This is a genomic window from Vibrio sp. M260121 (assembly GCF_036533715.1).
In the GTDB taxonomy this organism is placed as follows: domain Bacteria; phylum Pseudomonadota; class Gammaproteobacteria; order Enterobacterales; family Vibrionaceae; genus Vibrio.
The window spans coordinates 1-57063 of the sequence record NZ_JATABF010000011.1; the positions used below are offsets into that span (position 1 = coordinate 1).

Consider the following 57063-nt stretch of genomic DNA (forward strand, 5'->3'; position numbering starts at 1 on the left):
GCCAAATTAGGTGGTTGGAAAGATACCAAGAGGACGGGCAGAGCTTCAATAAAGGCACTTTGGGAAGGATGGTTTAAACTGCAAACCATCCTTGAAGGCTACGAGCTCGCAATGTCTCTTGATCACTAGACTTGTGATCAAGAGACAGCACGTGAGGGGCGTTTGCTTTCTTTCATGATCCGGTTCTTCTAAAGCTAGTCGTTTGCTATGACTATAGATTTTCTAGGATTGATGCCGATGAGCCTATTCGCGCATCAATCAAGTCAGTTATCAGCTAGTCATATTCAAGCTAACCACTTAGCGAACAATCAGACCCAGCAGGATACCAACAGCGCCGAAGTCTGCGTCACTAAAGGTCGTGTTAGCAAAGCCTAAGTCACCCAGTACCGGCATTAGGAATACTGGTAGGAAGGTAATCAGTAGACCTTGTGCAAAAGCACCCAAGATTGCACCGCGACGACCACCTGTAGCGTTACCAAATACACCTGCAGCAGCACCCACAAAGAAGTGTGGAACAACACCAGGAATAATCACAGTAAGCCCCATCACGTAAAGTAGGAACATGCCCAAAAGACCCGCCGCAAAGCTCGATAGGAAGCCAACCAATACTGCGTTTGGTGCGTATGGGAATACAACCGGACAATCAAGCGCAGGTTTTGCGTTTGGTACTAGTTTGTCTGAGATACCTTTAAACGCTGGAACGATTTCTGCGATAACCATACGTACACCTTGAAGGATAACGTACACACCACCGGCAAATGTGATGGATTGCATCAGCGCGAACATGAACCAGTGCTTACCACCGCTAACTTCGCGTACAAAGTCACCGCCAGCGAAGATACACGTCACCATAAAGATGATGCCCATGGTGAACGAGATTGCCACTGGCGTATCACGCAGGAACAACAAGCTCTTGGGTACGTTCATCTCTTCAGTAGAGTGTTCTTTGTTACCGAACTTGCTGCCAATAAAACCAGCTAGCACGTAAGAAAGGGTAGAGAAGTGACCAATCGCAACGTCGTCAGAACCTGTTACTTGCTTCATGTACTTGTGAGCAATCGCAGGGAAGAACACCATCACAGAGCCCACAACTAGAGAGCCAAGCGCGATCAGTGGAACACCTTTCATGCCGCTAGAAGCAAGGATTGCCGCTACCATCATCGACATAAATAGCGTGTGGTGACCTGTTAGGAAGATGAATTTCCATGGCGTGAAGCGAGCGATCAAGATGTTCACTAGCATACCGAAGAACATGATCATCGCCATCTCTTTACCAAACGCTTCTTGCGCGATAGAGACGATAGCTTCGTTGTTTGGAACCACGCCAGTGATGCCGAACGCGTGTTGGAAAATCGTCGCGAAGTCACCCAGAGAAGTTACAACTAGACCTGCACCCGCGCCAAGCACGATGAAACCTAGAATGGTTTTTACCGTGCCTTTAATACACTCGGTGACCGGTTTTTTCTGGGCAATTAAGCCGATTAGGGCGATGAGACCTACCAGAACCGCCGGCTCTGATAGGACATCGTTCATTAAGAAACTGAAGAATTCCATAACGCCACCTTATAGAGCGCCAAGCTCTTGAAGTGCCACAGATAGACGCTCTTTCATTGCCACTTTATCGACCATGTTATCAAGCGCAACGATGCGTGGTTCAACGCCAAGTGCGTTCAACTGTTCAACGATGTCGTTAGTACCGATGAAGATGTCACAATCCGTACCTTTTGCAGAGCCTAGATCGATATGATCCACTTCTGCGTTTACATTCAATTCTTTCACGATGCCTTTGATGCTCATTTCCATCATTAGGCTAGTACCAAGACCGTGACCGCAAACAACCATAATTTTCATAATTCAGACCTTTTCTTTTTATAGGGGTGTATGCCCATTTTGAAGGGCACATCAGGAGTTAGTATTTTTCGATGATCGCGAGAACATCTTGTGTGTTTTGAGCGGTGCAGATGGCTTCTACATGCTCTTCATTCATAAACAACTCAGCCAGTTTAGAAATCGCATCCACGTGTGAGTTACTGTCTGTCGCGGCTAGCGTAACCAGCATTTTTACTGGATCGTTACCTTCAGAATCGAAGTTCACGCCGTTTTGAATCACCGTGATAGCAAGAGACAAACGGTTAACGCCATCTTCAGGACGAGCGTGTGGCATTGCCATGCCAGGACCTACCACGTAGTAAGGACCGAGCTCTTCGTGTGAGCGGTAAATAGCGTCCACGTAGCTTGGCTCAATCGCACCATTTTCAATCAGTGCTTCACAGGATTTGCTCACCGCATCTTTCCAGTCAGTAGCATCAGAATGGATGCGAATCACATCAGAGGTAATCAGTTCACGTAGCATTGGATCTTTCCGGTTTGTTGTTTTGTTGATGGGTACTTTATCGATCAATTTGTCAGAAAAATCTGAGGATGATCACAAATGGTAGCGCTATCTGATAGCGCTATCATAAATTGTGATAGCGCTACCATTTTTATCAGTCATCCGAGTTTCATATGCTTGTGATCGACTTCTAATGCGCTAATATCAAAACCACTAAAACGCTGTGGTAAGATGTCGCGGCAGAAAATAGAGAACACTAAATAAGAACAATGAGCGAACCTCGCAAACGAAGAAGTACTGGCAATGTCACCTTGGCGGACGTCGCTAAAAAAGCCGGCGTAGGCACCATGACGGTGTCGAGAGCATTACGAACGCCCGAGCTAGTATCTGACAAGCTGAGAGAAAAGATTCAACAAGTGGTTGATGAGCTCGGCTATATCCCGAATAAAGCGGCAGGGGCTTTGGCGTCTGCTGAAAGTTACTCCATCGCTCTTATCATTCCTTCCCTGTTTGAAAAAGCGTGCGCGCTTTTCTTACCGAGCTTTCAACAAGCGTTGAACAAAGCGGGTTATCAGTTGCTGCTTGGTTACAGTGACTACTCGGTAGAGCAAGAAGAGAAACTGCTTTCGACATTTCTTGAGAGCCGTCCAGCCGGAGTGGTGCTGTTTGGTAATGAACACAGCCAACGTACTAATCAGCTTTTGGAAGCCTCGAACACACCAGTATTGGAAATTGCTGAGCTAAGTTCGAAAGCCAGTTATCTCAATATCGGCGTTGACCATTTTGAGGTAGGTAAAGCCTGTACTAAGCATGTGATTGAGCAAGGCTTCAAGAACGTGGGCTTCATTGGTGCGCGCGGCGATCACTCCACTTTGCAACGTAAGCTACACGGCTGGCAAAGCGCGATGATTGAGAACTACCTTGCGCCGGACCATTTCTTAACCACGCACGAAGCGCCATCTTCACAATTAGGTGCGGAAGGATTGGCAAAACTATTGCTGCGCGATTCAAGTTTGAATGCTCTGGTATGTAGCCATGAAGAGATTGCGATTGGCGCATTGTTTGAGTGTCACCGCCGAGTGCTGAAAGTCCCGACCGACATTGCGATTATCTGTTTGGAAGGCTCTTCCATGGGTGAGCACGCCTACCCAAGTTTGACCTGTGCGGAATTCGATTACGAACGTATGGGGACGAAAGCCGCAGATAAGTTACTGCAAGCCATTAAAGGTGAGCCTGTAGAGCATGCAACGGACATGGGCTTTAAGCTAAAACGCCGAGCGAGTACTGCGATCAACTAATTTGATTTGGTTAGCGACAAAACGCGATACAAAAAACCTCTCGATGCTGAGAGGTTTTTTTATGCGTGAGAATCGTGATTCTAGACTAAGGACGCTCACCTGCTGCTAGGCGACGTTCGATATCTGCAACCACTTCAGGGAAGTCAGCAATGGTATCGATGAGGTAATGCGGCGAGCTCTTGATCAATTTTGCACGCGCTTTTTCACGAGCGGCATTAAGTGTTGCTTCGTCCGCGGCTTGGTATTCTTCAAACGTTAGACCCGCTTCGTTACCAGAAAGCAGCAAACCAACGGTCCACATACCGGCGTTGTGACCTTCATCGATGCCCGGTGCGGCGTCATCCACTTTGATACACGCATTAACGTCGGTTACATTCAGCTCAATCACGTTCTTCAATGCCATAAATGGTGCAGGGCGACCACCTTGTGGCAGGTCATCCGTTGCTACCACGTAATCCGGTTTGTAGCCGTAATCCGCAGCCACCGGAATCAATACGTCCATCACTTCGCGAGGGTAACCAGAACAAGAACCGATCTTGATGCCTTTGTCTTTCAGACCGTTCACAACTTCAATCGCATTGAGAATTGGCTCTGCGTGGTCTGCCACTTTTGCTTTTTGCAGAGGCATAAATGCTGCATAGATAGCGTCGATGTCTTCGCTGGTCATTGAGCGACCAAACTTCTCATTCCAACGCTTATCAACCGCAGGAATACGACCCACAGCTTGGATGTGATCCCACTTACCAAGCCCCATTGGTTCGCGCGCTTCTTCAAGGTCGATTTCGAAATCAAAACCTTGTTTGAACGCTTCCACAAAGATGCTGGTTGGCGCGAAAGAGCCAAAATCGACGATAGTGCCAGCCCAGTCAAAGATCACTGCTTGAATTGGTGAGTTGCTCATATTCAATCCTTTTTCTTGCTTGCCCGAGCGCTGCCTACACATTGGAACCGCGCTCTGAATAAATTGGTTTTTGTTGAGGTTAGAAGTAGTTAAAGTCTTTGCATACTTTGGCGATGGCTTCTTCGAATATCGCCAACGCTTCGGTTAGTTGTTCGCGAGTAATGATCAGCGGTGGGCTGAGCTGAATCACGTTACCTTGCGATACCTTGAAGCTCACTCCGTTGTTGAGGCATTGGTACAGCACAGCTTCCGCTTCGTCATACGCGCGTGCTTTGCTTTCGTGGTCAGTGACCAACTCAATGCCCCACAACATGCCGATGCCACGAACATCGCCAATCACAGGGTACTTGGCTTTCAAATCTAGCAGTTTTTCACGCATGAACTGGCTGTCGGCTTTGGCTTTATCTAGCAAGCCGTCTTGCTCAATGGCTTCCATGGTTGCCAGTGCTGCAGCACAACCGATAGGGCTTTTCTCATGAGTGTAGTGACCCATGGAGATTTGCTCGGCGGTGTTGTATTTGTCTTTGGTTACCATGGCTGCGATAGGCACTAAGCCACCACCCAAACCTTTACCAATGCAGAGCATATCTGGCTCGATGTCGTAGGCTTGGTAGGTAAACCATTCACCGCTGCGACCCATGCCGTTAGGGATGTCGTCGATGATCAGCATGACATTGTGTTTGTCACAGATTTCACGGATGCGTTTCCAGTAGGCTTTGCTCGGCACTTGTACATCGGTATTACGAACTGCTTCTGCGATAAACGCGCCCACGCCGCCTTCCTTCTCAATCACGTATTCAAGGTAGTCGGCATAATGCACATCGCTACCGTCGGCAACTGGGAAAGCGCCACGGTAAGATACGGCTGGTGGGATGCGTTCAACACCTGCCATTAATGGCCCCATGCCTTGGCGGAAACACGCTTCACCACCTACTGAGATGGCATCCAACGATGCGCCGTGGAAGGAATCCCACAGAGACACCACCTTGTAGTTGCCCGTGATGTGGCGCGCTAGTTTAAGTGCCATGCCAACCGCAGATGTGCCACCCGGAGCAAACAACACGCGGTTCAATTCGCCGCCACAGATTTGTGTGAGTTTTTCGGCACATTCAATCGCGGTTTCATTGGTAAAACGGCGTGGTGAAAACGGCAGTTTGGCAATTTGCTCTTGCACGCGTTTAATCACATACGGATGACCGTAGCCCAGCTGGTGGACGTTATTGCCATGGAAGTCCATGTACTTTTTGCCCGTGGCATCTTGGATGTAGATGCCTTCTGCTGCTTCCAAGGTATCTAAGCAAGGCGTCGACATGGCTTGATGAAGAAAGACTTCCGAATCACGCTTCAATAATGCTTGCGTGCGTTCGTCGTCCATCGATGCATTCCAAGCTTGGCGCGCTGGCGTCGTGTTGACATCACCTTCGCTGCGGAAATGGGTCGGTTTGATATTCTGAGTCATAACGCTCTCTCAATCAGAAGGCTGCTTTATGCAACTTGCCAGTACATTGCTTTTTCAATCGCACCGATTAAGCGCTCGATATCTGCTGGGTAAACTTCACCAATGTTGCCGATACGGAAGCAATCTGCGTTCGATACCTTACCTGGATAAATCACAAAGCCTTGCTCTTTCAAACGCGTGTAGAACGCTTTGAACTGGTAATCACTGTGCGTCGGAGAGTAGAAAGAAGTGATGATTGGCGAGTGAAGGTCATCACTCAGTAGTGGCTCAAACCCCAAAGAACGCATACCTGCAACCAGTGTTTTCTGGTTAGTTTGGTAACGGTGATGACGAGCCTCAATGCCGCCTTCTTGTTCCAGCTCTAACAAGGCTTGATAGAAAGCGCGAACCGTGTGCGTTGGAGATGTAAAACGCCATTTGCCGTGGTTCACTTCCATGCAATGCCATTGGTCGTAAAGATCAAGGCTCAAAGAACGTGCCTGACCTTGGCACTTTTCGAGCTCAGTTTGTTTTGCAATCACAAAGCCAAAACCCGGTACGCCTTGAATACATTTGTTTGCAGAGCTGATCATAAAATCGATGCCTAGCTCAGCGATATCGATAGGAATGCCACCAAAGCTCGACATGGCATCGAGAATCACCACTTTGCCGTGTGCTTTTGCCGCAGAAGCAAATGCCTTAATTGGGTTAAGCATGCCAGTGGTTGTCTCACAGTGAACAATTGCCACGTGTGTGATAGCAGGATCCGATGCCAATGCAGTTTCCACCTCGTTCAAGTGTGGCTGTGATGTTTCGCCTGGGGAAACTACATGGCATGGAATATTTAGGTAATCAGCGATCTGAGCGATACGTGCACCGTACGCACCGTTGTCGACAACCAACAACTTTCCATCTTTGCCAATGGCGCTGCCAATCGTCGCTTCTACTGATGCGGTGCCGCTACCTTGCATTAGTACGCTGGTGTAGCCATCTTGCTCCGTCGCCAGTGTTACAAGCTTAGTGCGGATCACTTCTACAATGTCTTTGTTGTATTCATCATCCCAAGTACACCAGTCTTTTAGCATGGCTTCACGTACTGTTTCAGAAGTAGATAGAGGACCTGGAGTCAGTAGTAGGTATTCGTTTTTCATCTCGATTTCCATCAGAATAGGCTAATTGGTCTACACCAAATTTAGAGTTCACTCTAGCGAGGAAGAAAAGGGCAGTAAATAGGCGAATCTCCAATTTCATAAAACTTTAATATCCAGAAAATGGCGGATCAATTGAACGATTATTCATCGCAAATTTTCGTAAAACTGCCATTTAATGGTCATGATTTCGTCACAAAGGCTCAGTAGGGTGTATATCGTCAACTGGTACAGACCAAATGAAAACTTAGCCAAATTAACTGGAGAAAATGATGAAAAACCGTTTGATGAAAGGATCGCTGGCTGCACTTGTCTCTCTGCTAGCTACGAATGCAATGGCAGCACAGGAAGTCACGGTTTACACCGCTTTCGAAACTGACATTCTTGCTAAATACAAGTCTGCGTTTGAGAAAGATAACCCAGATATCAAGATTAAGTGGGTTCGCGATTCCACCGGTATCATGACGGCGAAATTGCTGGCAGAAAAGAACAACCCTCAAGCGGAAGTGGTTTGGGGTCTTGCTGGCTCGTCAATGGCACTGCTTAAAGATGAAGGTCTTCTTAAGCCTTACACACCAAAAGGTTTGGAAGAGCTGCACGCGAACCTAAACGACCCTCAATCAAACCAAGCTTGGTTTGGTAACGATGCGTTCTTTAACGCAGTTTGTTTCAACGAAGCGGTAGCGAAACAACTTAACCTACCGAAACCAACGTCTTGGGAAGACCTAACAAAGCCGGTTTACAAAGGTCACATTGCAATGCCGAACCCAGCGTCTTCAGGTACTGGCTACATGCAGGTTTCTGCTTGGCTACAAAACATGGGTGAAGATCAGGCATGGAACTACATGCGTGACCTAGATAAGAACATTGCACACTACACGCACTCTGGTTCTAAGCCATGTGTTCAAGCGGGTATGGGTGAAGTAGCCATCGGTATTTCTATGGCGAGCCGCGGCGCGAAGTTGAAAACACAAGGCGCACCACTAGCGGTGATCACACCAAAAGGCATTGGCTGGGAATCAGAAGCCGTTGGTCTAGTAAAAGAGTCTGATGCAGCGAAGCGCGTTGTCGACTGGTCAATCTCTAAAGCAGCAAACGAGCTTTACGTAGAAATGTACCCGGTGGTTGCACATAAAGAAGTGAAAGCGACCGTGTCTAACTTCCCGAACGTTCAAGAGAACATGGCGAAAATGGACTTCGCGCAAATGGGCAGCAAGCGTGCAGAGATTCTAGCGGCATGGTCTGAGAAGTTTGACGCGAAATCAGAGCCAAAGTCTTAATTGAATTTGCTTTGAGTTGAATATTGAAATCCACCTCGGTTGAGGTGGATTTTTTGTTTTCTCTGTTATTTCAGAGTTTGCTGCAAGTAGATTCCTAGTCTCACCTAGGTTCGCTGGAATGACGGACTTAAGAAAGTTGGGAGCTTCTATCCGCACTCACAACGTCATTCTCGAGAGCCACGAAGGAGTGGGTCGGGAATCTCTAATTACCACTTGAACAAACCTCACCGCCCTTCATCTATTTGTCATCTTCTGGCTATAAATTTGTCATTGGAACGTAACACTCCAAAATTAAAGTTGGTATATACCATTTTGAGCGTGTGTTATGTCAACTAACCAACATTACCTAAATATCGAAAATGTAGTGAAGCAATTCGGACAGTTCACTGCATTAAAGAAAATCTCGCTAGCGATTGAAAAGGGCGAGTTCGTTTGTTTTCTTGGTCCTTCTGGCTGCGGTAAAACCACTCTGCTACGTGCCATTGCAGGTTTAGACTTGCCAACGTCTGGTGCAATCTTTCAAAACGGTCAAGAGACCACATTCCTACCACCAGAGAAGCGCGATTTCGGTATCGTCTTCCAATCTTACGCGCTGTTTCCGAACCTAACTGTGCAAGAGAACATTGCGGTGGGTTTGAAGAACCAAGGTATGTCGACCAAAGAAGCGCTAGAGAAAGTAGATTATTGGTTAGAAACCATTGGTCTTCCAACCTCTGGCGAGAAATTCCCTAACCAACTTTCTGGTGGTCAACAGCAGCGTGTGGCACTCGCTCGCGCATTAGCGTTGTCTCCAGGTCTACTGTTATTGGATGAGCCGCTGTCAGCGCTGGATGCAAAAGTACGTGTTCACTTACGTGACGAGATTTGTAAGCTGCAACGTAAGCTTGGCATCACCACCATCATGGTTACGCACGATCAGGACGAAGCGCTGTCGATGGCGGATCGTATCGTGGTAATGAACCATGGCGTGATTGAGCAAGTCGGCACACCGCAAGAGATCTACCAGCAACCAGCAACGCGCTTTGTCGCTGAGTTTGTCGGCAGCATGAACTTTATTGAAACCTCAGTCGCAACGGACTCCCAAGTACGAATTGCAGAAACCCTGATGCCAGCGCCAAGCTTGACCAATCGAAAGCTCCAACGTGGTGACCGCTTCGACCTTGCGGTGCGCCCTGAAAGCATCAAGTTTGTTGAAAACTACACCAACTCTTTACCAGTGCGAGTTACGGCAACCGAGTTTCTGGGGGCGTTTTTCCGCATTGATTGCATATTGCAAAACGACAGCTCAACGAAAACCATCGTAGTGGATGTGCCTGTGGAAACGGTTCAAAAACTCAATATCAAGGCGGGCGATGTACGTTACATCCAGTTTGCTGAAGAAGGGCTGCATGGTTACGCCGTGCCCTCGGTTGATAAAGCGCTAGCAGCGTAGGTGTAAACATGGATGCGAAGACAATGACGATGAATAGCCTGACCACTCAAGACAAAGCAAAATCCTTACTCGGACGTGTTAGCCGCGACAACCTTGTGTTGTTTGGTTTGCTTGCTGGCTTGTCGACCATGATGGTGCTGTTCATCTTAATGCCGCTTTGGGCAATGTTGACCAAGAGTGTGCAAAATGCCAATGGCGAATTCGTTGGTTTGGCCAACTTTGCGACGTACTTTTCTTCTTCAAGCTTGTGGGTGTCGGTGGGAAACACCTTCACTTTGGGCGTGATTGTGACCTCGGTAGTGGGTGTGCTTGCGTTCGGTTATGCCTACGCGCTGACTCGTTCATGCATGCCGTTTAAAGGTTTGTTCCAAATCCTAGGTACTGCGCCAATTCTTGCGCCTTCGCTGTTACCAGCGATCAGTTTGATCTTCCTTTTCGGTAATCAAGGCATTGCCAAAGAGATGCTGTTAGGAAACTCGATTTACGGCGTGATTGGTATCTCGATGGGTTTGATTTTCTGGACCTTTCCCCATGCATTGATGATTTTGACTACTTCGCTGCGTACTTCAGATGCCCGTTTGTATGAAGCTGCCCGTGCACTTAAAACCTCACCAATCAAAACTTTCTTTATGGTGACGTTACCTGCGGCGAAATACGGTTTGATCAGTACGCTTATTGTGGTTTTTACATTGGTTATCACGGACTTTGGTGTGCCGAAAGTGATTGGTGGCAGCTATAACGTTCTGGCGACTGACATCTTCAAGCAAGTTGTGGGACAACAAAACTTTGCCATGGGGGCGGTGACCAGCATTATGTTGTTATTCCCTGCGGTAATGGCATTTGGTGCAGACCGCTGGGTACAGAAAAAGCAAAAGAGCTTATTTGACACTCGCTCCGTGCCTTATCAGCCAGAACCTAACAAAGCGCGCGACAGCATTTGTTTGGTTTACTGCAGCATCATTTCTATTGCAGTGTTGGCAGTGCTTGGTATGGCGGTGTATGGCTCGTTAGTTACGTTCTGGCCTTGGAACAAAGCGTTGACGTTAAACAACTACAACTTTGCCGAAATGAGCACTTACGGTTGGAGCCCATTCTTCAACTCGTTAACGCTGGCAGGTTGGACGGCAGTTATTGGTACAGCCATCATCTTTGTCGGTGCTTACTGTATTGAGAAAGGGCGTGCGTTTGGTCCAATTCGCCAAGTGATGCAAATGCTCAGCGTGGTGCCAATGGCGGTTCCTGGTATGGTGCTTGGCTTGGGTTACATCTTTTACTTCAATGATGCGAACAATCCTTTGAACGTGCTTTATGGCACCATGGCCTTCTTGGTAATTAACACGGTAGTGCATTACTACACCGTGGGTCACATGACAGCCCTGACAGCGCTAAAGCAGTTGCCATCGGAGATTGAAGCCACGGCGGCATCGGTGAAGCTTCCTCAATACAAGTTGTTCTTTAAAGTGACATTACCTGTGTGTTTACCTGCGATTTTGGACATTGCGACTTACTTGTTTGTTAATGCATTGACCACCACTTCTGCGGTAGTATTCCTTTACTCAACCGATACGATTCCGGCTTCGGTCTCGATTCTGAATATGGACGATGCAGGTCAAACTGGCGCTGCAGCGGCAATGGCTGTGATGATCATGATGGCTGCCGCAATTGCGAAGATTGTTCAGATGACTTTGGGTAAATTGTTAGAGAATCGCACACAAGCTTGGCGCAAAAGATAAGGACACTTCGTGCAATACGTAAAAATTAAAGATTCGATTGTTGAACAGATTGAAGCGGGCATGCTATCGCCGCGTCAAAAACTGCCAGCAGAGCGTAAGTTGGCGGAGTCGTTCGATACTACACGCGTCACTCTGCGTGAAGCTTTATCACTGCTGGAAGCAGAAGGTCGAATCTATCGCGAAGATCGCCGAGGTTGGTTTATCTCACCCGAGCCATTGCGTTACGACCCAACCCAAACGCTAAATTTCCCGAACATGGCGAAAGCGCAAAATCGCGTGCCAAAAACGGAGTTGGTCGCAGCAAAAGGAACGTTGGCAAACAAACAAGCTGCGCGCTTGCTGGACTTGCAGCCTTTCTCGGACGTGTATCGAGTCGATCGTGTGCGATACCTTGAAGATAGACCTGTAGTATTCGTAACAAACTATATTCGCCCAGAGCTGTTTCCGAATCTGCTGGACTATGATTTGTCAAACTCACTGACGGACATTTACCGCGAGCATTATGGCGTGACGTATCAAAAGATTCGCTACCGCATTTCAACCAGCACCTTGTTGGGTGAAATGGCTCAGGCACTGCGCGCGACAGCCGGTACGCCAGCGATGGTAGTGGAGCGCATCAACTACAACCAGCACGGTGAGTTGATTGATTGCGATATCGAGTATTGGCGACACGATGCCATCAGCATTGAATCTCTGGCGGAACTCAATCGTTAAGTGGATTTTCTCATTATCTAAGGCTCCATCTCGGGGCCTTTATTTTATTCAGACAGGAACATTGAAATGGATTTGTTGGCGATTGGTCTCGTCGTTTTCTCTGCTGTTCTTCATGCGGGCTGGAATATCCTTGGCAAAAGCAACTCAGGCTCTGGACTCGCGTTTACCATGGCCGCCAGTTTTTCTGCATGTTTCATTCTTACCCCTTATTTGATTTGGTATTTGGCAACCATTGGCTGGACATCATTACCGAGTGAGTTTTGGGGATTGCTGTTCATTAGCGGCATTTCACAAATGGTTTATCTGGTTGGTTTGATTGTCGCTTATAAGCACGCAGACGTGGGTGTGGTTTATCCGATTGCTCGGGCACTGCCTGTGATGATGGTCGGCGCAATCAGTGTTGCATTGGGACATGAATTATCTAGTCAGCAGTGGCTTGGATTCTTACTAATTACTCTTGGTTGTATGCTGGTACCACTGACGAATTTTCGTCAGATGACATTGAGCTCTTATTTGAACGTTGGTGTGTTCTGGGCATTGATTGCCGCAATAGGCACAACGGGTTACTCGGTAGTCGATAAAGAAGCGCTGAGCTTACTCACAGGACAAGCATCAGAGATCTTGAATGATCAGTACAGTGCAATCTTCTACTTGGGCGTGCAGTTTTGGGCGATTGGTATTCCAGCCCTTGTATGGTGCTTAGTTATGGGCAAGCCAGATGAGATTAAGACAGCGTGGCAGATCCGCAAAACAGCCAGCATGGCAGGGGTAATGATGGCATCCACCTACGGCTTGGTGTTGTTTGCGATGACCATGACAGACAACGTAAGTTTGGTGGTGGCACTAAGGCAAATCAGCATTGTGTTTGGATTGTTTATGGGGATTTGGTTTCTGTCTGAGAAATGGTATCTCACTCGGGGTATTGGGGTTACTTCGATTCTGGTGGGGATTATTTTGGCATTAACGCATTAACTAATGAGCGGGATATGCGCCCGTTAATACAAAAAAGAAAAGGCAGCAAATGAGCCTCTCGCTGCCTTTTGTATTAACCTGTAAGCCTTGTTTAGAAACGCAATTGCGCACCAAACATCACGCCGCTAGAGTCAAAATCGCTGTTTTTTGAATACACATATTCTGCATTCAAACCAAAGTGTTTATAGCTCCAGCCAATACCGCCAGCCGCTTCACCACCAACACTTGAGTGTTCGATGTTTTTGCTCTGACCGTTTACTTTATAGGTGTATTCGAGAGTGTAGAGAGTGACACCTGCCTTGCCGTAAAGCTCGAAGCCTGAACCCAGTGGATAGCTAGCATAGCCACTTAAGCGAGGTCCGGAGAAGCTCGTATCGGTGACTTCTGAAATCGGACTCACGAGTATCGAACCAATACCGTCAAACGCGCCTTTATAACCCGCTTCGATACCAAAGTTATGCGTTGGCATGTAGCGGTAATAAATCTCACCTAAGAACATGTCGCCTGATTCTTCGCTCGTCGGTGCGTCGTAGTTCACACCGCCATAGCCAATGTTTGTACCTATGATGTGTTCGCTGGTGGTTGCGTTGGCAGACAAAGAAAGTGTCGACAACACCAAAGCAGTAACGAATGAATAACGCATAAACGTTTCCCCTTAGCTTTTAGCCTTTTAGTTTCTTAGGACTTGTTCGAAAGTGACTTTGGTGTTGTCTAGCCATTCGTAACGACGACGGTACATAGAACGTTTTGAACGAGACATACCTTCAATATCACGACGAGGTGCATTTACGTCGATAGAGTAGAAGTTGCGGTCGTATTCTGTGCCACCAAGTTCTAGCCACAGCGCATCGTAATCGGTTTTGATTCTTCCTTTGCTGTAACGCTTAGCTGCGTAAGTGTGCGATTGAGTTTTTACTGCCAACAGTGTTTCTATGCCCCAAACCTGCGCAACGATAGCCAGCAATCCAACCATCAAGCTTTTCGGACGTTGACCGTATAGCTTACGCGTCAGCTTTTTGATTTTTGCGTTGTTTTCTTCACAGCTGCGTGGTCCTTGTAAACCACCAATCATGATGCATCGCTCGCCATTCTCATGACCCAAGCTGAAAGAAAGGGTATAGAAGTTGCCATCTTCTTGGCTATGCAGCACCAAGCTCATATCACCTTCTTTTTGGTAACGCGCTTCGTAAACCAAGCGGACCGAATACAAGATGTCGTCAATTTCAAATGAAGTCAGAGTTAGACCTTCCGCATCGGTGTAGATCTCTTGAATCAGTTCAGGCGAGATCAGGTCTGCTACCGAGTTGTAGTGATCGACAACAAGCGCAGAACGGTCGAAAGCAGGTCCATTCTTAATAATGTAAGGACGAAATGGCTTCTCTAAGAATCGGTGAGTGCGCGTACACAGCATCTCTAATGTTGACGCTTCAATGTTGTCAGCCAAGTAGTTGAATGCTTTCTTGTAGAACAATGCGCGCGCAATAAACTTAATGCGGTAACTCCAGATCGGGTGATAGATCTCCGCGAACTGGTCTGAGTAAATGGTCTTACTTTGATGCAAGATGGATTTGTTCATGGTCATTTCACTCCAGTCTCATTTCCAAAAGTGTTGGCTCTGTCAAAGTGGCTATGAGCGCTGGTTATGGAGCGCGAAAGGAGGGCAATCAAAATGGTTACTCGTTTTGCTCAGGCGATGACAGGCATAAGTTTTGAACAGTGTTCTTTTAGGTGGGATTCTATGAGAAAAATCAGAAGAGGTATTGTAAGGCTTGGTATGAGAGTGTCAGGATTCGCGGTCAGAGCGCGTACAGTAGAGAAGCATCGTGTCATATCCAAAACGCACTTATTTATAGCGATTAGATAGATTCAATCCGATAAGAAAAAATTTAGAAGGTCTGATTAAGTTATCTAGAAAAGTTAATCTACGGATTTACTTGGTTTTTTATTAAAAGCAAAATCCGAGCCTAACAGTAAATTAAAATAAAATGGAAATTAATCTGACTCGCTATAGGTCTCTATACGTACCCTACATTAATCGAGTATTTGGAACTCGATATTTAAAAGGTAAGTAAGGAGCACATTATGAAACGTTTAATCACTCTAGCAAGTCTTATCGCATTAACCGCTACTCCAATCGCTGCTATTGCTGGTGGTTACCAATGGACTAATAACAGCAGAACCATTCATGGTAATGTTGTAGACAGTAAACAAGCCGCTTACGACATGGGCTTTGAAATGATTAAGAACTATCAAAGCAAGTCGTCAGCGCAGCTAAGAGACGAATTCAAAAGCTCATTTGATATCGTAGACCGCCAGTCTTTCTCTATTACTAATGCGAAAGTAACAGTAGATGAATTCCTGCAAGATAACGGTCAAATCGCATACCAACCAATATTGAATGTGAAATACGAATACCGCATGCGTGAACCTGGTAATCGTTAATTAATTTATTCGCTAGCATTTATAACTCTATTGCCTGTTTAATCCTTGTTGTATATTCGTTCTATTATTTTTGGGAGCATTTGCTCCCCTTTTTTATTATTAAATATATATATTCCTGATGAATGTATTTCTTAAATATAATATCTCATGAGTATTTTCTAACGCTCAGCGTAAGTTTTTCTAGCTCGTTGAATATTCGGTAGGTTTGTAAAGTGGTGACAAAGCACGGTTGTGTGCGTCACTTTTACAAAGGATATTGAATGACTCACCCTTCATATTGGTTTAAGCAAGCACTTGAAATTGAGCAGCCAGAAACCGCAATACCACTTCAACAAAACCTCCAAGCGGACGTCGCTATTGTCGGCGGTGGTTACACCGGTCTTTGGACTGCGATCATGATCAAGCAGCAATCGCCGGAAAAACAGGTGGTTGTGATTGAAAAAGGCTTGTGTGGCAGTGGTGCATCGGGCGCAAATGGCGGTTGTATGCTGACTTGGTCGACAAAATTTCCGACTTTGAAACGCTTATTCGGTGAAGAACACGCCGCTTGGTTGGTAAAAGAGTCGGAGCAAGCAGTGCTAGAGATCGACGGTTTTTGTCAGCAGCACAAGATCGATGCGCAATTATCGTTGAAAGGGGTTTATTACACCGCAACCAACCAAGCTCAGATGGGAGGAATGCAGCCTGTTGTGGATGAGCTAAAGCGTTTAAAAGTTAATAGTTGGCGCCGTTGCCAAGCTGAGGAGCTGCGTGCCAACGCGGGATCGCCGCGCAATATAGAAGGCTTCCACTCTCCAGTTGCTGCCAGCGTTCAACCTGCTTTATTGGCGAGAGGATTAAGACGCGTCGCAATGGAGTTGGGTGTTGAGGTTTATGAAAATACGCCAATGACGCGTTTAGATTATGGTCAACCTGCAACCGTTAGTACGCCTAATGCGAGCATCAAAGCGAAGCAAGTAGTGTTGGCATTAAATGCTTGGATGGTGGAACACTTTAAGCAATTTAACAACAGCATCGTTGTTGTCTCTTCAGATATGGTGATTACAAAACCTCTGGGTGACGCTTTGCCTCAATCAGGATGGCAAACGGGATCTAGCGTGTTGGATTCACGTATCTTCGTCCATTATTATCGAGATACGCCAGATGGTCGTTTGATGTTGGGTAAGGGCGGCAACCAATTCTCTTACAATAACCGCGTCGACGTGATGTTTAATAAACCAACGCACTATCAAAATCTGCTGCGTAAGTCGTTCGATAAGCTGTTTCCGCGTTTAAAAGGAACAGAATTCGCTTATTCATGGACGGGTGGTTCGGATCGCTCTGCTACCGGTTTCCCATTCTTTGGCGAGCTAGATAAACAGAACAATGTCTTTTACGGCTTTGGCTATTCGGGTAACGGTGTGGCTCAGACTCGAATGGGCGGAAAGATCTTATCTTCATTCGTATTGGGGTTAGATAATGACTGGACGCGAAGCGGTTTAGCCAGAGGACCATTAGGACAATTCCCACCAGAGCCTTTTCGTTGGACAGGGGCAATGATGGTGCGTAATGCCGTACGCCGAAAAGAGGAAGCAGAAGATAATGAGCAAACACCATTTATCTGGGATAAGTGGCTAGCAAAACTTGCGGGACCAGCAGGCAAAGCGGATAAGCTCGACTAAACTGAATATTTTGATCGCAAACGGATAGGGAAGAAGTGAAATCGTTAGAGGCACCTCTTCCCTTTGTGTTAGCCTCAGTCTTTCAAGCTCAGATGCAAAAGGTGAGTAATAGAATGAAAGTATTCAGCAACTTCGACAGCGGCAGCATTCACGTAGTGAAAGCAGACGACAAAAACGACATCCAACTTAAAATCCCTGACGACAACATGTCGGAATTCTACCAGTGGTTCCACTTCCGTCTTGAGACCGAAGCCGAGCAATCGCACACCATCAAACTACTTGATCTTGCGAAGTCGGCTTACCCAGAAGGTTGGCAAGGCTACGACGTTGTTGCGTCTTACGATCGTGAAGAGTGGTTCCGCGTGCCAGCAGAGTTCGATGGTGATACGCTGACTTTCACTGTTATCCCTGAGCGCAGCTCAATCTACTTCGCGTACTTTGCACCATACACGTACGATCGTCATCTAGACTTATTACACATGGCACAAAGTGCACACCACTGCCAGTTGGAAACTTTGGGTCACACGCTAGATGGCAATGACATGAGCTTGCTTACTTTCGGTGAGCCAGAAGAAGGTAAAAAGAAAATCTGGATGATTGCACGTCAGCATCCAGGCGAGACGATGGCAGAATGGTTCATGGAAGGCATGATTCAACGTCTGTTGGATGAAAACGACACGGTTGCGCGTGCATTGCTAGAAAAAGCAGTACTTTACGTTGTACCAAACATGAACCCAGACGGCGGTGTTCGTGGTCACTTGCGTACTAACGCAGTGGGTGTGAACCTCAACCGAGAGTGGCAAACGCCATCAATGGAAAAGAGTCCTGAAGTCTTCTTGGTTCGTGAGCACATGCTAAAGACTGGCGTGGATATGTTCCTAGATATTCATGGTGATGAAGCTATCCCTTACAATTTTGTAGCGGGATCTGAAGGCATTCCTTCTTATGACGAAGGCATGGCTGAGTTGGAAAACGCGTTTAAACAAGCACTTCTGACGATTACACCAGAGTTCCAAGACGAGATCGGCTACGACAAAGATGAACCGGGTAAAGCGAATCTGACGGTTGGCTCTAATTGGGTGGCGGAGCAGTTCAAGTGTTTGTCTTACACAATCGAGATGCCATTCAAAGATAATAACAACCACCCAGACCCACTTTACGGTTGGTCACCAGAACGTAGTGTGTTGTTTGGACAAGATGTTTTAGCTGCAACATTGGCGGTTTCGGACAAGATTTAAGCCATTTAGTTCACAGCTAGCACTTCGCGAGCTGTGTTTTTTGTAGGTTTTTTCCTTGCCTTATGTGTGGGTTGTGTCAATTTTTTCACCACCTAAAACAAAAATCCTTCAGTTTCTGGTGCTTACGTGGTCATTGATTAGAAAAACTAATTGTTACGACAATAAATCTAATTTATGATAAAGGGAGTTGTTCTGTTAAAGTCGCTTTGAGATTTACGTCACAAAAGTTATCTAATCTCAACCATTTACAAATCATATGTATCCGGTCTGTATGTAGGCACTGCAACTAAAAGTTTCTTTTAGCTGCTGTGTATGTATGCAAATTAAGTTGGATAATCCTTGCTTCGGAATTTAGTGCTTTAAGAGATTGACTCAATTTGTTCATGTGCTGGTAAAGCAGTGTACTCAAAACTTGGAAATCTTCGGATGAGCATCTTAATCAATGGTTTAATGGATAATCTCAATTTAAGACATCGTTAAGGTGAATTAGTTCAGATTGTTGACGTAATTTGTAATCACTTGAAACAGTGTAGGTACTGACTGTCGTGATGACCGCTTTAAGGTGGTAAGAGAGTAGTCGGGTCACCTTCGCATTAAAGGTAAAAATAATGAAAAAAATCGCTCTTGCAGTGGCTACCGTTCTAGCTGGTGGCGTAATGTCGAATGTTGCTCTTGCTGACACTTACATCGGCGGTAAGCTAGGTTACAACGCTCTTAACGACGCATGTCATCTAGACGCGCCATGTGATGATGATAGCTTTGCTGCTGGCATGCACATCGGTTACAACTTCAACGAATACGTAGCTGCTGAATACGGCGTAGATTACCTAGGTAACTTCACTGCTAACTTCAACAAAGCTGGCCTAAACACAGTTGATGGTGACCTATGGGCACTAACTCTTGCTCCTAAGTTCAACCTACCACTAAATGATTCTTGGAACCTATTCGCTAAAGTAGGTGCTGCATACATGATGGCTGGTGACGAGAAAGATTTCGTACCAACTGGCTCTCTAGGTGCTGAATACCAAATCAACTACAACTGGAGCCTACGCGCTGAGTACCAACGTTACCAAGATATGTCTGATGACATCATCGACGACATGGATGCTGACTTCTTCGGTATCGGCTTCAACTACAAGTTCGGTTCTGAGCCAGTAGTTCAAGAAGAAGTAGTTGAAACTCGTCCAGCGACTCGCATCGTTGACCACGAGTACCCAGCTCAATCTACAACAGTACAATTCGGCCTAGAAAGCGCTGAACTACAAGACGCTTCTGCGTTCAACGGTACTGTTGAGCTAATGAACACTTACCCACAAGCTCAAGTTGAAATCAACGGCTACAGTGACACAACTGGTTCTGAAGCTTACAACCAACAGCTAACAGAGAAGCGTGCACAAGCAGTTGCTGAGCACTTCCAAGCTGAAGGTATCGCTGCAGACCGTATGACTGTTAAAGGTATGGGTGAAGCTAACCCAGTAGCTAGCAACGAAACTCGCGAAGGTCGTGAAGAGAACCGTCGTGTAGAAGTTGTTGTTCCAGCTTTCCAATACCAAACTGAAGAAGCTGCTCAATAATTCATTATTGAATCAGTGACTTTGAAAGCCAGCGTCTGACGCTGGCTTTTTTGTTTCCCTTCATTAATTTGTCACAGCTCCGTCATAGTATCTTCTACTAGTTTGTCTGGAGCCTGATATGCAAAACCTACCGCCATTAAATTCTCTGAAAGCGTTTGAAGCGACCGCTCGATTGCAAAGCTTCACCAAGGCGACAGAGGAGCTCAATGTCACTCGTGCGGCGGTGAGTCAGCAAGTTAAATCCCTCGAAGTGTATTTGGATGCTACCTTATTTGAACGTAATGGCGCCCAGCTCAATCTGACTCAAGCCGCTCATGAATATTTACCTGTGGTAAGTCATGTTTTCCAAAGCTTATCTGCGGCAACTCAGCACCTGTTCTCTAGACAACAACAAGCACAACTGACGTTACATGTGGCACACAGCTTCTGTTCTCAATGGCTCATGCCGCGATTGGCTGACTTTCACCGTCAACATCCTAAAATCAGCTTCAAAGTCTCTACTACGGCTAACGCGATGCCAAGTAACAGCGATATCGCGGATGTGGAGATCATCAATGGTTATGGAGAGTGGCAAAGCCAACAAGCGACTCAACTGACGCGAGAAAACTGGAGCGTTGTGGCGAGCCCAGGTTTTTTGCATCTCAATCCTGTCCGCGATTTGGCCGATTTGATTCGCTTACCAAAGCTCGCGACGGGGGGCTATCAGGAAACTTGGCAATGTTGGCTGGAACATCAAGGATATCAAGGCACAAGCATAAAACTAACGGGGGAATTCGAGCACTCCTTGCTCGCCATTGAAGCGGCTGTGAATCAGCTTGGCGTGTTGTTGGTGCGTGATTTGCTCGTTGAAGACCACTTGCAGCAAGGCTCGTTGGTGCAAATCGGAGGTTGGTCGATGCCAAGCCGAGGTGCGCATCACATGATTGTTCGCGGTGAAGAAAGGCCGCACGTGAAAGCATTTATCGAGTGGTTAAGGCAAAGCCTAGAAGCGCAATTTTAGGGCTCAATCACAAGACGGAAACGAAGTGCGATTTATCTAACAATCTGAAACATTATCGGCCTCCATGAGTAAAGTTCGGGTGCTAAGATGACGAAGTACGTTTCATGTCGTCATCACTCACAGAGCGCACGCTCTGAGCATCAAGGAGCTGTAATGGAAGCGTTAGAAGGTGGCAGAGAGAATGCCATTTATCGAAAGGGAGAGCTCGTTAGCCGACCTGCCAGTCATTGGACGATGACGGTTCATCAATTACTTCAACATCTTCACAGCCACGGCTTTACTGCGTGTCCAAAAGCCGTCTCCATTGAGGGAGGAAAGGAGCTGCTGACTTTCGTTGAAGGCGAGACTTACAATTACCCGCTAGAAGGCTCAATTAGCTCGTTAACGGCGCTGAAATCCGCTGCTAAGCTACTACGTCGTTTTCACGATGCCTCTGAAAGTTTCCTCAAGCTCAATACACAAGGTGTCCATCACTGGATGCTGCCTTCACGCTCTCCAAAAGAGGTGATTTGCCATGGCGATTTCATGCCTTATAACGTCGCGTTAGAGGGCGATGTTGTGGTGGGAGTATTCGATTTTGATACCGCTCATCCAGCACCTCGAATTTGGGACATCGCTTTTTCTGTGTATGGCTGGGCACCGTTCAAAACTGATGAAGACGATAAAATGGGGACGCTTGAGGAGCAAATTCGCAGAACCAAGATCTTCTGTGACGCTTATGGTTGTACTCGATTAGAGCGTGAAGAGTTGGTCGAGGTTATGACGTTGCGTTTGACGGCGTTGGTAGACCACATGCGGTTAATGGCTGCGAAGGGCGATGCTCGGTTCCAAGCCAATATGGAGGGCTGTCACCACACCGCTTACTTGCAAGATATTGAATACATCAACAAACACCAACAAGCCATCACACTTGGTGTGCTCGGTGAAATCAAGTTCTAATCGAGTTTAGAATGTTGCTTAATGATGGATTGAATAACGCTGAACAACCATTGGTTTTGCGGATCGTGATGTTGTGAGCGACGGCAGCTCATCACAAAGCTAACCCCAAGTTCCAGCCCGTTTGGTAGTTCGATACTTCGACAACATTCGGGCACATTCCCGCTCATGGTGATACCGAAGTGATCGGTTTTCATGATGATGTTGTGGATCATTGCTGGGTGTTCGATCTCGACTTTGGGCTTCACGTCAAAACCGATGTTCTTCAAACGATCCAATAATGGGTATTTGTGATCGTTCCAGCCGGGAGTTTTGAATAGTATGAAGGTGTAATCTTCTAAGGATTGGAAATCTTGCGCTGGGTGATCTTTTCGAACAAAGAACACTGCTTTACCCTTGCCTAGCTCTTTTTGAGCAATGGACTGAGGGAGATCTTCATCGAAGTAGTGGATCGCGATTGCGTTTTCCCCATCGATTATACGGTTTCGTGCATCCGCTCCCCATCTTAAAAACGAGTAGTTCGCATTGGGAGCTTGCTCTAGCAGTTGCAAGTAAAGCTTATCCCCGTATCGATCCCAGAATAGTGTATTCGCGTAAATAGCAACGTCTCCGGTGAAGAGAGACGGAGAAAATTCTTGCGGTTTGATCGCGTCAACACTGGTTAATATCTGCTCGAAGTGCGGCATGTTGGCTTCAACAAAGGAGGTCGGCTCAAAACCATTTTTGGTTTGAATGAAAAGAGGGTCGTCCATTTGCGCTTTCATTTTGGTGAGATTTTTGCTGATGGCACCAGATGTTTTTCCTAGGGATTCTGCCACTAAACGCACGTTACGTAGCTCATACATACGCTTTAATACCAAGACGTTTTGCATATCCAGATTGATTGTCATTCTTCTACTCCAGCCAACGTTGCTACGGCATCATAACTCCGCATCTCGTAATAAAAGACAGGGGATGGTCAATTCTAAGTTTATGGTAGAAAAGCGTTTTTTGACCTAGGGTTTCCATTTGGTAAATTCGGGTTTTCCTCGTGCTACTTAGCATGCATTGCTAGAGTTTTTACATCGAAACGATGTACCACAGAAATCGAGGTGACGTATGAAAAAGCTAATCGCACTAGGCTTAATGGTTTGTTCTGTAAATGTAGCATTCGCTGGTGATGGGTCATACACAGGTACAATTGATATGACAATGAGCCAAGCAAACCAAGTTGATGTGGAACGCGCGGATTCTAACCTAACGCTTAAAGGTCGAAATGATGCTACTTACGGTGGTGTTATGATTCAAACCGACGCTTCTAATCAACCGATTCAATTACGTGGCCGCCGCGACTGATCGACAGCACACGAAATCATCCCCGCTCTCAATGCCGCGTTTATCGCGGCATTGTTGTTTCTATCGAATAGAGTTTTCCTTGATAGTTTTTGTTTATCGATAGATCAAAATTAATTGCCGAAATCTTAATTACCACTTTTAGATATATAGATAATATTGATTCTCATTTGCGTAAGGATATGATTTTTCTCATCGACAAGAGAGGAATACCACCATGAGTAACTCATCGATAGATCATGCATCCATACAGTTAGAGAACGCGGCTGCATCGAATGTTTCGGCGTTCAACAAGATTAAACGCAAATTAATGATGCTTGCTCCTGCATTTATTGCGGCGATTGGCTACATCGATCCAGGCAACTTTGCGACGAATATTGAATCGGGATCTTCATTTGGTTACCAGCTACTTTGGGTAGTGTTATGGGCGAACCTAATGGCGATGTTGATTCAGTATTTATCCGCCAAGCTAGGTATTGTCACAGGCAAAAATCTCGTGGAGCATCTACGTGACCACCTACCAAATAAGTGGGCAGTAGGCTTCTACTGGATCCAAGCGGAAATCATTGCGATAGCAACAGATCTTGCTGAGTTTATCGGTGCGGCGGTGGGCTTTCAGTTGGTGTTTGGCATCAGCTTGATGGAAGGAGCGATGATCACTGCGGTAGCAACCGTGATGATTCTGATGCTTAACCAGAAAGGTCAAAAACCACTAGAGGTGGTGATTGGTTCACTTTTGATGTTGGTGGCGGTTATCTACATTGCTGAACTGTTTTTTGCGCACCCTGCGGGCGGTGAAATGGTGAAAGGTCTGCTAACCCCAACCTTTACGGATTCACATCAAATCTATCTTGCTGCGGGTATTCTAGGTGCGACCGTGATGCCTCACGTGATCTATCTTCATTCTGCTTTGTTCAAAAACAGTTACGGTGAAAGCACAAAAACCCGCCTTCGTACCAGTCGTTTTGATGTATTGATTGCGATGGTGATTGCAGGTTTTGTGAATATCGCGATTGTGGCGATGGCAGCTGCGGTCTTCCATTACTCAGGCAACCAACATGTGGCGGAAATTGAAACAGCATATATGACGCTAACGCCATTGGTAGGTAAAGCCGCATCTGTGTTGTTTGGTGTCTCGTTGATTGCTTCAGGCTTGTCTTCTACCGTCGTTGGCACAATGGCAGGTCAGGTGGTGATGCAAGGTTTTGTACGCTTCTCTATTCCAATGTGGGTACGACGCTTTATTACTATGGCACCTTCGTTTGTGGTGATTGGTTTAGGCATGAACACCACCGATATCTTGGTGATGAGCCAAGTGGTGTTGAGCTTTGGTATTGCGTTGGCGATTATCCCATTGCTTATCTTTACCAACAGCGAACGCTTGATGGGTGAGTTCAAAAACAATAAATGGGTCTCTTACGCAGGTATGGTTATCGTTACTTTGGTACTGGCACTCAACGGTTATCTTATGGTTACCTTAACCGCTTAATGATTTCTCCCTCCCTTTCTCTGTCGATAAAAAAACGGAAGCCACTTGGCTTCCGTTTTTTGTTTGATGCTGAGAGAATTAGTTTTGCTCAACCACTTCTAATTCAGCTTCACTTTGTTTTGCTGCTTCAAGCATCTTACGAATGATGAACGATGCACCTAGTGCGATAGCCACCATTACCACCGCTAGGATAGTCAGCAGTTGGAAGTAATCACCGTAAACGTGTTGTACGATTTCTTGTGTGATCTCTTGGCCTTTCTCTAGTGCGATAGACGTAGAGAACGCAGCACCAACGATACCACTAAGCGCGATAGCTACAGAGAACAAGCTTACTGAGAAGTTTTCGATGTGCTTAGGTGCCACAGATAGAATGAACGCAACAACCATTGAACCCACGATAACTTCCGCAATTGCTTGGAAGAAGTGAATCGCTAGGAAGATTTCAGGCATGATGATAACGTCTTCGCCAACAGTGGTTACTGCGAATGTTAGGATGCCGAATGCGATAGCGGTTAACACGAATGCCAATGCAATCTTAGTCGCTGTTGATAGGTGAATATCGCGTTTTTCTAGCATGCCAAAGAAGCCAGCAACAATAGGACCACCAACCATACACCATAGCGGGTTCATTGCCATTGCAGCTTCAGGCTCTAATGGAATGAAGCCAAATAGAGAACCTTTCAGAGTGTTGATCGCTACCATGTTCATTGAAGTCATCATCTGACCGTAGTAAACGAAGAAACACGTGGTTAGGAAGGTAACGATAAGGATGGTACCCATCTTCAATGATTCCGCTTTGCTTGCTTTCAACATCAAAGAAACAAAGTAAAGAATCGCAGCACCGCCGATGGCGTAAACGATGTTTTGACCGATATCCATGTTAGAGAACATGAAGAATACCAGTGCAATCATCGCCGCTGAGATGATCGCGAAGAAAATCCAGTTCTTCATGCTTACGCTTTGACGATCCAGATCAGAAGCAACGCCAACCAAGCCTTTGCGGAACACAAGTAGCATCACCAATGCTGCGCCAGCCATCACAGCTGAAATAGTGAAACCACCATTGAAGCCGATGATAAGCACAATCATAGGGAACAAGTATTGGCCTAGGAAAGCGCCCACGTTGTTCACTGAGTAGTTGATTGGGTAGCCTTTCTCGAAGTCTTCTTGTGACTTAAAGGTACGTTTGTACAAGCTAGGGTAAGAAGGAGACATCAAACCACGGCCGTAACTTGCTAGCGCGATACCACACATTGAAAGCGGTACGTTGGTTGCTGAAGCACCAAGAACAAGCAGTACGTAGCCAGATGCGAATGCTAAGAAGGCAATCGATAGAGAACGGTAAGCACCTAAAAATTTGTCAGCGATAAAGCCGCCAGCAATCGCAAATAGAGGTCCAATCGCCGAAAATGCACCGACGATCATCATGGTATCAGCTTCGTTGTAATTCAGATCCTCTAAGAAGAAACGCGTCAGACTGACTAGCACGCCGTAAAATGATAAGCCAAACATCATTTGGCAGAACATCATAGATTTATTTAGTTTATTCCACATAATTAAATACTCACTATTGCGAGAAAGGTAGTTATTATTTCTGTTAAATGTTACTTAAACGCTATGTTACATATTGAAACAATTGTCGCATAAAACGAAATTAATGCACTAAAATTTCTAATGCGAAACGTTTGCCTCGCTAATGTGTTGTTCTAGATCAACTGAAAATTATGTGAATAAATGACCAAAAAGTAACAATTTATAAGATTATTGTTCTAAGGCGGTTTTTAAGGTTTTGAAATGTCGCTGAAATAATATGCAATAGAGAGTGGGGCAGGAGATGATGTAATTTGGGCGAAAGAAAGAAGACGTTGGCGGAACTTTGTCCGCCAACAATGAGAATTATTAATTAGCGATAGCTGATATAAAGTATGCTATTCGCATGGTGGTGCCATATGAATCACTGCCAGACCACCAAGTGATGTTTCACGGTATTTTTTATTCATGTCTTTACCAGTCTGGTACATGGTTTCGATAACTTTATCTAATGAAATAAGACATTTACTGGTGCGCTTCAGTGCCATGCGTGATGCGTTGATGGCCTTCATCGCGCCCATCGCATTTCGTTCGATACACGGAACTTGAACCAAACCGCCAATTGGGTCGCAGGTCATGCCTAGTGAGTGCTCCATGGCGATCTCTGCGGCAATACAGATTTGTTCATTACTGCCACCGCGCAGTGCGGTTAAGCCTGCCGCTGCCATCGAAGACGAAACCCCGACTTCACCCTGGCAACCTACCTCAGCACCGGAAATAGAAGCGTTGGTTTTGTATAAAATACCAATCGCCCCCGCGACTGCTAAGAAGTCCTTCAACTGTTTGTTGTCAAGCTCTTTGATGAAGCGGTGGTAGTACATCAGTACCGCAGGGATAACGCCGGCCGCGCCGTTGGTTGGGGATGTAACCACTTGACCACCGGCGGCATTCTCTTCACTCACGGCGAAAGCAAATAGGTTAATCCAATCCATGATCTCCATTGGATCGTTTTCTACGGCCGCATTCGCTTCGAGCTTTTTAAGTAGGTTTGGTGCACGGCGTGTCACATTCAACCCGCCTTCAAGAATACCTTCGGTATCGAAGCCACGCTGCATACACAGCGACATCACTTTCCAGATCTGTTCGGCTTTTTGGTCGATCTCTTCCTGCTCACGAAACGCGCGTTCGTTTTGCAGGATCATTCCGCCCAAGCTCAAGCCGTTTTGTTCGGCTTTCTCTAGCATTTCATCGGCTGATTTGAACGGATAACACACTTGCACTTCCGCTTCGCTGCTGCCGTTTTCCAGTTCGGCAGCGGTTGCAATAAAGCCACCGCCAATGGAGTAGTAAGTTTCAAACGCGACTTGATCGCCAGCCGCATCAAAAGCCGTAATGGTCATGCCATTTTCATGCAATGGGAGGTTGTCACTGTGGAAGACGATATCGTGATCATAACTAAACACGATCTCATGCACGCCAGCGACAGAGAGCGTGCCATGTTCAATGGTATGTTGCAGTGCACTCTTGGCACTGGTCATCTTGATGGTATCGGGTTTGTTGCCCATCAAGCCAAGTACGGTAGCACGGTCAGTGTGGTGACCTTTGCCTGTCAGCGATAAAGAACCATAAAGGTCTACTTGCACCTTGTACACTTTCGCCATAGAGTCGCTAAGTAGTTGAGTGAAATGGTAACCTGCGAGCATTGGGCCATTGGTGTGGGAACTGGATGGACCGACACCGACTTTAAAAATATCGAAAATCGACAGCATAATTGACTTCCTTTCTCTACGGACCTTTGTTCAGGTCTCTAGAACGACATTGTTAATTAGATGTTAATGCCTGAAAGAGTATTGGCAAAGCAAATTTTTGTATACAAATTGTTCGCTAAAGTATGAGTAATTGAGATCTGGGTAATGAAGTTAAACAAGGTAGTGATCATTCTAGGTAAGCGCTTAGTGCACGATCAGTTGAGTGCTGAAAGCCAATCACGCGTGGAAGCGCTGTTGAATGTTTTAAACGAATTTTGCTTTGAGACGACTGCCTTGGTTTTTTGTGGCGGTGTGACTCAAGGACAAACCGTCTCAGAAGCGGATGTGATGTACCGCTATTTTTGCCAGTTAGCCAAGGCTAGGGAAATCGATTTTCCTGAGCAGCAGGTCATCATCGAGAATCGCTCACTCAATACGGTACAGAACATGCAAAATGCTGCTGCGGAATTATTGAGAAGTGGTCTTTGCGAGGCAGGGCAAACCATTGAAGTCACATTACTCTCCAATGACTATCACCTAGAGCGCATCATCGAGATTCAAACCTTAATGGATGAACAAGGCTTATTGCGCGTGTTGAAGTCGCGTTGTGCGGACATGGGGGTAAAGCTCAATATTCCACTCGATCTCTCGCATCATGTGAGTGTGCCTTACCCAAATACTGGTGTTTTAGCGGAAGCGTTTTTGTTGTTTGATGAACTCACGACTTACCGCGTGTATCTAGAGGGAGTTAAGCGCGGTGCCTTTGAACGTGATCTCGCTGAGGTACAAGCAAAGCCTTTAGCCATTGGCCTTGGAGCGATAGAAAAGCTTCAAGCGCTCGATTTAGAGCCTGAGGTGCGAGGGCAAATTGCAGATATGAAAAAGGCCATCGAAATGACGGCCTTTGATGATTCAGTGGTTGCAGCAGAGCAAGCGTTGGCAGTGTTTCATCCGATATTAACGGCGTTGAATCTGCAACTTGACCCCGAAGCGAATAGTTAGTTAAGCCACTTCAAATTACTGACGCTTAAGTTCGCGACGTGTGCGTACGGCACTCAGCGCGATTAGGCTGTAACACAACAGCTCCATGCCTTCTTCTGAGATGTTTTTCACATCGCGTACGTAGTGCTCGCCCATTACGTGTTGCCAGAAGCTACCCATGCCGTACAGGCGAGAGAATACCAACAACAAGATCACCGAGCCGATAAGTAGCTTCATGTAAGGTGATTGTAGAATGGTTGCCATTTCGTTCACCGTGCCTTTACCGCCTTGGTACGCTTTCGCGCAAGCCAGTGCAGTTAGTGCAAGAGCAGGGAAGACCCAAGAACCGTGGTGAATCATGTCAAACCAATAGTCCATTTCACGGATCATCAATACCGCAAAGAACCCAGCGATCAAGATTGCTGCGTGTGATACATGGCTTTCTTGTTTAGAAATGCGGAAGAAAGACCAAGACGCAACAGCCAACATGATCAGCTGTAAGGTTTCCGTAACAGAGGTTTCTCCCAAGCTTGAACCGAGTAAAACGTAGTCCACACGGATACTTAGGTTGACTAAAATACTAAGCGCAATGATGGTCAATGCACTTAACATCGATTTGTAGATGATGCGCTTTGACTCTTCAGTAATCACATTGGTTTGTGCCGATTCGGCTTGTTTGACTGTATCTGTTTTCATCCTGACCACCCGCTCCCGTAAAAAATGTGGAAAAAACGTGAAATTTCGTGATGTGCGCGAGAAATTTTATTGACCAAGTGGAAAGTAATGTCAGAAAAATGTCAGGAATAAAACGCCGTTCGATATCATGTCGCTATGCGGTAAGGCAGATGGATAAAGGGGTAAGTATCAGAAAGTAAGGAAATTTACGGTAAACAAAAAGGAGCTTAAAGCTCCTTTGTTGATAAAATTGTAATCTTAGATTGCGTAAATGTTAATGTTAATGTTGTTTACGATTCACCATCTTCTTTATGATTGTTGCGGTAGTATTCCCATTGCTCAAAGCGCTCGTTTTCAGACAGTTGGCAGTAAGTTACGCGTTCACCATTTTCCGTTACTGTATCTAGCTCGCCGCCTTGCTGTACGCAGTATACCGCTGCTGGGTTTGCTGCTGATGTGTATTCATTTGAGCGAGTTGCACCGTCATAAGTTGAGCAACCTGCCAACACCATCGCTGCTGCCACTGCCGCTACTAAAGTTGTCTTTTTCATTCTTGATCTCCGCATGGGATTAACGAGTAGTGTGTTGATTATAGGAGAGTTTCAGAAAAATATTGTCTTATGTTTGTTAAAAGCACGACGCTTGTAAGGGAATTCTGTGCAATTTTAGAATTTGCTCACTGTTCGCCTATATTTGTTTCAGACGTGCTCAAATTGAAACTTGGGAATGCGCATGAATTTCGGTAGTATGCGCGCAAAACATTCACAGCGGATTCTGCGATGAGACATTTGAAAACCACCACGCACCCAGACATCGAACATCTTGATGACAAAATCATCTTCCAACGCAATGCGGCTCGCGCCATTGTATTAGACGGTGAAGATGTCCTGCTTCTTTACACAGAGCGTTATCACGATTACACGCTGCCTGGCGGTGGCATCGATGACGGTGAGGATGTGATTGCAGGTTTGGTACGTGAGCTGGAAGAAGAAACCGGTGCGAAGAACATTCACAGCATCAAGCCTTTCGGTATCTTCGAAGAATTTCGTCCATGGTACAAAGACGATGCGGATGTGATGCACATGACGTCATACTGCTACACGTGCAAGATTGATCGTGAATTGGGAGAAACGTCTTATGAAGATTACGAAGTGAAAAATGGCATGCGTCCAGTTTGGATGAATGTTCACGACGCGATCGCGCACAATGAAAAGACGATGGCGGAAAGCCCGAAGAAAGGCATGAGCATTGAACGCGAAACCTTCTTGCTCCAGTTGATCTCGAAAGAGCTTCTATAGTCCACACTTATTCGGCGACAGGACTCTTCACTCTTCTTAAATTTCCGGTCTTCGTTTACGAAACGGCTTTCTAACGTTTCAATTTGTAAACATCAGCCAATAAAAAAGTCCGAGCTCCCCCCCGGAACCCGGACTTATTCCAGACGCGCAAGCGAAGCGTCATCTCGATATTCTGTTTTTTGTATCAATCTGTGAAAACAATAGCTGTTTTATATTTGTTGTGTAAATAATTAATAGGTCTAACTATTGGTTTTCACTTTGTTTGCACGCGTAATGTGATGGATATCTAGGCAATATACAAGTGCAAGTTGGTAAATTATCAGCAAACCACTGCTCTTTCTTATCTTTGAGATACATTACCGTAACTTTTATGCACGCGTTTGCATCGAGATCACGAGTTTGTAAATTGGCGGAATAGGATCTTGTGTTTTTACGTGCTTCTGACATTGGTAGCTTTTAGTGAGAATGTTCACAATTCCACGAGTGGCGGTAATCGACTAAGGTCTATAAGCGGTTCGGTGTAGGTCGAGGAATGATTCGCAAACAAAAGTAGTGGTTGGAAAGAATTGCTGCGCAGTTTCTGAATATTGACCAAACGTTCCAGCGCGTAAAAGCGATTGACGTATTGCTGAGTCTCTTTCGGCAATGTGAGTGCTTTGAAATCTCGACTGCCAGCCTCCTTTATCGCTCTAGCGACACGGCCTTCACCTGCGTTGTAAGCGGCCAGAGTGAGCGCAATATCTTGATCAAACTTGTTATACAGAAATTCTAAATATCTTATGGCGGCTCTCGTGCTGGCTTTGGTATCAAAACGCTCATCCTGACTATTCGTTACTTGCAAACCAAAGCGTGTTGCCGTGGCAGGGATCAACTGCCAGAGGCCCGCAGCATTGGCGTGCGAGACGGCTTTGGGGTTGTAGGAGGATTCTAGCATCGGCACCAGCACAAAGTTTGCAGGCAGAGACTTTTGCTTAAGCTGTTTGAAAATATGATCGAGAAGCGGGCTAACGGAATCGAGACGCTGGGTAATTTGCGTTTGATATGGCGCGAGCACTTGATATTGCTGCTCGATAGTGGCTTCATGCGGCTTGGCCATCGTCATTGGAGACAAGCACATTACGCACAAAACAAAAAAGCCCACAGTAATCGACCGGGATGGCGGTAGACTCTGCAGGCAAGGCGAGAATCGTTGTTTAGAACGAACGCTCTTCATAAGTGTGTTGCACAGGTTGTTTGAGTTGACTGACTAACTCTTGGAACGCTGCAGAGCTTTGGCCATTGCTCTGATTGTCCTGTTGGCATTGTTTCACCAAGGATTCCAACAGCGCCCATTGTTTTCTCGCTTGCGTACCAATCTTGGTGGGCAAGGCATTGAAAATACGATTCACACTGGTCTCATTGCAAGGCAATCCGAGTTTGCGCATTAACTGGCTTCTTTCACTTGCAGAACGACCAAGCTGATTCAAAATCGGCATTTGTTTTTGAATGTTCTCGTTTAGCGCCTCACCATCGAACTTCAAATACAGTGCTTTTTGCTGCTGAATCAGCCCCGATAGTTGCTGGTAGAGTTTGACGTCTTCAGCGATAGAGCGAACAAACTTCTGAATGTGCTGCGATGCCGTCGTTGCCATGCATGACTCCTAGTGCGTTGCGTTACTCGTGACCGGTGTGAAATTGCATTACTGCTTTGGATAATGCTTGGGTATCTAGATTCAGTTCACCACGAGCTAACGCATTACGAATTTGTTCAACCTTCACCATGTCTACGTCTGGTAAGGATTTCATTTCAGCTTGAGCGCGATCGATCGCGGCTGTATTCGCTTGGAATGTAGGCTCGTTAATCTTGCTCTGTGCGACGGTGTCGACTGGCTTTTTGCTCGCCTGCTGGAATTTAGTTTGTGGGACATGACCGCCCGCGACCTTGTCGATTTTCATGCTGTTGTCCTCAATCATCATGTTCTAAATCGAATAGGCGACTAGGGTGTGATGAACATTAAATATTTATTTTTGTACTCGAAGTTCACCTACGCTGACGAGCATCTAAATCGAAAAATGATAACCTGAGTCCAAAATCAAAATTGGGTATGCACTTGGTTTAGCCCTGTCACAACCGCTCGTATCACCTTGCCAGAGCTGATGTTTTCTACTTCAATCTGCTGACCTTTCTTGCCTTGTTCTACGGCGACTCCCTTGGTACTGGCACTAAACCCATCCTTGCTGGCGATGATGATCACTTCGTTGCCTTTCTCGATCAATGGCGGGGAACTTAAGTTGGTTGGGTCAATGATTTGGCCTGCTCGAATGCGGCGAGAGGTCTCAAGCCCAATGGCTTGGTTTGCTTTTGTGAAGAAATCGTCTTGGCGTGAAATTGTGCGCGTTTCAGTTTTTAAGTTCGAGGCTGAGATGGATTCGTTACGTCCAATCGTACTGGTGGCAACGAGAACGGGAAGTGTCACCGCCGATTTAATGGTCACATTAATTCTCCATGGAGAGCTAACGTCTTCGCAACTGACCGCACGTTTTAAATTGCCAACAGGTAACGGGCGATTATCGCGTCCTGCGATTGCTAAAGGTGTGTCACAAACAGGCAGGTGATTGGCAGAGCCTGGTACCCATATTTGATAGTCGAGTTGGTAAGCACCCCATTGGCGAGAGTGTGCCACTTGCGCCACCTCTTGCTCAAATTGCTCGCCGACGATGGCTTTTAACTCGTCTGCGGTGAGGTTTTTCTCATTCGCTAAAGCACTAAGTGAGCTTGCACTCAAAACCAAACCACAAAGCAGCATGATTGAGGGAAATTGCCCCTTCCCCTTGGTTTGAATGGTTTCCGTAAACCGGAAGCGAGGCTTCCTTCCTTGTTTGTAATTCATTGATATATATAGCTAAATTTTATGGCATGCATCTTGTTTTGTTATTCGGTGTATTCGAGCCGATTTTAAGGAAAGATGCATGGCGATCACATTCGAAAATGCGTTAGGTGTACATCCAGAGGCACTCAATTTTCGCGTTCAGCGTACCAAAGTCCTCGCCAGTAACCTAGCAAATGTTGATACCCCAGGGTACTTGGCAAAGGACCTAAGTTTCACCACCGTGATGAATCAAATGTCAGCGGGCAGTGTGAACAAACCGGTGCCGAAGTTTCAGGTTGAGGCGCAATATTCGGTGCCTTACCAAAACAGCAAAGACGGCAACACTGTGGAACTGGGCGTTGAACAAGCCAAGTTCACGCAAAACAACATGGACTTTCAAACCAGCCTGACGTTTCTCAACATGAAATTCAGTGGCTTGGCGAAAGTGATTGAGGGACGTTAAACATGTCATTTACTGATATCTATTCGATCACTGGCTCGGCGATGACGGCGCAAACCGTTCGTCTGAACACGGTAGCCAGTAACCTTGCCAACGCCGACGCGGTGTCTGCCAATCCGGATGATGCCTACAAAGCACTGAAACCTGTGTTTGCCACTGTGTATCAGAAAACGCAGATGGCGACGGAAAACGGTGTTTATCCGAATGCGGAAGTGCGGATTGTGGATGTGGTGCAAAACGCAGGTCAGGCAGAAAAACGCTTCGAACCTAACAACCCGTTAGCGAACGACGAAGGCTACGTGTACTACCCAGACATTGATGTGGTGTCAGAGATGGCCGACATGATGTCCGCAACGCGAAGCTTTGAAACTAACGTGGAAGTGCTGACGAATGTGAAAAGCATGCAGCAAGGTCTGCTTCGACTAGGGCAGGGTAACTAATGAGTCTCGCACAATACACCGCGCTCTCTTCTGACGCACCTGTCGCAACTACCGCTAGTGGTGATACCGGCGGCATTTCAGCGAACCCATCGGATATGAACAGCGCAACATCACTGCAAAATGAGTTTATCTCGCTCATGGTGGCGCAAATTCAAAACCAAGATCCACTTAACCCGCTTGATGGCACTGAGTATGTCAGCCAACTGGCGCAATTTTCGCAAGTTCAAAGTACTGAAAACATGTCGATGCTGATGCAAAACAGCATGGTATTGCTCGACAACATGCAGGTGCTTTCAACGGCTGGTTTGGTTGGTCAAACCGTGTACGTCTCTTCAAACGAGTTTGAACTTGGTGAAGGCGTGCAAAGTGGCAAGGTCGAGCTAGAACACGGTTCGAACCAAGTGACGTTAGTCGTCAAAGATGAGTTCGGCCAATCAACCAAAGTGCCTTTAGGTGCACACGGTGCGGGTGACGTTGAGTTCTCGATCAATCCAGAAGAGCTTGGTTTGAAACCGGGTAAATACACCGTTGCGGTGGAAGTTCAAGAAGGGCAAAAGAGCCCAAATGTTTTGCTGGCAGGCACGGTTGATCAGGTACGTATTCCTAGCTCGGGTGGCGCAGCACTGGTCAATGTTCAAGGCGTTGGCAACGTTCCTTTCTATCAAATCACTCAGTTTGGTGCTTAACCAAATAAGGAAATCAGAGGTTATTTATGAGTTTTAACATCGCACTTAGTGGTCTGGACGCGACCAACACAGAGTTAAACACCATCAGCCACAACATTGCCAATGCATCAACGTACGGCTTTAAAGGTGGCCGCACAGAATTTGCCGCGGTTTACAACGGCATGCAACCGGGCGGCGTAGAAGTGGCGTCGATTTCTCAGAACTTCGATAAGAATGGTTCGGTGACAGGCACAGGCCGTGCAATGGACTTGGCGATCAATGGCAGCGGCTTCTTCGTGACGAAAGATCACATGGGGCAAATGCTTTACACTCGAGCAGGTGTGTTTGGTACTGATAAGAACAACTTTGTGACCGCAAATAACGGTGCCAAGTTGCAAGGTTACAGCGTAGACAACAATGCGAACCTTCAAACTGGCTCTGTTGGTGACATCAAAGTTTCTACGTCTTCACTTAACGCAAAAGCGACCGACAATCTGGACTTTGTGGCGAACTTCGACGCAAGCGCAACGGCAGTTGACCAAGCCATTTACCCATTCGATTCTTCCGATCCAAACTCATTCAACTCTTCTTACACCACTAAGGTGTACGACTCACTTGGCAACTCGCATACAGTCACTCAGTACTTCACGAAGACATCAGATAACGAATGGCAAGTGAACGTGGAAGTCGACGGTGCACCAACGACGCCAGCAACGGCTCAAACGGTTCAATTCAATACAGACGGCACGCTAGCTTCTCCAACGGGTTCTTTCAATGTTGCATTCCCAGCGGCGGGCGCAAACGCAATGAGCATTGATATCAGCTTGAACGGCAGCACTCAGTTTGGCGCTGCGTTTGGTGTGAGCACCAACAACCCGAACGGTTACACCTCAGGTGAGCTTGCGGGCGTTCGAGTGGAAGACAACGGCATGGTTTACGCGACTTACACCAATGGTCAGTCTCAGCTGCAAGGTCAGGTTGTGCTTGCGGATTTCGCTAACACGCAAGGTCTATCGAAAGTGAGCGGCACGGCTTGGACACAAAGCTTCAGCTCAGGCGCGCCAATCATGGGTGTTCCGGGTACAGGCACATTGGGTGACCTAACACCGGGCGCGCTAGAAGGCTCTAACGTTGACTTAACCAGCGAGCTGGTTGCGCTTATGACGGCGCAGCGTAACTACCAAGCGAACGCGAAAACCATTTCGACCAATGACAAGCTGACTCAAGCTCTGTTCAACGCGGTGTAATGGGAGGGTCGCATGGATAGCTTGTTATTTACTGCCACGTCGGGTGCAAGTCGAGTTCTTAAGGCTCAGCACGTACGTTCGAACAACTTATCGAACGCTGACACCGCAGGTTTCCGTGCCGATATGGAACGCGTTCGCAGCGTTGAGCTACAAGGTGCGGGCTTTGATGGCCGCACCATGGTGGTGACCAACTCAGCCGCAACGCGTTTTGATTCTGGCGACATCATGAAAACTGGTCGTCCTCTCGATGTGGCGATCATGGGCGAGGGCTACCTCACCGTCGAAACGCCAATTGGCAATGAAGCGTACACCCGAGCGGGCAACATCAAAGTCGATACCTTTGGTGCAATGAGCATCAATGGCTTCCCTGTTGTCGGTGAAAACGGACCAATCGTTGTGCCTGATTTTCAGAAGATTGAAATCAGTGAACGTGGCCGCGTATCTGTGATTCCTCCGGGTGGTGGTGCAGAAGTGGAAGTGGGCACCTTGAAGATGGTGAAACCGCCAATCAACCAGCTGCAAAAAGAGAGCGACAGCTTGCTACACAGCGTAGATGGTGTGCCTTTCCCAGCGGATGAAACCGTGCAGCTTTCTCCAGAGCACATTGAGGGCAGTAACGTGTCTGCCATTGATGAACTGCTGAGCGTGATGTCGCTGACACGTAATTTCGAAATGCAAGTTCGCATGATGAAAACCGCAGAAACCTTGGCGCAAGCCGGAAACAAATTGATGGCGGCGAGATAAGCCTCTCAGCAAGGGATTCTCGTCCAAAGGAGATAACCAATGCATTCAGCATTATGGGTAAGTAAAACGGGCATGGCAGCTCAAGATACCAAAATGACTGCCATCTCTAATAACCTAGCGAACGTTAACACGGTCGGCTTTAAGCGTGACCGCGTGGTGTTTGAAGACTTGTTTTACAGCATTCAGCGTCAGCCGGGCGCGCAAGTCGACCAAGTGAATGAACTGCCAAGCGGTGTTCAGCTTGGTTCTGGTGTTCGCGTAGTCGGTACGCAGAAAGTCTTCACCCAAGGCAACACACAAAATACCACTCAAGAGTTGGATTTAGCGGTGATGGGGCAAGGCTTCTTCCAAATCGAAAACTCTGACGGTCAGATCATGTACACGCGTAATGGCCAGTTCCACATCAACTCAGAGGGTTTGATGGTCAACAGCCAAGGTTTGCCACTAGAGCCGCAAATTCAAATCCCAGACAACGCGATTTCGTTCTCTGTGGGTGTGGATGGCACGGTAACAACCACATCGGCTGACGATCCAACGCCACAGCAACTGGGTCAAATCACGCTGGCGAAGTTCATCAACCCAGCCGGTCTAGAAGCCGTTGGCGGTAACTTGTTCCGTGAGACAGAAGCAAGTGGTCCTGCTGATGAGTTAATTGCGGGCGAAGACGGTGCGGGCAGCATCAAACAGGGCGCTTTAGAAGGCTCAAACGTGCAGGTAGTGGAAGAGATGGTCGACATGATCACCACTCAACGCGCGTACGAGATGAACGCCAAAGTGGTTTCTGCCGCAGACGACATGCTGAAGTTTGTCGCGCAGTCGATGTAAGTAAGAAATTGGTGATGATGAAGGAAAAAGCAATGAAATGGCTTTCGAAGAGTTGGGCAGTTGCCGTCGTGTTGCTGGTGGGATGTGCAGGTCGTGATGAGTTTATTCCGCCTGAACCAAACACGGAGGAATACGCGCCACCAGTGTTGGATTACACCTTGCCAGAGACCAAGTCCGGCAGCCTTTATCGTCACCAATACACCATGACGTTATTTCAAGATCGCCGAGCCTACCGAGTCGGTGATGTTTTGACCGTGCAGCTCTCTGAAGAAACCTCTTCAAGCAAGAAAGCGGGCACACAGTTTGGCAAAAGCTCAACCGTAGACTTTGCCGCGCCAACCATTGGCACCAAAACCATTGATGAGCTAGGTGTGAGTGTCGATGGCAGTCGCAGCTTTGATGGCAGCGCATCCAGCTCGCAAGGTAACAAATTACAAGGTGCGATCACCGTGACGGTACATGAGGTACTGCCAAATGGCGTGCTTCGCATTAGCGGTGAAAAGTGGCTTCGACTTAACCAAGGCGACGAGTTTATTCGCCTAACAGGCATCGTGCGCGTGGATGATATCAGCCGCAGCAACCAAGTCTCTTCTCAACGTATCGCGGATGCTCGCATTACCTACGCTGGTCGCGGCGCATTAGCCGACAGCAACGCAGCCGGGTGGCTGACTCAGTTCTTCAACAGCCCATGGGTACCATTCTAATGAAGCCAATTAATGCACTCTTTACTTCTTTCCTATTGGCTCTGACCTTGGGACTTCCTGCCACTTCACAAGCCGAAGTGGAAATTCCGATCATGGATTTGGTGGATGTGCAGGGCATCCGAGAAAACCAATTGGTCGGTTACGGTTTAGTCGTGGGCTTGGCCGGTCAAGGCGACCGTAACCAAGTGAAATTCACCGCCCAATCGATCACCAACATGCTGCGCCAATTTGGTGTTCAGATTGATGACAGCATGAACCCGAAATTACGTAACGTGGCGTCAGTGAGCGTTACTGCGTCCGTTGACCCAATGGCGGGCCCAGGTCAAACATTGGACGTCGTGGTTTCCTCTATTGGTGATGCGAAAAGCTTACGTGGCGGCACGTTACTGCTAACGCCACTGCGCGGTATCGATGGCGAAGTGTATGCAATCGCTCAAGGTAGTGTGGTGGTGGGAGGCTTATCCGCCGAGGGTAAAAGTGGCTCTAAAGTAGAAGTAAACACGCCAACCGCAGGCCGAATTCCCAATGGGGCGACATTGGAGCGAGAAATCGAAACTGATTTTAACCAGCGTGACGAAATTACGTTGAATCTGCGTAAACCAAGCTTCACAACGGCGAAGAACATCGCTCGTGAAATCAACAATACCTTTGGTCCAAACGTGGCGAAAGCGATCAACAAAGCGCGCGTCGAAATGCGTGCGCCGATGGACACTCAACAGCGTGTCACCATGATGTCGATGTTGGAAGAAATGAGCGTGGAAGAGGGCCGCAAACCAGCTCGAATCGTCTTCAACTCACGTACGGGTACGGTGGTGATTGGTAAGAACGTTAAGGTTGGTGAAGCGGCAGTAAGCCACGGCAACTTGACTGTTCGAATCTCCGAATCTCAACAAGTCAGTCAACCGAACGCCTTTGCTGATGGTGAAACCAAAGTCGTGGATCAAACCCAAATCGAAGTAAACGAAGAACAAGCGCAAATGGTGATTTGGCCTCCGGGCACGGAACTGAACACCATCGTCAACGCTGTAAACAGCTTAGGTGCAACGCCAACGGATCTGATGTCGATTCTGCAAGCGTTGAACGAAGCGGGCGCGCTGAATGCTGAGCTTGTGGTGATTTAAGGAGTTAGCGATGAAGTTAGACACGAGCGGCGATCAAGCACAACTCAATACCATGCTGTATCACGACAACAGCGCCTTAGCGAGCATCAAGAAAAGCCGCGATCAAGAAGGCGCTCTTGAAGTGGTTGCAGGTCAATTCGAGGCGATGTTCCTACAAATGGTGCTACGTCAAATGCGCAGCAGCAGTGATGTATTGGCCGACAAAGACAGCCCGTTTGCTAGCCAACAACAAGGTGTGTTTCGCGATATGTACGATGGGCAGTTAGCGATGGAGCTGGCTAAAAAACAGAACTCTGGTATCGCCAATATGCTGATCCAACAACTTAGCCCTTCAATGCGCGAAGTGGCGTTCGACCAATCACGTAATGTCTCTCCGGCGAACGATGGAAAAGTGGCCAGCCTTGAACGCACATCACAACTTGAAAACGATGAAATCGCGATGAAGACCGACGCAGTTAATCCCACGCTGCAAGCGGTCGCCTCTGTTAAACAAGTGCTCGGTGAAGCCGGAATGACGACCGCATTTACTCAGCCGCTGATCAGGAAAATGGAGCTGTAAATGAACCTTGTTAATATCGCCCTTTCAGGCTTAAACGCGAACCGTGTGGCGTTGGATGTGACCGCGCAAAACGTAGCCAACATCAACACGCCGGGATACAGCCGACAACAAGCATTGATGGCTTCTGTCGGTGACGGTAAGTACAACAAGCTCAGTCCTGGAATGGGTGTTGAAGTGACGAGCATTCGCCGTGTTACAGACCAATTCTTGGTGAAGCAAACGTGGTCGACCAACAGTTTAGCGGCTTATTCGGCAGGTTATACCACCGCCATGAGCCAGCTTGAAAACACGCTTGGTGCGGATGGTTTTAGCGTTTCTGCGGGGTTAGATTCTCTTAATGCTGCGCTGAATGATGCCACAGTAAAACCAGAATCAATCCCATACCGTCAGCAAATCATTAATGAATCGGAAGCGTTAGCACGCCGATTCAATACGTTAACCGAGTCGCTTCACAATCAGCACAAGGACATGAGTGATCAGCGTAATGCCGCGTTGAGCCATGCCAATAGCTTGATGGCGAACATTGCTCAGGTAAACAAGCAGATTGTCGAAATGCAAGGCACAGGTGGTAACCCAGCGCAGTTGATGGACACTCGCGATGTGTTGATTGGTGAGCTTTCTCAAATCGTTGAAATCAAAACTACCGACCAACCAGACGGTAGCATGCAAGTGACGCTCGCTTCTGGTCAGCCTTTGGTAATGGGATCGGATTATGGTCAGCTGGCAGCAAAGCCAGACCCAAGCGACCCATATCTTGCGGATTTGAGTGTCGAATTCGCCTCGCAAAGCTTTGTCATTGACCATTCGGTAGGCGGCAAGTTGGGCGCGATTAACGATTATCAAACCGAAGTGCTTAAGCCAAACCAAGTCGCTTTGGATGACATGGCAAAAGCATTGGCGGATGAATACAACGCTGTGCTGGCAACAGGCCAAGATCTCAACGGCAATCCGGGCAAGCCATTGTTTAGCTACGATCCAGCAAACCCAGCAGCAAGCCTCACCATTACTGATATCAGCGCGGAAGAATTAGCATTTTCAAGCGATGGCACACCGGGTAATGCTGATGTGTTGAATGACTTGATTCAACTGAGCAATAAGCCGGTTTCCGTCACTGGCTATGGCTCGCTTAGCTTAAACGATGCGTTCACCGCAATGGTCGGTGAAACGGCGATCAAAGCACGCCAAGCAGAAGCGGATTACGAAGCTAAAGCGGCAATGAACAAACAAGCGCATGCCGCGCGCGATAACGTCAGTGCGGTGAACAGCGATGAAGAAGCGGCGAATCTGATGACATTTGCTAATGCACACAACGCCAACATGAAAGTCATTAGCACTGCTAACCAGCTTTTCGACTCTGTATTGCAGTTATTCTAAAAGGAACCCGAGATGCGAATCAGTGACAGTCAATTTAGCCAAATGATGCTGCAAAGCCTGCAAACCAACAACGCAGGTTTGGGGCATGTTCTTCAACAAATGGCCACGGGTGACCGACTAACCAAGCTTTCTGACGATCCTATGGCGTCGATTAAGCTGCTGAACCTTGAGCGTGAAAACAGCGCGATCGGTCAGTACCAGAGTAATATCGCCAACCTGAAAACCACACTTTCTGCTCAAGAAACCCATTTGGATTCGGTCAACGAGAGCTTAAAGAGTGTGCGTGATTTGGTGCTTTGGGGCGCAAACGGCACATTAACCGATGAAGACCGTAGCGGCATGATCATCGAGCTTAAAAGCTACCGTGATTCGATTGAGTCTTCATTCAACGCCCAAGACGAAGAAGGCCACTATTTGTTTTCAGGCACTCAGACGGACATGCCTGCGGTGAGCAATGTTGGCGGTGCGTACCAAGTTGATGGTAACAGCGACAAGCGCGTGGTCACCGTCGCAAAGGGCGTAACCATGGATTCCAATATGACGGCGAAAGAGATTCTGGAGCTTGGTGGTGGCGATAACGTATTGAACCAAATCGATGCTTTGATTGCGGAATTTGAGAACCCGAGTCCGAATTTTCAAGCGGAAGTAGACGCTAGCTTATCTGCCATTGATGATACCTTGGCGAACGTATTGGGGGCGATGACAGAAATCGGTGGTCGCCACAACAACCTCGACCTAATGGACAGCGCACACAGCGAAAACAAGCTGTTCGTTGATAAGGTGACCAGTGACTTATCGGCATTGGATTACGGTGAGGCGTCAGTACGTTTGAGCAACTACATGGCGGCGTTACAAGCAACGCAAGCTAGCTACGTGAAGATCAACGATCTCAACCTGTTTGATCGTATTTAAGGAAGTTTTGTATGGTGATGAGCACAGTAGAGGTAAGACCCCACAGCATACGCTTAGGTGGGCAAGAACAAGCCTCTATCATGCCAACCCGCTCAGCGGATTCGAGCAGTGCGATTAAGCCGCGTCCTACGCAAGTTCAGGCTGACACCGCGTCAGCCTATTCCGTTTCCGGTATTCAGCTTACTCAAGGCCAGCAACAAGCAACTGCGGTGCAAATCGCCTCTAAGTCGTTGCAAGTGATCGGTAAAGAGCTGACTCAAATCAAGCGAGGTTTGACCCAAGCTGTCAATCAAGGCGTGCAGAATGTTCCCGGTTTGCAAGAAGGGCTAGTACGTTCTAAAGCGTCGATTCAACAAGTGGTTGAACAGGCACGCTTTGACGGTCAGAAAGTGATTGATAATGAACTTCACCTCAAACTAGATAAAGCGGATATTCGGCGTTTCTCCATCCCCGGTTTGAACGTGCATCGTTTGAGTGAGAAAGCCGAGCAAATCCGTTTAGACTTTCCGCAAGGTCAATCGGTGATGATCCAATTTGATGGTCAAGCCGATGGTGCGCGCACCGTGAAAATGCTCGACCGCAGTTTGATTGCGATGGGCATGCGAGCTTCACTGGCAGAAGACGGCACCATTTTGTTTGAAGCGCGTGATACGGCATATCAACAAATGCAGCAAAAGGTGCTAGTGACGGGCGAAGGTCATCGTTTTCCTGCAGGGCAAGCGAATGTTCTGAACCTAAAATCAGAACCGGATGGCATCGCTGAGTTGAGCTTTGATTTAGGCTCTCGTGATGGCATCAAGCAAACCATCGCCAAAGTGAATCAGCACATAAGACAAGTGCAAACCAGCTTGGAAGAAGCCAAAGCGTTTCACGGTGAGTTGAACTCACAAATGCGCACTGTGCAGAGCCAATCCAAGCAGTTAAGTGCTGCTGATGTCAATGCGAAACTCGATGGCTTTATGGCCACTTCCGGTCAGTTTAGCTCGACATTCCAAGCACTGAATGCGCAAGCGAATGTTCGTCGTCATACGGTTGTGGCGCTGTTGAAATAATTCTTTATTTGAAATAGACACCAGTTGAAATAGCGCTTTAAGAACACTCCAAGATTCCCTTCTCAATTCACTAGTGGTTGCGTAACCCAGAATAGAGTTGGGAATCACCTTTCTAGTTCGCGATTAAAAGAGAGATTCCAGACACTTCGTTCCTCAGTTCTGGAATGACGATCTTTGGATATTGAGTTCTATGAACTTCGTCAGTCACGCATTCCGCCTTAGAATTCGTCAACCGCTCAATACTCTTCTGGGTCATTCTCGAGAGCGACGAAGGAGCGACGTCGGGAATCTCTTTCTAAGCTCAAACCCTATTCCGCGTGCTCGACAGGCTCTGCGACCGAACGATGGAGTTTTTGAAATAACCATCCTAATCCAATCAGTGATGCACCTAGGCCCAAGAAACTGATCGCACGCCAGAAGCCATCCAATGAGCGGACATCCCACAAGAACACCTTAAGTGCGACGCACGCCAACACGGCTAAACCAATGCGTTGAATCGTCATCGCTTTGCGGGTTGCGCCAACCCAAGTCAGTAATCCGCCGACAATCAAACCAGCAATCGAGTAAGTAAACAGCTCTGCCATGCCAGTTGGCTGAGCTAGCGTCATCGAGATAGGTTGCCAGAACTGGCGAATCGACATACCTAGCCAAATGGCTGCCAAGATAAGACCAAAGCTGGCGACCACAGGGCGAGGGACCTGCAATGTGTTCCAACGCTTGTAAGTGGTTACTAGCAAAACAATCGCAGGCAGCAACCAGCCAAGAGACAGCATGTTGAACACAGGCATGGATTCAGCGGAAACATTATTGACCATCAACGGTGATTCAAGGCTATTGAGCAACATCATCAGCACAACAAAAGCGCCCCAAAGTAGATAGCTGTATGCTTGATAGACGCGTTCTAGTTGCTGCGCAAATTGGCTGCGATAGCTATAAACCAACCCCATCACTAACGCTTGGTTAGCAAACACAATCGCCGAAGTGAAATCGATGTAGCCTAGGTAACCGTATTGCCCTGTGAGCCAGTAGTTGGTTTGGGTGAACACCGCCATCAAGAAAACGTGTAAGAACGCCCCTTCAAACCAATTGGCGAGCTCTGTATCTGAGCGATGTAACACAGTGCGAGCGTAAGCAAGAATCGCCAACGACGGCAGGTAACTGATCAGCACCCAAGCCCAGTGTCCTGCATTGACGGGTTGCCACTCTGGAATAAACGGTAACAGTGTCAGACGTACGACTAAGATGCCCATGGCGACTTTGACTGCCCAACTCGCTGGGCGGAAAACATTGGCTTGAGTCTGCAACGCCATAACCGCCACTTGAATCGAAATAGCTGTCGTGAGCCATGTGTCATTCAGCCAAACGAAAGCCGTTCCGGCAATAATGGCATGCATGATGGCGGAGCATTCCAGTGCCAGCGCTTTGAACCTTTGTCCAAGTAAGGCGTAGTAAACCGCAATTGCAGCGGTGAAGAGTGTCCAACCTAAAACATGACTGCTCATGAACTCGTAGGTGTAGAGCAGGGTAATCAAGGTCATTGCAGGGGCAAGCACAAGGAAGAGAATGCCTGTCAGTTGAGAGCGGTCACCTGCGAGTGTCTGGAATAATGTTCGTAGTGCAATCAAAACAATACTAATGCCGAGCGCGACCAGTACTGGCGTTTGTCCTTCAGCCATGTAGATAGATTCAAGCGCAATAGAAAGCAGCATGATCGCGGTAGAAGGCACCAATATCGATGGTAAATAGACTCTTAACGACCAAGTTTTACGAAGGGCGGGTAGCCAAATCATGGCAGTAAAGAAGGCATAGAAGTAAATCATCTCTGCGGTATCAATGCTAGACATGCGAGCTAATGCCGACAGCACTAATAATGTCATCGCGAGAGCAATACCTGTCGGTGGATGTGTCCATCTGCCTTGGCAATGACGATAACGCGGTTTGAGCATCCAACCCATTCTTGGCACCGCAAACAGCAGGTACAAACTCAGAGAAAGGAAGATCGAAAGCCATGAGAAGAGTTGTTCTATTGGCATGCTCTCTATCAGCAACAACATCCACAAAACATGCGGCACGGTAATCGAGGGTGAAATCCAAGCGTGTCGGATCTTTTGCATCAGCAGTGTTGCAGCAACTGAAATTGCAGTGATGTAGCCCGCGAGTAAGTAATAGTTAGGTTCTGCACCGCCAATCCAAAGTGGTGCTGAATAACCACCGATTAAGCCGAGCACGGCCATCAAAGGCCCTTGGCGTAGAGAAAGCGCTAAGCTCGAAAATGCCGCGCCTGCCAAAATTACCAGTGATGCACTTGGCGATAAGAGTTGATAGAAGACAAACGCAAAGATCACCGTGCAGTAGATACCAGTTAACCCTGTTCCGGTAATAGCGGCAGGGACGTAAGTAAAGCCTTTCGCTCGTTCTGCTCGGTCTGGGGATTTCTGCTCGCGGCGATGGAACCATTCACCTGCTATCAAGGTAGCAAGAGAGATGGAGAATGCGATGGTCACGCGCATGATTGGTGAAAACTCAATGTGACTGCCAATCACTTGTACAAGGTAACCACCACCAATCAACATGGCGAGCGCGCCAACCCAAACCAACCAGTTTTCTTGGATGTTGGTCAGCAGTTTATTGGCTTGTTTCTCGAACACGGATTCACTGCTCTCCGCCAGCTCACCGATATGAACTTCATCGGCTGAAGGGAGGCTCGGTTCAAGAATTGGCTGTGGCGTTTGTTTCGCTGTTAGAGGCGTAACTTCCGACTTAGACTCCGGTGCAGGCGTTGGTTTATTGGGTTGTGTAGCGTTTTCAGTTGGCATTGGAACATGTTGTGACTGAGGGTCATCGTGTTGCTCAGGTTTAAAAGTCGGCGATGCGCCTTTCTCAAACCAACGCGCACGAAGCTCTTCCTGCTCTTTATGAAGCTGAGACACGTCGTCCTCTAGCTTCGATATTCGACTGACAGCTTTCAACGTGATGAGCATGGCGAAAATCGCCAAGATAACCGCTAATGAGATAAACAACTGCTGCACTCCCTGTCCTTGTTTCAGAATCCTTAACTTTGAGCAACTTAGCTAAGCTTAGTTCACTGTGTGCCAAGCTAACGCGATATACAACCGAGAACGATAGTTTTGAGATGGAGTCGCATATTTGGACGAACACTGGTAGAGCATTCACCCTAAACTCATCTTTTTAAAGAGTTAAAAGCCTTTTTGAGAAAGACTTTTTAAGATGTTGATTCATCTACAATATATCTTTTGGAACAACTGTCCTGAGTAGTACTCTGAGTCTTTTTATCATTGGTTCTTTATCATCAGGATTAAAGTCTTGGGTAATTCTCCAAGCATTCTCGGGCTTAATTTCCTCAGAAAAGGAATTATTCATTAACTGAGTAATTGTTGTTGAAGGAATGACGGTAATGCTCTCTGTATTTAAGTTTGCACTTCTTGGGTCAAAGTTATAGGTACCTATAACTGCTGTCTTGCCGTCAATCGTCATGCTTTTAGCATGGAGTGTGAAAATAGGCGTATGTTTCAACTTTTTATACATATGTTCAGTCATTACTTTCTGGCGAATTTTGGCGTCGGGTCTAAATTCATACAGACCAACACCTGTTTCCAGTAGAGCCTCACGATCTCTTTGATAGCCACTAAATGCCTCCAGATTGTCATTTGAGGCAAGGCTATTGGTAAGAATTTTGATGTCCACACCCTTATCGACCAAATGTTTAAGTAATGCTCTGTCTTGTTCTGTAGTAACTAAATATGGTGATTGAATATAGAGTGTATCTTTTGCAGTCTTTGCTAGCTCGGCGAGCCTTTTTTGAGTTGGGCTACCTCCACCTAAAAAGGTACTTCTGTCATTTTTTCCTGGCTCATCGGATAGGTACTCGACGTCATCTAGCCATAAAAACCTTCCTTCTTGGTATAGCCGTTCAAATGTTTTGGGAACATTGGCTATTTCTCTTTGAATCTCTGGGTGGAAGTTTGCACTATCACAAGCGTAGGTATGTAATGGTAGGTAATCAGGCTTTTCTTGGCCACTCTTTTGGCCAACAATATCTTCCACGGGCACACTAAGCTCATAATGCCAAAAGTCGTCAAAAGACTTTTTAATAGTATTTACTACTTGTCCTGCAAGAAAAACGTCACGATCGCGAAAGTTGAATTCGTGATCAAATCCAAAGTATTCATCAGCAATATTTCGACCGCCGGTGATGGCAAGTTGGTTATCAACAATAAAAACTTTATTGTGCATTCTCTGATTGAAGCCATGAAAGTCAAAAGCAAGGTTTCCGAGCTTTTGCACAATGTTCTTACCTAAATTGGCGTTTGGGTTATAAATTTTAATTTCAATATTCTCATGCGCAGCAAGAAATATGAGTTCCTCACCATCAGCTTCAAGCATAATATCGTCGACAAGAACACGTACTTTTACGCCACGTTCAGCGGCTTTTACCAAATAGTCAGTAGCGATCAACCCAACATTGTCAACGGAGAATATGAAGTATTGAATATCAATAGTTTTTTCTGCTCGCTCAGTCAACCACGCTCGTGACATCATTGCTTCTGCACCTTGTTCTAGAACATAAACACCAGTTTTTGAAGCCAGTTTTTGTTTAAAAGGTGTGAGATGGTGAGAAAGTGGTTTGGGTTCTTGCCCAGAGTTAACGCAATGACTCTGCTCCATAACAGCTGGTTGTGCAGTAGCTGCTTGAGAAATTATGAGGCTCAGCGCTAACCCCGCGCTTTTAGTCAAATTTTGGATTGGATTTCTTCTTTTTTGCATCTTTTGAAAGCTCCGACAGTTTATTTTTAAATTTTTTAGTTACCTTTCCACCTGTTAACTACAAGAGAATTATATTTGAAAAGCAATTAGTTATGGATAATATAACGAACAGATTTATTGTGGTTCTAACCTGAAGAGTAACTTAAGTAAAAAATAAAATTCTTTTGATTTTTTAATGCTCTGCTTATAACGACGTTTTCCTTCAAATTTATTGATTTTAGTGGCCTTCTAGGCTCATACATTCCATTGTATTTTTATGTGTTAGTGAATATAGAACTAGAATTTTACATACAACGTCGAATAAATTTGAGATGGAGTCGCATATTTGAACGAAAACTGGCGGAGCATCCACACTAAACTAATCTTTTTTAAAGAGTTAATCGGTTTTGGGTGAAAGCTCACCAGAACAATAACAAATTAGGTGATGATAAATGCAAGTGGGCAACGAAGCGCTGGTGCTGTCGGCGGTTGGGGTAATAGGTTTAGGTTGTCAGTGGTTAGCGTGGCGAATGCGCTTACCTGCCATTCTGTTCTTGCTGTTGGCGGGGATCATTGTTGGGCCGATCCTGCAATGGCTTAATCCAGACGACATTCTCGGGGATTTACTCTTCCCCTTAGTCTCTCTCGCCGTAGCAGTGATTCTGTTTGAGGGCAGTTTAACCCTTAACTTTAAAGAGATTCGTGGCGTGAGCGGCTCGGTGTGGAGCATTGTTTCTGTTGGCGCGATCATCTCTTGGGTCGCAACCAGTGTGGCGACGCACTATTTCCTTGGTTTTACTTGGGAGCTTGCGATTTTGTTCGCCAGTTTAACCGTCGTTACGGGCCCAACGGTGATCGTGCCATTGCTGAGAACCGTGCGCCCAAGTTCCAAATTAGCCAATATTCTGCGTTGGGAAGGTATATTGATCGACCCATTGGGCGCGTTGTTTGTGGTGATGGTGTACGAGTTCATCGTCTCGCACAATGCCGTTAATAGCGTCGAAGTGTTCGGCACCATCATTGCGGTGGGCTTGATCCTCGGTGTTGCTTCTGGTGCTGCGGTGTCTACCGTTTTGCGCAGAGCTTGGCTGCCGGAATATCTTCAGCCCTTCGCGGTATTGATGGTCGTGCTCGGTGTGTTCTCGATTTCTAACCAAATGGAATCGGAAGCAGGTCTACTGACTGTTACAGTGATGGGCATGTGGCTGGCGAACGCCAAGGGCATCAATATTCAGCAAATCCTGCACTTTAAAGAGCACTTAACCATTTTGTTGATCACTGGGTTGTTCATCTTCCTAGCGGCCCGCATCAGTCTTGATGATTTCGCGGCGCTTGGTAGCGGTGCGGTATTGCTGTTTGTTTTCATGCAGTTGGTGTCGCGTCCACTTTCGATTTTCGCTTCAACCATTCGTAGTAACTTAACCTTCAAAGATAAGCTGTTCCTCTCGTGGGTTGCGCCGCGCGGTATTGTGGCGGCGTCCATCTCATCTCTGTTTGCTATCAAGCTTACGGAATATGGTATTTCAGAAGCCATGCTGTTGGTGCCAATGACCTTCATGGTGATCATCGGCACGGTGGTGCTGCAAAGTGCGACGGCGCGTCCTATGGCTAAAGCGTTGGGTGTGGCTGAGCCTGCACCAAGAGGTTTCCTATTGATTGGTGCAAACCGAGTCGCGCAAGAGATAGGTAAAGCGCTGGCGAGATACGATCGCAAAGTTCTGCTCACCGATTCAAACTGGGACTACATTAGCCAAGTTCGCATGTTGGGCTTAGACCATTACTACGGTAACCCGATTTCTAGCCATGCTGATGAAAACCTGAATCTGATTGGCATTGGGCAAGTGGTGGCACTGACGCCAGACCAACACTTCAATATCATGGCATGTATGCAATTTGTCGGCGAGTTCGGCGAAGATAAAGTACATTGCCTGCAGAAAACCAAATCCAACGGCAATGAAAAACACTCGGTTGCGGAAGAGTATCACGGCAAATTGCTGATGGGCGGCAATGTCAGTTATACCCAAATGGCGAGTTTGCTGAGCCAAGGTGCAGAAATCAAACACACGAAGTTGAGTGAGAGTTTTACCTACCAAGATTACCTTGAGCACCACAAAGACAATTTGGTGATTCCGCTTTTCCATGTTGAAGAGAAAGGCAAAATTCAATTCTGTGATGATCCGGACCAGTTCATACCACCTACAACCAGCACGGTGGTGGCACTTATTCAATCTGTCGAGACTCAATAGCCTAAATGACATTTAGAACTGCCACTCTTGGCACATCGGAGTGGCAACATTGTTAATCGTTACCCAAGCTTAATAGAGCAGTGAGGCGCAGTGTTTTAAACGCTGCGCCTTAATATGATTCCTTAGTCATAAGGCTAGAGCCCACAAGGCTCGATTCGGTAAATAAATTGTTCAATTTCCGAATTTTCGCATTGACGGCAATGACAAGGATCGCAATACTGCGCGACTGTTTTACTTTAGGGTGGCATTATGGCTCCGCAATCTAATCGAAAAGACTTACATTTAGACGCTGTTTTACATCATGACATGAACATGAAAAGCAAAACGGCGGGCTTTGAGTCTGTCGAATTTGAGCATTGCGCATTGCCTGAATGTGACTTTAACGCTATCGATCTTTCTAGCGAGTTTCTTGGTCATTCATTGGCGCTACCGTTTTTAATCAGTTCCATGACGGGCGGCGCAAAAGACGCAGAAATCATCAACTGTCGTTTGGCGGAAGCGGCCTGTGAAATGGGCATTGCGATGGGGGTTGGCTCGCAGCGAGTAAGCCTAGAAGATAGCCTTCATTCAGGTTTGGGCAAAACCATTCGTGATCTCGCCAAAGGCGTGCCTCTGTATTCCAACTTGGGTGCCGCTCAACTGAGAGACAAACAACATCTCGACAACGCCCAACGTGCAGTCGACTTTATCCAAGCGGACGCTTTATTTGTGCATCTCAACCCTATGCAAGAAGCTTTTCAGCAGAATGGTGACCATGATTGGATTGGTGTGCTTAAATCGATTGAGCAGCTAAAACAGCGCATTGAAGTCCCGATGATCATCAAAGAGGTGGGCTTTGGCATCAGTGGTTCGGTAGCCAAGCAACTTGTTGAAGCGGGTGTGGATGCGATTGATGTTGCGGGCGCTGGTGGCACGAGTTGGTCTGCGGTTGAAGGTTACTGCCAAACAGACAACAAGATGCAGCGCGCAGCCGAATTGTTCCGTGACTGGGGCATTCCTACGGCTAAGTGTTTAGAGCAAATCCACGCTCAATACCCTAACTTACCTTTAATTGCCTCTGGTGGCGTGCATAACGGTTTAGAAGCCGCCAAAGCGATACACCTTGGTGCTAACCTTGTTGGCCAAGCTGGTGCGGTATTGAAAGCTGCAACAATCAGCACGCAATCTGTTGTCGACCACTTTGAACAAATGGCATTAGAGTTACGTTTAGCTTGCTTTGGTACAGGTTCTGCGAATCTTCGACTACTGACTCAAGCTCGTCGTCTTTAAACTTCATTACTTACATTCACTGACTTATCGATGCTGTTAGATTCTATTTGCTGAATTTTGCCTCCTGTACGGAGCAAGAGTCGATAAATTGTCGTTGGCTTAACACGAGCAGTGATATTTTGGGTATAGTTCATTCATTAATTAAAAGTGGAACCTGAATTTATGAAAAAACTGGTAATGCTACTGCTAGCGACAACAGCGCTAACAGCATGTTCTGACGAAGTAGGTACAGAAGCTTGGTGTAAAGACATGCGTGAAAAGCCAAAGACAGAATGGACAACAGACAACGCAGTTGATTTCGCGAAGCATTGTGTTCTGCAAGATGGCATCGGTAGCGAGCAGTGGTGTGAAGACCTAAAAGAAAAACCAAAAGGTGAATGGACGGCAAACGAAGCAACAGGTTTTGCTAAGCACTGCGTGTTCTAAATTGACCGAACAAAAAAAGAGAAAGCTGAGCATTACGCTCGGCTTTCTTGTATCTGTCTGTTGACTCTCAATTTTTCGTTCCATTTTTGCAAACCTGATTTACTTATCTTTATTTCGTCTTATTGGACTGACATGGTTGTCGTCATTCCAATAAGAGAAGGACTAAAAAATGGAAGTACTCAAAGGCTCATGTCTGTGTGGCAAGGTAAAACTCGAAGTGGCGGATGAATTCAAATACATGGGCAATTGTCATTGCTCTGAATGCCGTAAATTTACCGGATCCGATTACTCGTCAGCAGGTGGCGTTGCACTGGATAAACTGATTGTGATCGAGGGCACGGAACACATCCAAACCTATCAGAAGAGCGCCAATACCGAACTCTCATTCTGCCGTCACTGCGGCTCTAGCCTTTACTCGAAGAAGAACAACGGTATAGTGAATGTTCGTCTAGGCATCCTTGATGATACCCCTTGTGACAAACCCAGCTTTCATATTTTTGTGGGCTCTAAAGCACCGTGGAATGAGATTACTGATGACCTTAAGCAATTTGAAGCTGCGCCTAAGCTATAAGTTGGTTTAAGGCCGAGCGCTGCGCTAAATTAAAAAGCCTTTAACGTAGAGAGATAGAGCCATTCAAGAGAGTGGCTCTTTTCTTTTTTAAGGCCAACAACATCTAGTCTCTCTTTGTTGGTCAATCTGCAGTCAGAATTTTTGTAACTGTTTTATCTGTAAGTAAATCCGAGTGAAAGTGCGTCTTACATCTAATTTTGAAGGCGAGTGCTTATGATAGGCTCACGTCAATTGAGCAGCATACTCATTGCTATGAAGCACCTTTTTCTCTCTTCATTTCAAAGTGCTGCTCCCAGCATCAATTTATCTCGATACATTAGGACCCAACGATGGCGAAAGCATTAAAAATCGAATCAGGTCATTACTTAAATATGGATCATGTAATGACGTTCTCATTAGCGAATGAAACCATTGAAGTTATCTCGACCATTCAAGCGTTTACGTCGATTCATATTGGTATAAAAGGGAAGACAGATTACGCCGATTACTTTGTTTCAATTCAAGAGTTTCATCGAATTAAGCGAGAGCTTTGTGACTATATGGGAATCGACGAGCCAACGCTATTAATTGACTGATCACTCAAAAATGACAACAAAATTACAAGTACAGTATGCGGTGTTGCAACTTGTAGTCTAACTTTTAACAACCACTGGCTAGGGTGAGCAATAACACGGCGGCGAAGATCGTCCGTTCACCAAATACAATAAGGGACGTTATGTCTGATAAATACATCTCAATGATCCAAGACTTTTTTCAGGTGTTCGAAGCACTGAACCAGTACGTCTTGGATTCCTACGGTGAATTGGCAGCGTGGGAAACTCAATTGGTGAGGCTTGATATTGACCAAGGTGATAAAGAAAAGTCGTATGACGTAGCGCAAGTCGCGAGCATGCTTAACTTTTCGGAAGACGCAGTAAAATCATTCTTAGTGGTATACAGCTTCTTAAGTAATAACCTTTACGATCTCATTGGTAATCGTGAGTACGAAGATTGGGGTACGGACGGCAACAGCCTGCAAGTCGAGTATTCTGATCTGACGATCGAATCATTTGATGCAGACCAAATTGCTCCGCTGATGGAACGTCGCGTCTACTTCGAATGGACGTTTGATGCATTGCAACGTACCTACGATGAAATGATGGCAATCAGCCACGGAAGAATTGCCTGACAGGTTTAATGTTTACTTAAACACCTGAGTAAACATTAAAGCAAATGCAAAAGCCGCTCATTGTAGCGGCTTTGTTTTCGGGCTTTCAAACGTTTCTGTTTCCTCTTCTTACAACTCTTGAATTAAAATCTATCGGCTAATCACGTATTGTGATGATTAGCGATTTACTTGTTAGAAGAACAAATATGAAAAAGACAATCTCAACAATGGTTTTGGCAATGGCGTTGGCCGGCTGTGATGACGCAAGCAAAGCGATTGATACAGTTCAAGAGCAGATGGAATCGGTAGAAGACGCATTCAACCTTGATCAATTTGGTGACGCTGCTGAATCAGCAGAGGAGTTAGCGGCATCGGTTGAAGAAGCAATGAATGTGGATTTCAGTGATCCGCAGGCCTTAATTGAAGCAAAAGAACACATTGCCAATGCGTACGCTTGTTTGGTGGAGGCGTCTTCTGAATCGACAGTGGATAAGGTGATGGACAAAGTAATGTCATCCATTGGCAGCGAGGAAACCAAATCTCTGATTGAAGAGGGCATTGAGAAAGCACAAGCCGCAAAAGAGTGCGTGATGTAATCGCTCTCAGTGAATCAAACCGATGAAAAAGGGGATGGTGATATCCCCTTTGTTGTTTCTATTCGCCTTGCAACTCTTGTTGAAAATAGTCCATACAAAGCTGCTGAGCTTCCGGTTTAATACTGACTTGCTCGTTCTTTCCTAGACTTTAGTCCGTTACTTGAGCGAGTTATGGTGCATAAGCTGCTCGTCGATGCCTTTGAGTTTCATTTCATTCATGATGAAGTTCACTGTGTTCAACAAACGCTGCTCACCTTTCGGGATCAAGTAGCCAAATTGACCTTTGGTGAACGGGTCTTCACAACGAGCGGCTTCTAAACGTTCATCTGTAACTTGGTAAAACAAACCTTCAGGTGTCTCGGTAACCATCACGTCCACTTTACCTGTTGCGACGGCTTTCGGCACGTCTAAGTTATTTTCGAAACGAGTAAAGCTGGCCTTTTGTAAATTAGCATCGGCGAAGGCTTCGTTTGTACCGCCAATATTCACGCCTACACGCACAGAGGCTTGGTTTACTTTATCTAGGGTATTGTATTGCTCAGCTTTGCCTTTCGCGACTAAGAAGCACTTACCAAATGTCATGTAGCCTTGGGTTTGTTCTGCATTTAGTTGGCGCTGCATTTTGCGGGTAATACCGCCCATGGCGATGTCGTACTTGTTTTGGTTTAGATCGGTAAGCAGCGCTTTCCAAGTGGTACGAACGATTTCTAGCTCTACGCCAAGTTCTGCTGCTACGTGCTTCGCGACATCAATATCGTAACCAGAGTAGGTCTTGCCATCGTAGTAAGAAAACGGTTTGTAGTCGCCCGTGGTTCCGACACGTAACGTGCCTGATTTTTGAATATCTTCCAGCTTATCGGCTTGAGCCACGCCGGAAAGCGCCAGCGCTACGGAAGCAAGTAAAAGTGTTGTTTTTTTCATTGTCGTTGTTTGATGTGTTGTGTTGTGTTCGTTTGAACACTCAAAGTAACAGGAAGTATCAGAAAAAGAGATCAAACCAATAAGAAAAAACACGATATTGAAGAAAAAAATAGCGACATTGAATGTGATTGCATTTGCTAATTTATACGTATGAAAAGCAAACTTTTTCTTATGAATGGCAGAGCGTTATGAATCGAGTTCACCCTAAAAAGTTACTTCGCAGCAAATGGACTGCGACCGAGCCTGTAAACAAAGAGAAGCACTTCATCATTTCAGAAATGGAGTTTGATGAAGAAGGCAACGTCGTGAGATGCGTGATTGAAGCGGTTATGACCAAGCGAGAACGCGAGCTAGATTGGCATGATTTGAAAGACACGCAACAATGGCGACAAGGATGGAAATAACCATGGTGTGATGACCAAAAACGAGATGGAGTTAGAAAAGTCACCAAAATCAATAGGCTCGTGGTAGAGACTTTGCTATTAATTGATGAAGGTTTTTATTTATGTTCTAAGGGAACGCCATGATCGATTTCGAAAACTCATCGATATTCAAACTCAAGCCGATTGAAACCTCAAAGGTACGTGAGGATTTCCATAAATTCTTAATTGATGGAGAGAGCGTTTTCGCAGGATTCAAAACGGTGCGTGACCAAGTCGTGTTCACCAACAAGCGCGTCATTGCAGCCAATGTGCAAGGGATTACGGGATCAAAAGTCGACTACACTTCTTTGCCATACAGCAAGATCAATGCGTTCTCGATTGAAACATCTGGTACGCTTGATCTGGATTGCGAGATTGAACTATTCCTAAGTGAAGTAGGCCGAGTGCGCTTTGAGATCAGAGGCTCATTCGACTTGGTTTCTTTCAACAAAATGATCAGTGAGCATGTTCTCGCCTAGGCATTTTTACAGTGACTAAAAGACAGGCCAAAGACAAGGAGTCAGTATGGCAGCGCGAAGTGATTTGAAAGAGAAGAAGAGTAAAGGGAATTCAACATCGACTCAACATCTTCTGGCT

57 protein-coding genes are annotated in these 57063 nt (G+C 46.5%); 37 read left to right on the plus strand and 20 right to left on the minus strand.

Annotation, left to right across the window (positions count from 1 at the left end):
- Positions 1-297 precede the first annotated feature (297 nt).
- Genes QTO06_RS08435 through QTO06_RS08445 form a run of 3 tightly spaced genes read right to left on the minus strand, consistent with a single transcriptional unit; the run spans position 298 to position 2353 of the window.
- Positions 298-1554, minus strand: coding sequence for a PTS ascorbate transporter subunit IIC (locus QTO06_RS08435; RefSeq protein ID WP_005384349.1), 1257 nt, complete (start codon positions 1552-1554; stop codon positions 298-300).
- A gap of 9 nt (positions 1555-1563) precedes the next feature.
- Positions 1564-1851 (minus strand): PTS sugar transporter subunit IIB, encoded by a 288-nt coding sequence (locus QTO06_RS08440; protein WP_005374080.1) that lies wholly within the window; start codon positions 1849-1851, stop codon positions 1564-1566.
- A gap of 58 nt (positions 1852-1909) precedes the next feature.
- Positions 1910-2353: a PTS sugar transporter subunit IIA gene (locus QTO06_RS08445; RefSeq protein ID WP_005384357.1), complete on the minus strand. Its 444-nt coding sequence runs from the start codon at positions 2351-2353 to the stop codon at positions 1910-1912.
- 248 nt (positions 2354-2601) lie between these two features.
- Here QTO06_RS08445 and QTO06_RS08450 point away from each other — a divergent pair, with 248 nt between their 5' ends.
- A complete protein-coding gene (locus tag QTO06_RS08450; protein ID WP_005442357.1) occupies positions 2602-3630 on the plus strand; it encodes a LacI family DNA-binding transcriptional regulator in 1029 nt (342 codons plus the stop codon).
- Between the two features lie 85 nt (positions 3631-3715).
- Here QTO06_RS08450 and phnX read toward each other — a convergent pair whose 3' ends face one another.
- The 3 genes from phnX to phnW form a co-directional block, all read right to left on the minus strand.
- On the minus strand, positions 3716-4531 hold the full coding sequence (gene phnX, locus QTO06_RS08455; RefSeq protein WP_064369435.1) for a phosphonoacetaldehyde hydrolase: 816 nt from the start codon (positions 4529-4531) through the stop codon (positions 3716-3718).
- Positions 4532-4610: 79 nt separating this feature from the next.
- Positions 4611-5990 carry an aspartate aminotransferase family protein gene (locus tag QTO06_RS08460; protein WP_331407430.1) on the minus strand — a complete coding sequence of 460 codons (1380 nt, stop codon included), beginning with the start codon at positions 5988-5990 and terminating at the stop codon, positions 4611-4613.
- Positions 5991-6016: 26 nt separating this feature from the next.
- Positions 6017-7120, minus strand: a complete 1104-nt coding sequence (phnW, locus tag QTO06_RS08465; RefSeq protein WP_331407431.1) for a 2-aminoethylphosphonate--pyruvate transaminase — start codon at positions 7118-7120, stop codon at positions 6017-6019.
- A 266-nt stretch (positions 7121-7386) separates the two neighbouring features.
- On the opposite strand from phnW, the gene QTO06_RS08470 reads away from it, so the two are divergent.
- The 5 genes from QTO06_RS08470 (at position 7387) to QTO06_RS08490 (ending at position 13248) form a co-directional block, all read left to right on the plus strand.
- The gene (locus QTO06_RS08470; protein WP_005384363.1) at positions 7387-8397 is read left to right on the plus strand and encodes a putative 2-aminoethylphosphonate ABC transporter substrate-binding protein; all 1011 of its coding nucleotides are present in this window, start codon (positions 7387-7389) and stop codon (positions 8395-8397) included.
- Positions 8398-8722: 325 nt separating this feature from the next.
- Positions 8723-9829, plus strand: a complete 1107-nt coding sequence (locus QTO06_RS08475) for a putative 2-aminoethylphosphonate ABC transporter ATP-binding protein (protein ID WP_051117753.1) — start codon at positions 8723-8725, stop codon at positions 9827-9829.
- An 8-nt stretch (positions 9830-9837) separates the two neighbouring features.
- Complete coding sequence (locus QTO06_RS08480; protein WP_005442364.1) at positions 9838-11562, plus strand: putative 2-aminoethylphosphonate ABC transporter permease subunit; 1725 nt, start codon at positions 9838-9840, stop codon at positions 11560-11562.
- Between the two features lie 9 nt (positions 11563-11571).
- Positions 11572-12276, plus strand: coding sequence for a phosphonate utilization transcriptional regulator PhnR (gene phnR, locus QTO06_RS08485; RefSeq protein ID WP_005374048.1), 705 nt, complete (start codon positions 11572-11574; stop codon positions 12274-12276).
- 66 nt (positions 12277-12342) lie between these two features.
- Positions 12343-13248 (plus strand): EamA family transporter, encoded by a 906-nt coding sequence (locus QTO06_RS08490; protein ID WP_262590845.1) that lies wholly within the window; start codon positions 12343-12345, stop codon positions 13246-13248.
- Positions 13249-13339: 91 nt separating this feature from the next.
- Here the strand turns inward: QTO06_RS08490 and QTO06_RS08495 are convergent, their stop codons facing one another.
- Complete coding sequence (locus QTO06_RS08495; protein ID WP_005445404.1) at positions 13340-13891, minus strand: outer membrane beta-barrel protein; 552 nt, start codon at positions 13889-13891, stop codon at positions 13340-13342.
- A gap of 27 nt (positions 13892-13918) precedes the next feature.
- Positions 13919-14830 (minus strand): VirK/YbjX family protein, encoded by a 912-nt coding sequence (locus QTO06_RS08500; protein ID WP_331407432.1) that lies wholly within the window; start codon positions 14828-14830, stop codon positions 13919-13921.
- A gap of 500 nt (positions 14831-15330) precedes the next feature.
- Here QTO06_RS08500 and QTO06_RS08505 point away from each other — a divergent pair, with 500 nt between their 5' ends.
- The 6 genes from QTO06_RS08505 (at position 15331) to QTO06_RS08530 (ending at position 22102) form a co-directional block, all read left to right on the plus strand.
- Positions 15331-15690 carry a DUF3316 domain-containing protein gene (locus QTO06_RS08505; protein WP_005442378.1) on the plus strand — a complete coding sequence of 120 codons (360 nt, stop codon included), beginning with the start codon at positions 15331-15333 and terminating at the stop codon, positions 15688-15690.
- A gap of 260 nt (positions 15691-15950) precedes the next feature.
- Positions 15951-17351: an FAD-dependent oxidoreductase gene (locus QTO06_RS08510; RefSeq protein ID WP_331407433.1), complete on the plus strand. Its 1401-nt coding sequence runs from the start codon at positions 15951-15953 to the stop codon at positions 17349-17351.
- Between the two features lie 113 nt (positions 17352-17464).
- A complete protein-coding gene (locus QTO06_RS08515) occupies positions 17465-18589 on the plus strand; it encodes a M14 family metallopeptidase (protein WP_331407434.1) in 1125 nt (374 codons plus the stop codon).
- Positions 18590-19197: 608 nt separating this feature from the next.
- Complete coding sequence (locus tag QTO06_RS08520) at positions 19198-20163, plus strand: OmpA family protein (RefSeq protein ID WP_005432472.1); 966 nt, start codon at positions 19198-19200, stop codon at positions 20161-20163.
- A gap of 118 nt (positions 20164-20281) precedes the next feature.
- The gene (locus QTO06_RS08525; protein WP_331407436.1) at positions 20282-21163 is read left to right on the plus strand and encodes a LysR substrate-binding domain-containing protein; all 882 of its coding nucleotides are present in this window, start codon (positions 20282-20284) and stop codon (positions 21161-21163) included.
- 153 nt (positions 21164-21316) lie between these two features.
- Positions 21317-22102, plus strand: coding sequence for a phosphotransferase enzyme family protein (locus tag QTO06_RS08530; RefSeq protein ID WP_331407503.1), 786 nt, complete (start codon positions 21317-21319; stop codon positions 22100-22102).
- On the opposite strand, the gene QTO06_RS08535 is transcribed toward QTO06_RS08530, so the two are convergent.
- The gene (locus QTO06_RS08535; RefSeq protein ID WP_331407437.1) at positions 22099-22989 is read right to left on the minus strand and encodes a LysR family transcriptional regulator; all 891 of its coding nucleotides are present in this window, start codon (positions 22987-22989) and stop codon (positions 22099-22101) included. The genes QTO06_RS08530 and QTO06_RS08535 overlap by 4 nt on opposite strands.
- A gap of 208 nt (positions 22990-23197) precedes the next feature.
- Here QTO06_RS08535 and QTO06_RS08540 point away from each other — a divergent pair, with 208 nt between their 5' ends.
- On the plus strand, positions 23198-23434 hold the full coding sequence (locus QTO06_RS08540; protein WP_005432461.1) for a hypothetical protein: 237 nt from the start codon (positions 23198-23200) through the stop codon (positions 23432-23434).
- Between the two features lie 214 nt (positions 23435-23648).
- Entirely contained in the window at positions 23649-24920 is a 1272-nt protein-coding gene (locus QTO06_RS08545) for an Nramp family divalent metal transporter (protein ID WP_331407438.1), read from the plus strand.
- A gap of 78 nt (positions 24921-24998) precedes the next feature.
- Here the strand turns inward: QTO06_RS08545 and QTO06_RS08550 are convergent, their stop codons facing one another.
- Both QTO06_RS08550 and QTO06_RS08555 read right to left on the minus strand, forming a co-directional pair.
- Entirely contained in the window at positions 24999-26474 is a 1476-nt protein-coding gene (locus tag QTO06_RS08550; protein WP_005443672.1) for a peptide MFS transporter, read from the minus strand.
- 374 nt (positions 26475-26848) lie between these two features.
- Complete coding sequence (locus QTO06_RS08555; protein ID WP_331407439.1) at positions 26849-28219, minus strand: L-serine ammonia-lyase; 1371 nt, start codon at positions 28217-28219, stop codon at positions 26849-26851.
- Between the two features lie 144 nt (positions 28220-28363).
- Between QTO06_RS08555 and QTO06_RS08560 the strand changes: the two genes are divergently transcribed.
- Positions 28364-29200: a YdcF family protein gene (locus QTO06_RS08560; protein WP_331407440.1), complete on the plus strand. Its 837-nt coding sequence runs from the start codon at positions 28364-28366 to the stop codon at positions 29198-29200.
- A gap of 15 nt (positions 29201-29215) precedes the next feature.
- Here QTO06_RS08560 and QTO06_RS08565 read toward each other — a convergent pair whose 3' ends face one another.
- Together QTO06_RS08565 and QTO06_RS08570 are read right to left on the minus strand one after the other, a co-directional pair.
- On the minus strand, positions 29216-29875 hold the full coding sequence (locus tag QTO06_RS08565) for a hypothetical protein (protein WP_199437154.1): 660 nt from the start codon (positions 29873-29875) through the stop codon (positions 29216-29218).
- A gap of 269 nt (positions 29876-30144) precedes the next feature.
- Positions 30145-30405 (minus strand): putative hemolysin, encoded by a 261-nt coding sequence (locus tag QTO06_RS08570; RefSeq protein WP_331407441.1) that lies wholly within the window; start codon positions 30403-30405, stop codon positions 30145-30147.
- 228 nt (positions 30406-30633) lie between these two features.
- On the opposite strand from QTO06_RS08570, the gene QTO06_RS08575 reads away from it, so the two are divergent.
- Entirely contained in the window at positions 30634-31152 is a 519-nt protein-coding gene (locus tag QTO06_RS08575) for an NUDIX hydrolase (RefSeq protein WP_005432446.1), read from the plus strand.
- Between the two features lie 469 nt (positions 31153-31621).
- Here QTO06_RS08575 and QTO06_RS08580 read toward each other — a convergent pair whose 3' ends face one another.
- The 4 genes from QTO06_RS08580 to flgA form a co-directional block, all read right to left on the minus strand.
- The gene (locus QTO06_RS08580) at positions 31622-32299 is read right to left on the minus strand and encodes a lytic transglycosylase domain-containing protein (RefSeq protein ID WP_331407505.1); all 678 of its coding nucleotides are present in this window, start codon (positions 32297-32299) and stop codon (positions 31622-31624) included.
- A gap of 46 nt (positions 32300-32345) precedes the next feature.
- Positions 32346-32783: a flagellar protein FlgN gene (locus QTO06_RS08585; RefSeq protein ID WP_331407442.1), complete on the minus strand. Its 438-nt coding sequence runs from the start codon at positions 32781-32783 to the stop codon at positions 32346-32348.
- 22 nt (positions 32784-32805) lie between these two features.
- Positions 32806-33087 carry a flagellar biosynthesis anti-sigma factor FlgM gene (gene flgM / locus QTO06_RS08590; RefSeq protein WP_010645334.1) on the minus strand — a complete coding sequence of 94 codons (282 nt, stop codon included), beginning with the start codon at positions 33085-33087 and terminating at the stop codon, positions 32806-32808.
- Positions 33088-33224: 137 nt separating this feature from the next.
- The gene (gene flgA, locus QTO06_RS08595) at positions 33225-34022 is read right to left on the minus strand and encodes a flagellar basal body P-ring formation chaperone FlgA (protein ID WP_331407443.1); all 798 of its coding nucleotides are present in this window, start codon (positions 34020-34022) and stop codon (positions 33225-33227) included.
- A gap of 79 nt (positions 34023-34101) precedes the next feature.
- On the opposite strand from flgA, the gene flgB reads away from it, so the two are divergent.
- The 12 genes from flgB to QTO06_RS08655 are packed head-to-tail and all read left to right on the plus strand — an operon-like array spanning position 34102 to position 44104.
- The gene (gene flgB, locus QTO06_RS08600) at positions 34102-34464 is read left to right on the plus strand and encodes a flagellar basal body rod protein FlgB (protein WP_005432433.1); all 363 of its coding nucleotides are present in this window, start codon (positions 34102-34104) and stop codon (positions 34462-34464) included.
- 2 nt (positions 34465-34466) lie between these two features.
- Entirely contained in the window at positions 34467-34901 is a 435-nt protein-coding gene (gene flgC, locus QTO06_RS08605) for a flagellar basal body rod protein FlgC (RefSeq protein ID WP_005432431.1), read from the plus strand.
- Positions 34901-35587, plus strand: coding sequence for a flagellar hook assembly protein FlgD (gene flgD / locus QTO06_RS08610; RefSeq protein WP_199482355.1), 687 nt, complete (start codon positions 34901-34903; stop codon positions 35585-35587). The genes flgC and flgD overlap by 1 nt, the downstream gene beginning before the upstream one ends.
- A gap of 26 nt (positions 35588-35613) precedes the next feature.
- Entirely contained in the window at positions 35614-36813 is a 1200-nt protein-coding gene (flgE, locus tag QTO06_RS08615) for a flagellar hook protein FlgE (protein ID WP_005535960.1), read from the plus strand.
- A 12-nt stretch (positions 36814-36825) separates the two neighbouring features.
- Entirely contained in the window at positions 36826-37557 is a 732-nt protein-coding gene (gene flgF, locus QTO06_RS08620) for a flagellar basal-body rod protein FlgF (RefSeq protein ID WP_005435899.1), read from the plus strand.
- 39 nt (positions 37558-37596) lie between these two features.
- Complete coding sequence (gene flgG / locus QTO06_RS08625) at positions 37597-38382, plus strand: flagellar basal-body rod protein FlgG (RefSeq protein WP_005432423.1); 786 nt, start codon at positions 37597-37599, stop codon at positions 38380-38382.
- Between the two features lie 32 nt (positions 38383-38414).
- Complete coding sequence (flgH, locus tag QTO06_RS08630) at positions 38415-39086, plus strand: flagellar basal body L-ring protein FlgH (RefSeq protein WP_029388661.1); 672 nt, start codon at positions 38415-38417, stop codon at positions 39084-39086.
- Positions 39086-40207, plus strand: a complete 1122-nt coding sequence (locus QTO06_RS08635; protein WP_331407444.1) for a flagellar basal body P-ring protein FlgI — start codon at positions 39086-39088, stop codon at positions 40205-40207. The genes flgH and QTO06_RS08635 overlap by 1 nt, the downstream gene beginning before the upstream one ends.
- Positions 40208-40217: 10 nt before the next feature.
- The gene (locus QTO06_RS08640) at positions 40218-40766 is read left to right on the plus strand and encodes a rod-binding protein (protein WP_331407445.1); all 549 of its coding nucleotides are present in this window, start codon (positions 40218-40220) and stop codon (positions 40764-40766) included.
- Entirely contained in the window at positions 40767-42140 is a 1374-nt protein-coding gene (gene flgK, locus QTO06_RS08645) for a flagellar hook-associated protein FlgK (RefSeq protein WP_045370798.1), read from the plus strand.
- 12 nt (positions 42141-42152) lie between these two features.
- Positions 42153-43052 (plus strand): flagellar hook-associated protein FlgL, encoded by a 900-nt coding sequence (gene flgL, locus QTO06_RS08650; RefSeq protein ID WP_331407446.1) that lies wholly within the window; start codon positions 42153-42155, stop codon positions 43050-43052.
- 11 nt (positions 43053-43063) lie between these two features.
- Positions 43064-44104, plus strand: a complete 1041-nt coding sequence (locus tag QTO06_RS08655; protein WP_038895884.1) for a flagellin — start codon at positions 43064-43066, stop codon at positions 44102-44104.
- Positions 44105-44412: 308 nt separating this feature from the next.
- On the opposite strand, the gene QTO06_RS08660 is transcribed toward QTO06_RS08655, so the two are convergent.
- Together QTO06_RS08660 and QTO06_RS08665 are read right to left on the minus strand one after the other, a co-directional pair.
- Positions 44413-47133: a DUF2339 domain-containing protein gene (locus tag QTO06_RS08660; protein ID WP_331407447.1), complete on the minus strand. Its 2721-nt coding sequence runs from the start codon at positions 47131-47133 to the stop codon at positions 44413-44415.
- A gap of 211 nt (positions 47134-47344) precedes the next feature.
- On the minus strand, positions 47345-48889 hold the full coding sequence (locus QTO06_RS08665) for a phospholipase D family protein (RefSeq protein WP_331407448.1): 1545 nt from the start codon (positions 48887-48889) through the stop codon (positions 47345-47347).
- Between the two features lie 431 nt (positions 48890-49320).
- Here QTO06_RS08665 and QTO06_RS08670 point away from each other — a divergent pair, with 431 nt between their 5' ends.
- The 7 genes from QTO06_RS08670 (at position 49321) to QTO06_RS08700 (ending at position 55123) form a co-directional block, all read left to right on the plus strand.
- Positions 49321-51114 (plus strand): cation:proton antiporter, encoded by a 1794-nt coding sequence (locus QTO06_RS08670; RefSeq protein WP_331407449.1) that lies wholly within the window; start codon positions 49321-49323, stop codon positions 51112-51114.
- Between the two features lie 249 nt (positions 51115-51363).
- Positions 51364-52383 (plus strand): type 2 isopentenyl-diphosphate Delta-isomerase, encoded by a 1020-nt coding sequence (gene fni / locus QTO06_RS08675; protein WP_331407450.1) that lies wholly within the window; start codon positions 51364-51366, stop codon positions 52381-52383.
- 162 nt (positions 52384-52545) lie between these two features.
- Positions 52546-52809 (plus strand): DUF3012 domain-containing protein, encoded by a 264-nt coding sequence (locus QTO06_RS08680; RefSeq protein ID WP_051117415.1) that lies wholly within the window; start codon positions 52546-52548, stop codon positions 52807-52809.
- A 169-nt stretch (positions 52810-52978) separates the two neighbouring features.
- Positions 52979-53380 carry a GFA family protein gene (locus QTO06_RS08685; RefSeq protein WP_331407451.1) on the plus strand — a complete coding sequence of 134 codons (402 nt, stop codon included), beginning with the start codon at positions 52979-52981 and terminating at the stop codon, positions 53378-53380.
- Positions 53381-53709: 329 nt separating this feature from the next.
- Positions 53710-53955: a hypothetical protein gene (locus tag QTO06_RS08690; protein WP_331407452.1), complete on the plus strand. Its 246-nt coding sequence runs from the start codon at positions 53710-53712 to the stop codon at positions 53953-53955.
- 140 nt (positions 53956-54095) lie between these two features.
- Positions 54096-54548, plus strand: a complete 453-nt coding sequence (locus QTO06_RS08695) for a hypothetical protein (protein ID WP_331407453.1) — start codon at positions 54096-54098, stop codon at positions 54546-54548.
- A gap of 185 nt (positions 54549-54733) precedes the next feature.
- Positions 54734-55123: a hypothetical protein gene (locus QTO06_RS08700; RefSeq protein WP_331407454.1), complete on the plus strand. Its 390-nt coding sequence runs from the start codon at positions 54734-54736 to the stop codon at positions 55121-55123.
- A gap of 156 nt (positions 55124-55279) precedes the next feature.
- On the opposite strand, the gene QTO06_RS08705 is transcribed toward QTO06_RS08700, so the two are convergent.
- Positions 55280-56044 (minus strand): transporter substrate-binding domain-containing protein, encoded by a 765-nt coding sequence (locus QTO06_RS08705; protein WP_331407455.1) that lies wholly within the window; start codon positions 56042-56044, stop codon positions 55280-55282.
- Between the two features lie 188 nt (positions 56045-56232).
- Between QTO06_RS08705 and QTO06_RS08710 the strand changes: the two genes are divergently transcribed.
- Together QTO06_RS08710 and QTO06_RS08715 are read left to right on the plus strand one after the other, a co-directional pair.
- Positions 56233-56448: a TIGR02450 family Trp-rich protein gene (locus tag QTO06_RS08710; protein WP_005435943.1), complete on the plus strand. Its 216-nt coding sequence runs from the start codon at positions 56233-56235 to the stop codon at positions 56446-56448.
- Between the two features lie 119 nt (positions 56449-56567).
- Complete coding sequence (locus tag QTO06_RS08715) at positions 56568-56945, plus strand: PH domain-containing protein (RefSeq protein WP_331407456.1); 378 nt, start codon at positions 56568-56570, stop codon at positions 56943-56945.
- Positions 56946-57063: the final 118 nt, after the last annotated feature.

Excerpts from the sequence above, each read along its gene's own strand:
- QTO06_RS08555 (WP_331407439.1), bottom strand. The coding sequence starts at position 28,219 with ATGCTGTCGATTTTCGATATTTTTAAAGTCGGTGTCGGTCCATCCAGT.
- flgH (WP_029388661.1), top strand. The coding sequence starts at position 38,415 with ATGAAATGGCTTTCGAAGAGTTGGGCAGTTGCCGTCGTGTTGCTGGTG.
- phnX (WP_064369435.1), bottom strand. The coding sequence starts at position 4,531 with ATGAGCAACTCACCAATTCAAGCAGTGATCTTTGACTGGGCTGGCACT.
- QTO06_RS08540 (WP_005432461.1), top strand. The coding sequence starts at position 23,198 with ATGAAAAAGCTAATCGCACTAGGCTTAATGGTTTGTTCTGTAAATGTA.
- QTO06_RS08635 (WP_331407444.1), top strand. The coding sequence starts at position 39,086 with ATGAAGCCAATTAATGCACTCTTTACTTCTTTCCTATTGGCTCTGACC.
- QTO06_RS08705 (WP_331407455.1), bottom strand. The coding sequence starts at position 56,044 with ATGAAAAAAACAACACTTTTACTTGCTTCCGTAGCGCTGGCGCTTTCC.
- flgB (WP_005432433.1), top strand. The coding sequence starts at position 34,102 with ATGGCGATCACATTCGAAAATGCGTTAGGTGTACATCCAGAGGCACTC.
- QTO06_RS08495 (WP_005445404.1), bottom strand. The coding sequence starts at position 13,891 with ATGCGTTATTCATTCGTTACTGCTTTGGTGTTGTCGACACTTTCTTTG.
- QTO06_RS08530 (WP_331407503.1), top strand. The coding sequence starts at position 21,317 with ATGGAAGCGTTAGAAGGTGGCAGAGAGAATGCCATTTATCGAAAGGGA.
- QTO06_RS08435 (WP_005384349.1), bottom strand. The coding sequence starts at position 1,554 with ATGGAATTCTTCAGTTTCTTAATGAACGATGTCCTATCAGAGCCGGCG.
- flgC (WP_005432431.1), top strand. The coding sequence starts at position 34,467 with ATGTCATTTACTGATATCTATTCGATCACTGGCTCGGCGATGACGGCG.
- QTO06_RS08700 (WP_331407454.1), top strand. The coding sequence starts at position 54,734 with ATGAAAAAGACAATCTCAACAATGGTTTTGGCAATGGCGTTGGCCGGC.
- QTO06_RS08695 (WP_331407453.1), top strand. The coding sequence starts at position 54,096 with ATGTCTGATAAATACATCTCAATGATCCAAGACTTTTTTCAGGTGTTC.
- QTO06_RS08515 (WP_331407434.1), top strand. The coding sequence starts at position 17,465 with ATGAAAGTATTCAGCAACTTCGACAGCGGCAGCATTCACGTAGTGAAA.
- QTO06_RS08560 (WP_331407440.1), top strand. The coding sequence starts at position 28,364 with ATGAAGTTAAACAAGGTAGTGATCATTCTAGGTAAGCGCTTAGTGCAC.
- QTO06_RS08715 (WP_331407456.1), top strand. The coding sequence starts at position 56,568 with ATGATCGATTTCGAAAACTCATCGATATTCAAACTCAAGCCGATTGAA.
- QTO06_RS08535 (WP_331407437.1), bottom strand. The coding sequence starts at position 22,989 with ATGACAATCAATCTGGATATGCAAAACGTCTTGGTATTAAAGCGTATG.
- flgG (WP_005432423.1), top strand. The coding sequence starts at position 37,597 with ATGCATTCAGCATTATGGGTAAGTAAAACGGGCATGGCAGCTCAAGAT.
- flgK (WP_045370798.1), top strand. The coding sequence starts at position 40,767 with ATGAACCTTGTTAATATCGCCCTTTCAGGCTTAAACGCGAACCGTGTG.
- flgF (WP_005435899.1), top strand. The coding sequence starts at position 36,826 with ATGGATAGCTTGTTATTTACTGCCACGTCGGGTGCAAGTCGAGTTCTT.
- flgM (WP_010645334.1), bottom strand. The coding sequence starts at position 33,087 with ATGAAAATCGACAAGGTCGCGGGCGGTCATGTCCCACAAACTAAATTC.
- QTO06_RS08525 (WP_331407436.1), top strand. The coding sequence starts at position 20,282 with ATGCAAAACCTACCGCCATTAAATTCTCTGAAAGCGTTTGAAGCGACC.
- flgA (WP_331407443.1), bottom strand. The coding sequence starts at position 34,022 with ATGAATTACAAACAAGGAAGGAAGCCTCGCTTCCGGTTTACGGAAACC.
- flgE (WP_005535960.1), top strand. The coding sequence starts at position 35,614 with ATGAGTTTTAACATCGCACTTAGTGGTCTGGACGCGACCAACACAGAG.
- QTO06_RS08710 (WP_005435943.1), top strand. The coding sequence starts at position 56,233 with ATGAATCGAGTTCACCCTAAAAAGTTACTTCGCAGCAAATGGACTGCG.
- flgL (WP_331407446.1), top strand. The coding sequence starts at position 42,153 with ATGCGAATCAGTGACAGTCAATTTAGCCAAATGATGCTGCAAAGCCTG.
- QTO06_RS08520 (WP_005432472.1), top strand. The coding sequence starts at position 19,198 with ATGAAAAAAATCGCTCTTGCAGTGGCTACCGTTCTAGCTGGTGGCGTA.
- QTO06_RS08680 (WP_051117415.1), top strand. The coding sequence starts at position 52,546 with ATGAAAAAACTGGTAATGCTACTGCTAGCGACAACAGCGCTAACAGCA.
- QTO06_RS08545 (WP_331407438.1), top strand. The coding sequence starts at position 23,649 with ATGAGTAACTCATCGATAGATCATGCATCCATACAGTTAGAGAACGCG.
- QTO06_RS08655 (WP_038895884.1), top strand. The coding sequence starts at position 43,064 with ATGGTGATGAGCACAGTAGAGGTAAGACCCCACAGCATACGCTTAGGT.
- QTO06_RS08470 (WP_005384363.1), top strand. The coding sequence starts at position 7,387 with ATGATGAAAAACCGTTTGATGAAAGGATCGCTGGCTGCACTTGTCTCT.
- QTO06_RS08445 (WP_005384357.1), bottom strand. The coding sequence starts at position 2,353 with ATGCTACGTGAACTGATTACCTCTGATGTGATTCGCATCCATTCTGAT.
- phnW (WP_331407431.1), bottom strand. The coding sequence starts at position 7,120 with ATGAAAAACGAATACCTACTACTGACTCCAGGTCCTCTATCTACTTCT.
- QTO06_RS08480 (WP_005442364.1), top strand. The coding sequence starts at position 9,838 with ATGGATGCGAAGACAATGACGATGAATAGCCTGACCACTCAAGACAAA.
- QTO06_RS08640 (WP_331407445.1), top strand. The coding sequence starts at position 40,218 with ATGAAGTTAGACACGAGCGGCGATCAAGCACAACTCAATACCATGCTG.
- QTO06_RS08670 (WP_331407449.1), top strand. The coding sequence starts at position 49,321 with ATGCAAGTGGGCAACGAAGCGCTGGTGCTGTCGGCGGTTGGGGTAATA.
- QTO06_RS08665 (WP_331407448.1), bottom strand. The coding sequence starts at position 48,889 with ATGCAAAAAAGAAGAAATCCAATCCAAAATTTGACTAAAAGCGCGGGG.
- QTO06_RS08585 (WP_331407442.1), bottom strand. The coding sequence starts at position 32,783 with ATGGCAACGACGGCATCGCAGCACATTCAGAAGTTTGTTCGCTCTATC.
- QTO06_RS08575 (WP_005432446.1), top strand. The coding sequence starts at position 30,634 with ATGAGACATTTGAAAACCACCACGCACCCAGACATCGAACATCTTGAT.
- QTO06_RS08685 (WP_331407451.1), top strand. The coding sequence starts at position 52,979 with ATGGAAGTACTCAAAGGCTCATGTCTGTGTGGCAAGGTAAAACTCGAA.
- QTO06_RS08440 (WP_005374080.1), bottom strand. The coding sequence starts at position 1,851 with ATGAAAATTATGGTTGTTTGCGGTCACGGTCTTGGTACTAGCCTAATG.
- QTO06_RS08550 (WP_005443672.1), bottom strand. The coding sequence starts at position 26,474 with ATGTGGAATAAACTAAATAAATCTATGATGTTCTGCCAAATGATGTTT.
- QTO06_RS08475 (WP_051117753.1), top strand. The coding sequence starts at position 8,723 with ATGTCAACTAACCAACATTACCTAAATATCGAAAATGTAGTGAAGCAA.
- QTO06_RS08510 (WP_331407433.1), top strand. The coding sequence starts at position 15,951 with ATGACTCACCCTTCATATTGGTTTAAGCAAGCACTTGAAATTGAGCAG.
- flgD (WP_199482355.1), top strand. The coding sequence starts at position 34,901 with ATGAGTCTCGCACAATACACCGCGCTCTCTTCTGACGCACCTGTCGCA.
- fni (WP_331407450.1), top strand. The coding sequence starts at position 51,364 with ATGGCTCCGCAATCTAATCGAAAAGACTTACATTTAGACGCTGTTTTA.
- QTO06_RS08690 (WP_331407452.1), top strand. The coding sequence starts at position 53,710 with ATGGCGAAAGCATTAAAAATCGAATCAGGTCATTACTTAAATATGGAT.
- QTO06_RS08460 (WP_331407430.1), bottom strand. The coding sequence starts at position 5,990 with ATGACTCAGAATATCAAACCGACCCATTTCCGCAGCGAAGGTGATGTC.
- QTO06_RS08565 (WP_199437154.1), bottom strand. The coding sequence starts at position 29,875 with ATGAAAACAGATACAGTCAAACAAGCCGAATCGGCACAAACCAATGTG.
- QTO06_RS08490 (WP_262590845.1), top strand. The coding sequence starts at position 12,343 with ATGGATTTGTTGGCGATTGGTCTCGTCGTTTTCTCTGCTGTTCTTCAT.
- QTO06_RS08505 (WP_005442378.1), top strand. The coding sequence starts at position 15,331 with ATGAAACGTTTAATCACTCTAGCAAGTCTTATCGCATTAACCGCTACT.
- QTO06_RS08570 (WP_331407441.1), bottom strand. The coding sequence starts at position 30,405 with ATGAAAAAGACAACTTTAGTAGCGGCAGTGGCAGCAGCGATGGTGTTG.
- QTO06_RS08500 (WP_331407432.1), bottom strand. The coding sequence starts at position 14,830 with ATGACCATGAACAAATCCATCTTGCATCAAAGTAAGACCATTTACTCA.
- QTO06_RS08450 (WP_005442357.1), top strand. The coding sequence starts at position 2,602 with ATGAGCGAACCTCGCAAACGAAGAAGTACTGGCAATGTCACCTTGGCG.